The sequence below is a fragment of the Vogesella amnigena genome (assembly GCF_042648905.1).
In the GTDB taxonomy this organism is placed as follows: domain Bacteria; phylum Pseudomonadota; class Gammaproteobacteria; order Burkholderiales; family Chromobacteriaceae; genus Vogesella; species Vogesella amnigena.
The window spans coordinates 1-56,209 of the sequence record NZ_JBHRYH010000046.1 but is presented as its reverse complement, the minus strand read 5'-3'; the positions used below and the strand labels follow the sequence as shown (position 1 = coordinate 56,209).

The 56,209-nt window shown below is 63.2% G+C and carries 53 protein-coding genes (1 of these 53 cut by a window edge); 36 read left to right on the top strand and 17 right to left on the bottom strand.

The window, feature by feature from the left end:
* The 11 genes from folC to ACFOKJ_RS15890 form a co-directional block, all read left to right on the top strand.
* A protein-coding gene (gene folC, locus ACFOKJ_RS15940) for a bifunctional tetrahydrofolate synthase/dihydrofolate synthase (RefSeq protein WP_390281875.1) crosses the window boundary here: on the top strand, window positions 1–768 show its 3' portion. The gene continues 486 nt to the left of window position 1, outside the view; the window shows 768 of its 1,254 coding nt (coding positions 487–1,254); the start codon falls outside the window, past its left edge; it ends in the stop codon at window positions 766–768.
* A gap of 8 nt (window positions 769–776) precedes the next feature.
* Complete coding sequence (locus ACFOKJ_RS15935) at window positions 777–1,568, top strand: SPOR domain-containing protein (protein ID WP_390281431.1); 792 nt, start codon at window positions 777–779, stop codon at window positions 1,566–1,568.
* Between the two features lie 3 nt (window positions 1,569–1,571).
* The gene (locus ACFOKJ_RS15930) at window positions 1,572–2,057 is read left to right on the top strand and encodes a CvpA family protein (protein ID WP_390281429.1); all 486 of its coding nucleotides are present in this window, start codon (window positions 1,572–1,574) and stop codon (window positions 2,055–2,057) included.
* A gap of 74 nt (window positions 2,058–2,131) precedes the next feature.
* Window positions 2,132–3,673: an amidophosphoribosyltransferase gene (gene purF, locus ACFOKJ_RS15925; RefSeq protein ID WP_390281428.1), complete on the top strand. Its 1,542-nt coding sequence runs from the start codon at window positions 2,132–2,134 to the stop codon at window positions 3,671–3,673.
* 89 nt (window positions 3,674–3,762) lie between these two features.
* Window positions 3,763–4,944, top strand: a complete 1,182-nt coding sequence (locus ACFOKJ_RS15920) for an O-succinylhomoserine sulfhydrylase (protein WP_390281426.1) — start codon at window positions 3,763–3,765, stop codon at window positions 4,942–4,944.
* Window positions 4,945–5,138: 194 nt separating this feature from the next.
* Entirely contained in the window at window positions 5,139–5,774 is a 636-nt protein-coding gene (locus ACFOKJ_RS15915; RefSeq protein ID WP_390281873.1) for a TetR/AcrR family transcriptional regulator, read from the top strand.
* A 50-nt stretch (window positions 5,775–5,824) separates the two neighbouring features.
* Window positions 5,825–8,263 (top strand): acyl-CoA dehydrogenase, encoded by a 2,439-nt coding sequence (locus ACFOKJ_RS15910; protein ID WP_390281424.1) that lies wholly within the window; start codon window positions 5,825–5,827, stop codon window positions 8,261–8,263.
* A gap of 89 nt (window positions 8,264–8,352) precedes the next feature.
* Window positions 8,353–8,733 carry an acyl-CoA thioesterase gene (locus tag ACFOKJ_RS15905; protein ID WP_390281422.1) on the top strand — a complete coding sequence of 127 codons (381 nt, stop codon included), beginning with the start codon at window positions 8,353–8,355 and terminating at the stop codon, window positions 8,731–8,733.
* Between the two features lie 174 nt (window positions 8,734–8,907).
* Window positions 8,908–10,296 carry an OmpP1/FadL family transporter gene (locus ACFOKJ_RS15900; RefSeq protein ID WP_390281420.1) on the top strand — a complete coding sequence of 463 codons (1,389 nt, stop codon included), beginning with the start codon at window positions 8,908–8,910 and terminating at the stop codon, window positions 10,294–10,296.
* Between the two features lie 206 nt (window positions 10,297–10,502).
* Window positions 10,503–12,878, top strand: a complete 2,376-nt coding sequence (locus ACFOKJ_RS15895; RefSeq protein ID WP_390281419.1) for a 3-hydroxyacyl-CoA dehydrogenase/enoyl-CoA hydratase family protein — start codon at window positions 10,503–10,505, stop codon at window positions 12,876–12,878.
* Between the two features lie 194 nt (window positions 12,879–13,072).
* Complete coding sequence (locus ACFOKJ_RS15890) at window positions 13,073–14,275, top strand: acetyl-CoA C-acyltransferase (protein ID WP_390281417.1); 1,203 nt, start codon at window positions 13,073–13,075, stop codon at window positions 14,273–14,275.
* 81 nt (window positions 14,276–14,356) lie between these two features.
* On the opposite strand, the gene ACFOKJ_RS15885 is transcribed toward ACFOKJ_RS15890, so the two are convergent.
* The 5 genes from ACFOKJ_RS15885 to yjgA all read right to left on the bottom strand — a co-directional run bounded on the left by ACFOKJ_RS15885 (window position 14,357) and on the right by yjgA (window position 18,897).
* A complete protein-coding gene (locus tag ACFOKJ_RS15885) occupies window positions 14,357–15,877 on the bottom strand; it encodes a PilZ domain-containing protein (protein WP_390281415.1) in 1,521 nt (506 codons plus the stop codon).
* Between the two features lie 99 nt (window positions 15,878–15,976).
* Entirely contained in the window at window positions 15,977–16,768 is a 792-nt protein-coding gene (gene trpC / locus ACFOKJ_RS15880; protein WP_390281413.1) for an indole-3-glycerol phosphate synthase TrpC, read from the bottom strand.
* A gap of 10 nt (window positions 16,769–16,778) precedes the next feature.
* A complete protein-coding gene (locus ACFOKJ_RS15875; protein ID WP_390281411.1) occupies window positions 16,779–17,756 on the bottom strand; it encodes a YheT family hydrolase in 978 nt (325 codons plus the stop codon).
* Complete coding sequence (gene mog, locus ACFOKJ_RS15870; RefSeq protein WP_390281410.1) at window positions 17,756–18,334, bottom strand: molybdopterin adenylyltransferase; 579 nt, start codon at window positions 18,332–18,334, stop codon at window positions 17,756–17,758. The genes ACFOKJ_RS15875 and mog overlap by 1 nt, the downstream gene beginning before the upstream one ends.
* Complete coding sequence (yjgA, locus tag ACFOKJ_RS15865) at window positions 18,331–18,897, bottom strand: ribosome biogenesis factor YjgA (protein ID WP_390281408.1); 567 nt, start codon at window positions 18,895–18,897, stop codon at window positions 18,331–18,333. Before yjgA ends, mog begins: the two co-directional genes overlap by 4 nt.
* 102 nt (window positions 18,898–18,999) lie before the next feature.
* Between yjgA and pmbA the strand changes: the two genes are divergently transcribed.
* The 8 genes from pmbA (at window position 19,000) to ACFOKJ_RS15825 (ending at window position 30,635) form a co-directional block, all read left to right on the top strand.
* Window positions 19,000–20,352: a metalloprotease PmbA gene (gene pmbA / locus ACFOKJ_RS15860; protein ID WP_390281406.1), complete on the top strand. Its 1,353-nt coding sequence runs from the start codon at window positions 19,000–19,002 to the stop codon at window positions 20,350–20,352.
* Window positions 20,353–20,427: 75 nt separating this feature from the next.
* A complete protein-coding gene (locus ACFOKJ_RS15855; protein WP_390281404.1) occupies window positions 20,428–21,567 on the top strand; it encodes a patatin-like phospholipase family protein in 1,140 nt (379 codons plus the stop codon).
* 43 nt (window positions 21,568–21,610) lie between these two features.
* Window positions 21,611–22,099: a disulfide bond formation protein B gene (locus ACFOKJ_RS15850; protein ID WP_390281401.1), complete on the top strand. Its 489-nt coding sequence runs from the start codon at window positions 21,611–21,613 to the stop codon at window positions 22,097–22,099.
* Window positions 22,100–22,599: 500 nt separating this feature from the next.
* Window positions 22,600–25,032 carry a nitrite reductase large subunit NirB gene (gene nirB, locus ACFOKJ_RS15845; protein ID WP_390281399.1) on the top strand — a complete coding sequence of 811 codons (2,433 nt, stop codon included), beginning with the start codon at window positions 22,600–22,602 and terminating at the stop codon, window positions 25,030–25,032.
* 182 nt (window positions 25,033–25,214) lie between these two features.
* Window positions 25,215–25,529, top strand: a complete 315-nt coding sequence (gene nirD, locus ACFOKJ_RS15840) for a nitrite reductase small subunit NirD (RefSeq protein WP_390281396.1) — start codon at window positions 25,215–25,217, stop codon at window positions 25,527–25,529.
* Between the two features lie 174 nt (window positions 25,530–25,703).
* Entirely contained in the window at window positions 25,704–28,388 is a 2,685-nt protein-coding gene (locus tag ACFOKJ_RS15835) for a nitrate reductase (RefSeq protein WP_390281394.1), read from the top strand.
* 116 nt (window positions 28,389–28,504) lie between these two features.
* Window positions 28,505–29,260: a uroporphyrinogen-III C-methyltransferase gene (gene cobA, locus ACFOKJ_RS15830; protein ID WP_390281392.1), complete on the top strand. Its 756-nt coding sequence runs from the start codon at window positions 28,505–28,507 to the stop codon at window positions 29,258–29,260.
* A gap of 178 nt (window positions 29,261–29,438) precedes the next feature.
* Window positions 29,439–30,635, top strand: a complete 1,197-nt coding sequence (locus ACFOKJ_RS15825; RefSeq protein ID WP_390281390.1) for an amino acid aminotransferase — start codon at window positions 29,439–29,441, stop codon at window positions 30,633–30,635.
* A gap of 68 nt (window positions 30,636–30,703) precedes the next feature.
* Here the strand turns inward: ACFOKJ_RS15825 and ACFOKJ_RS15820 are convergent, their stop codons facing one another.
* The 4 genes from ACFOKJ_RS15820 to fliW all read right to left on the bottom strand — a co-directional run bounded on the left by ACFOKJ_RS15820 (window position 30,704) and on the right by fliW (window position 33,085).
* Window positions 30,704–30,871: a hypothetical protein gene (locus ACFOKJ_RS15820; protein ID WP_164497435.1), complete on the bottom strand. Its 168-nt coding sequence runs from the start codon at window positions 30,869–30,871 to the stop codon at window positions 30,704–30,706.
* Between the two features lie 233 nt (window positions 30,872–31,104).
* Window positions 31,105–31,536, bottom strand: a complete 432-nt coding sequence (locus ACFOKJ_RS15815; protein ID WP_390281388.1) for a BLUF domain-containing protein — start codon at window positions 31,534–31,536, stop codon at window positions 31,105–31,107.
* Window positions 31,537–31,629: 93 nt separating this feature from the next.
* Window positions 31,630–32,343 carry a GTP cyclohydrolase I gene (gene folE, locus ACFOKJ_RS15810; RefSeq protein WP_390281385.1) on the bottom strand — a complete coding sequence of 238 codons (714 nt, stop codon included), beginning with the start codon at window positions 32,341–32,343 and terminating at the stop codon, window positions 31,630–31,632.
* A gap of 295 nt (window positions 32,344–32,638) precedes the next feature.
* A complete protein-coding gene (gene fliW, locus ACFOKJ_RS15805) occupies window positions 32,639–33,085 on the bottom strand; it encodes a flagellar assembly protein FliW (RefSeq protein WP_390281383.1) in 447 nt (148 codons plus the stop codon).
* 122 nt (window positions 33,086–33,207) lie between these two features.
* On the opposite strand from fliW, the gene ACFOKJ_RS15800 reads away from it, so the two are divergent.
* The 5 genes from ACFOKJ_RS15800 to argS all read left to right on the top strand — a co-directional run bounded on the left by ACFOKJ_RS15800 (window position 33,208) and on the right by argS (window position 38,186).
* On the top strand, window positions 33,208–34,053 hold the full coding sequence (locus ACFOKJ_RS15800; RefSeq protein ID WP_390281380.1) for a ferritin-like domain-containing protein: 846 nt from the start codon (window positions 33,208–33,210) through the stop codon (window positions 34,051–34,053).
* Window positions 34,037–34,249, top strand: a complete 213-nt coding sequence (locus ACFOKJ_RS15795; protein WP_390281377.1) for a hypothetical protein — start codon at window positions 34,037–34,039, stop codon at window positions 34,247–34,249. Before ACFOKJ_RS15800 ends, ACFOKJ_RS15795 begins: the two co-directional genes overlap by 17 nt.
* A 163-nt stretch (window positions 34,250–34,412) precedes the next feature.
* On the top strand, window positions 34,413–34,832 hold the full coding sequence (locus ACFOKJ_RS15790) for a hypothetical protein (protein ID WP_390281374.1): 420 nt from the start codon (window positions 34,413–34,415) through the stop codon (window positions 34,830–34,832).
* A gap of 22 nt (window positions 34,833–34,854) precedes the next feature.
* Entirely contained in the window at window positions 34,855–36,204 is a 1,350-nt protein-coding gene (gene trhP / locus ACFOKJ_RS15785) for a prephenate-dependent tRNA uridine(34) hydroxylase TrhP (protein WP_390281373.1), read from the top strand.
* Window positions 36,205–36,467: 263 nt separating this feature from the next.
* Complete coding sequence (argS, locus tag ACFOKJ_RS15780; protein ID WP_390281371.1) at window positions 36,468–38,186, top strand: arginine--tRNA ligase; 1,719 nt, start codon at window positions 36,468–36,470, stop codon at window positions 38,184–38,186.
* A gap of 224 nt (window positions 38,187–38,410) precedes the next feature.
* Here the strand turns inward: argS and ACFOKJ_RS15775 are convergent, their stop codons facing one another.
* From ACFOKJ_RS15775 to ACFOKJ_RS15765, 3 genes are read right to left on the bottom strand one after another with little or no spacing between them, the layout of a single operon-like run.
* Window positions 38,411–39,064 (bottom strand): TetR/AcrR family transcriptional regulator, encoded by a 654-nt coding sequence (locus ACFOKJ_RS15775; RefSeq protein ID WP_390281369.1) that lies wholly within the window; start codon window positions 39,062–39,064, stop codon window positions 38,411–38,413.
* Entirely contained in the window at window positions 39,061–39,924 is an 864-nt protein-coding gene (locus ACFOKJ_RS15770) for a mechanosensitive ion channel family protein (RefSeq protein ID WP_390281367.1), read from the bottom strand. Before ACFOKJ_RS15770 ends, ACFOKJ_RS15775 begins: the two co-directional genes overlap by 4 nt.
* Before the next feature lie 13 nt (window positions 39,925–39,937).
* Window positions 39,938–41,548, bottom strand: coding sequence for a peptide chain release factor 3 (locus ACFOKJ_RS15765; protein ID WP_390281364.1), 1,611 nt, complete (start codon window positions 41,546–41,548; stop codon window positions 39,938–39,940).
* Between the two features lie 198 nt (window positions 41,549–41,746).
* Here ACFOKJ_RS15765 and ACFOKJ_RS15760 point away from each other — a divergent pair, with 198 nt between their 5' ends.
* From ACFOKJ_RS15760 to ACFOKJ_RS15725, 8 genes are all read left to right on the top strand, one after another.
* On the top strand, window positions 41,747–42,361 hold the full coding sequence (locus tag ACFOKJ_RS15760) for a riboflavin synthase subunit alpha (RefSeq protein ID WP_390281362.1): 615 nt from the start codon (window positions 41,747–41,749) through the stop codon (window positions 42,359–42,361).
* Window positions 42,362–42,733: 372 nt separating this feature from the next.
* Window positions 42,734–43,849, top strand: coding sequence for a bifunctional 3,4-dihydroxy-2-butanone-4-phosphate synthase/GTP cyclohydrolase II (gene ribBA / locus ACFOKJ_RS15755; RefSeq protein WP_390281871.1), 1,116 nt, complete (start codon window positions 42,734–42,736; stop codon window positions 43,847–43,849).
* Between the two features lie 45 nt (window positions 43,850–43,894).
* Entirely contained in the window at window positions 43,895–44,362 is a 468-nt protein-coding gene (gene ribH, locus ACFOKJ_RS15750; RefSeq protein WP_390281359.1) for a 6,7-dimethyl-8-ribityllumazine synthase, read from the top strand.
* A gap of 37 nt (window positions 44,363–44,399) precedes the next feature.
* Entirely contained in the window at window positions 44,400–44,849 is a 450-nt protein-coding gene (gene nusB, locus ACFOKJ_RS15745; protein ID WP_390281357.1) for a transcription antitermination factor NusB, read from the top strand.
* A 109-nt stretch (window positions 44,850–44,958) separates the two neighbouring features.
* Entirely contained in the window at window positions 44,959–45,903 is a 945-nt protein-coding gene (gene thiL / locus ACFOKJ_RS15740) for a thiamine-phosphate kinase (RefSeq protein ID WP_390281355.1), read from the top strand.
* Window positions 45,887–46,375: a phosphatidylglycerophosphatase A family protein gene (locus tag ACFOKJ_RS15735; protein WP_390281352.1), complete on the top strand. Its 489-nt coding sequence runs from the start codon at window positions 45,887–45,889 to the stop codon at window positions 46,373–46,375. Before thiL ends, ACFOKJ_RS15735 begins: the two co-directional genes overlap by 17 nt.
* 64 nt (window positions 46,376–46,439) lie before the next feature.
* Complete coding sequence (locus ACFOKJ_RS15730) at window positions 46,440–48,125, top strand: diguanylate cyclase domain-containing protein (RefSeq protein ID WP_390281350.1); 1,686 nt, start codon at window positions 46,440–46,442, stop codon at window positions 48,123–48,125.
* A 170-nt stretch (window positions 48,126–48,295) separates the two neighbouring features.
* On the top strand, window positions 48,296–48,766 hold the full coding sequence (locus ACFOKJ_RS15725; protein ID WP_390281348.1) for a hypothetical protein: 471 nt from the start codon (window positions 48,296–48,298) through the stop codon (window positions 48,764–48,766).
* Window positions 48,767–48,817: 51 nt separating this feature from the next.
* On the opposite strand, the gene ACFOKJ_RS15720 is transcribed toward ACFOKJ_RS15725, so the two are convergent.
* The 5 genes from ACFOKJ_RS15720 to ACFOKJ_RS15700 form a co-directional block, all read right to left on the bottom strand.
* Window positions 48,818–49,186, bottom strand: a complete 369-nt coding sequence (locus tag ACFOKJ_RS15720) for a cupin domain-containing protein (protein ID WP_390281346.1) — start codon at window positions 49,184–49,186, stop codon at window positions 48,818–48,820.
* A gap of 471 nt (window positions 49,187–49,657) precedes the next feature.
* Window positions 49,658–49,810, bottom strand: a complete 153-nt coding sequence (locus tag ACFOKJ_RS15715; RefSeq protein WP_390281344.1) for a hypothetical protein — start codon at window positions 49,808–49,810, stop codon at window positions 49,658–49,660.
* Window positions 49,811–49,826: 16 nt separating this feature from the next.
* Window positions 49,827–50,405, bottom strand: a complete 579-nt coding sequence (locus ACFOKJ_RS15710; RefSeq protein WP_390281341.1) for a LexA family protein — start codon at window positions 50,403–50,405, stop codon at window positions 49,827–49,829.
* A gap of 138 nt (window positions 50,406–50,543) precedes the next feature.
* Complete coding sequence (locus tag ACFOKJ_RS15705) at window positions 50,544–51,155, bottom strand: SAM-dependent methyltransferase (protein ID WP_390281338.1); 612 nt, start codon at window positions 51,153–51,155, stop codon at window positions 50,544–50,546.
* A 33-nt stretch (window positions 51,156–51,188) separates the two neighbouring features.
* On the bottom strand, window positions 51,189–51,797 hold the full coding sequence (locus ACFOKJ_RS15700; protein WP_390281336.1) for a YecA/YgfB family protein: 609 nt from the start codon (window positions 51,795–51,797) through the stop codon (window positions 51,189–51,191).
* 88 nt (window positions 51,798–51,885) lie between these two features.
* On the opposite strand from ACFOKJ_RS15700, the gene ACFOKJ_RS15695 reads away from it, so the two are divergent.
* From ACFOKJ_RS15695 to ACFOKJ_RS15680, 4 genes are all read left to right on the top strand, one after another.
* Window positions 51,886–52,800, top strand: coding sequence for a pseudouridine synthase (locus tag ACFOKJ_RS15695; protein WP_390281333.1), 915 nt, complete (start codon window positions 51,886–51,888; stop codon window positions 52,798–52,800).
* The gene (gene mobA, locus ACFOKJ_RS15690; protein ID WP_390281331.1) at window positions 52,797–53,405 is read left to right on the top strand and encodes a molybdenum cofactor guanylyltransferase MobA; all 609 of its coding nucleotides are present in this window, start codon (window positions 52,797–52,799) and stop codon (window positions 53,403–53,405) included. The genes ACFOKJ_RS15695 and mobA overlap by 4 nt, the downstream gene beginning before the upstream one ends.
* Before the next feature lie 78 nt (window positions 53,406–53,483).
* Window positions 53,484–54,779, top strand: coding sequence for a voltage-gated chloride channel family protein (locus ACFOKJ_RS15685; RefSeq protein ID WP_390281329.1), 1,296 nt, complete (start codon window positions 53,484–53,486; stop codon window positions 54,777–54,779).
* Window positions 54,780–54,785: 6 nt separating this feature from the next.
* The gene (locus tag ACFOKJ_RS15680; protein ID WP_390281327.1) at window positions 54,786–55,967 is read left to right on the top strand and encodes an MFS transporter; all 1,182 of its coding nucleotides are present in this window, start codon (window positions 54,786–54,788) and stop codon (window positions 55,965–55,967) included.
* Window positions 55,968–56,209: the final 242 nt, after the last annotated feature.

Genomic DNA, 56,209 nt, shown 5'->3' with positions numbered 1-56,209 from the left:
TATCTGGGCGATACCCGCGAGAAAGTGGGCTTCGAAAAGGCCGGCATCTACCGTGCTGGCAAGGTGGCGATCTGTGCCGATCCAAACCCGCCGCAGTCGCTGCTGGATCATGCGGCCAACATCGGCGCCGATCTCAAGCTGCTGGGGCGCGATTTCGGCATTACCCGACTCGATAACCAGTGGTCGTTCCACATGGGTGACAGCCACCGCCACGCCTTGCCGATTCCGGCGCTGCGCGGCGAGTACCAGCTGGTGAACGCTGCCACCGCGCTGGCGGCGCTGGAGGCACTGAAGCCGCTGTTGCCGGTGGGCATCGGCGCCATCAAGCGCGGCCTGCTGGAGGTGGACTGGCCGGGGCGCTTCCAGGTGCTGCCGGGCCGACCGCTCATTGTGCTGGACGTGGGGCACAACCCGCATGCGGCGCGGGCGCTGGCCGACAGCCTCAAGCGCATGGCGTTTGCCAGCAAGCGTATCGCGGTGTTTTCCATGCTGTCGGACAAAGACCTGCCGGCGGTGGTCAGCCTGCTGCGCGACGAATTCGATGAGTGGCTGGTGGCAGGGCTGGACATGCCGCGTGGCCGCAGTGCCGACGATATTGCCAGTGAACTCGAAGGCATGGGCATCAAAGGCGTGAGCCGTTTCGCTACCGTGCCGGAAGCCTGGGATGCCGCCTTATCGAGAGCTGGCGAAAATGATAGAATCGTGGTCTTCGGATCATTCCACACGGTGGCCGAAGTCATGCAACACCGTCTCCATCATCGCGCTTGAGGATATCGATGGCCCTTTCCACTCATGATGAACTGCTGATGCTGCGCAAGCGCGCACGCCGCCGTCTGGTTGGCGCCATCGTGCTGGTGTCGGTATCGACAGCCGTGCTGTGGAACGTGGTTGGCCGCATGCCCGAGCAGGCGATGAAGCCGGAATCGGTAGACATTACCGGCTTGCAGGCTGCTTCTGCCGCCAAGGCAGTTGCGCCGGTGGTGGTTGCCGAGCCGCAGGCTTCGCAGCCGGTTACCGAGCTGCTGGCTACGCTGCCGCCGGAAGAGGCGGTAAGCCGCCCGGCCGTGGCTGCTGTCGATGCCACGGCCAGTGTGCCTGCCGTGGCGGCAAAGCCGGCGCCTCAGCCGGAAAAACCGGCTGTCGTAGTGTCGCCCAAGCCTGCCGTGCCCAAGCCGGAAAGCAAGCCCGAGCCTGTCAAGCCAGAACCGGCCAAACCGGTAGCTGCAAAGCCGGAGAAACCCAAGGCGGAAAGCAAGAAGCCGGATCCCATGGCAATCCTGGAGGGCAGGGAAGAGGCCAAAACCGAGGACAAGTCGGCGGCCAAGCCTGCTGACGCTGCACAGCGTTTCAGCGTACAACTGGCTGCCTTGTCCGATCCGTCCAAGGTGGAAGCGCTGAAGGCCAAGCTGGCTGGTGCCGGCATCAATGCCCGCTTCAGCAAGGTGCAGACCAGCAAGGGCGAGGTAACCCGGGTGCGCATGGGACCGTTTGCCTCGCGTGCCGAAGCCGATGCGGCGCTGCGCCGGCTGGCCAAGGCTGGCGTCAGCGGCATTGTGGTGCCGCAATAATTTATGACCTGGCTCGATTACCTGATCCTGGCGCTGATCATCGGCTCGATTGCCATTTCGCTGTTCCGCGGCCTGGCGGTGGAGTTGCTGTCACTGGGTTCCTGGTTGCTGGCGATCTGGGCCGCGCGCACCTTTGCGCCGATGCTGTCGGAGTTCGTGCCGTTGCCGGGCGATGGCATCAAGCTGGTGGTGGCGTTTCTGCTGCTGTTGTTGCTGACCTGGTTCTGTTCCTCGCTGCTGGGCGCATCGCTGACTGTGGTGATGGAATCGGTAGGGCTGGGTGGTGTGAATCGTTTTTTGGGCGGTCTGTTTGGTTTGCTGCGTGGCCTGTTGTTGGCTACCGTGGTAGTCATGGTCGGGGGCTTGAGCGATCTGCCCAAGACCCGCGACTGGCAGAACGCCCTGTTTGCCCAGCCGTTCGAGGCGTTAGCCATGGCCAGCCGGCCGTGGCTGCCGGACATGCTGGCGCAGAAAATGAAGTTTTCTTAGCTTTGCCATAGAGGGGTGATGATGCCGGTGCGTCCTCACCCCTTGTTTTTAGTCGTGTAGTCTGGGGATCAACTATGTGTGGAATTCTTGGGGTGGTAGGTCAGACGCCCGTAAACCAGCTGTTGTATGACGGTCTGCAGCTGTTGCAGCACCGTGGTCAGGATGCAGCCGGTATCGTTACGGCCAACGGCAAGACCTTTCACATGCACAAGGGCAGCGGGCTGGTGCGTGATGTGTTCCGTACCCGCAATATGCGCTCGCTGCAGGGCAATGCCGGTATCGGCCATGTGCGCTACCCCACCGCCGGCTCGGCTTCCAGCCTGGCCGAGGCGCAGCCGTTCTATGTCAACTCGCCGTTCGGCATCGTGCTGGCGCACAACGGCAACCTGACCAACACTGACGAGCTGAAGTCGGACATGTACCGCACGGACCTGCGCCACATCAACACCAACTCCGATTCGGAGGTGCTGCTGAACGTGTTTGCGCATGAAATTGCCGCGCGAGTCGAAAATGCCTCGCTAACGCCGGATGCGGTATTCGGCGCGGTGGAGGCGGTGCACCGCCGGGTGAAGGGCGCCTATGCCGTGGTGGCGATGATCGCCGGTTTCGGCCTGGTGGCATTCCGCGACCCCAATGGCATTCGTCCGCTGGTGATGGGCAGTAACGAAGTGGATGGTCACACCGAGTACATGTTTGCCTCGGAATCGGTGGCGCTGGACTGCTCCGGTTTCAAGCTGCTGCGTGACGTGGCGCCTGGCGAGTGTGTGTACGTGACCTTCGATGGCGGCGACATGCATAGCAAGATCTGTGCGGAAAACACCCAGCTGGCGCCTTGCCTGTTCGAATACGTGTACTTCGCGCGGCCGGATTCGGTGATCGACGGCGTGTCGGTATACCAGTCGCGCCTGAATATGGGCGAGATGCTGGCCGAGAAGATCCGCAAGCAGTTCCCGGGCATGGAAATCGACGTGGTGATCCCGATTCCGGATTCCAGCCGCCAGAGTGCGCTGCAGCTGGCCAATGCGCTGGGCCTGCCGTACCGCGAGGGCTTCATCAAGAACCGTTACATCGGTCGTACCTTCATCATGCCGGGTCAGGCAGTACGCAAGAAGTCGGTGCGTCAGAAGCTGAACCCGGTGGCGCTGGAGTTTGCCGGCCGCAACGTGCTGCTGGTGGATGACTCCATCGTGCGTGGCACCACTTCCAAGGAAATCGTGCAGATGGCACGCGATTCCGGTGCCAAGAAGGTGTACTTTGCCTCGGCAGCGCCGGCGGTGCGCTTCCCCAACGTGTACGGCATCGACATGCCGACTCGTGCCGAACTGCTGGCTACCGGCCGTGATGACGTGCAGATTGCGCGCGAGATCGGCGCCGATGCGGTGATCTACCAGGAGCTGGATGCGCTGGAGCAGGCGGTGCAGAGCATCAACCACCAGCTGAATGTGTTCGAGGCTTCCTGCTTCAGTGGTTGCTACATCACTGGCGACATCGACGAAGCCTACCTGGACGCCATCGAGGCGGCGCGAGGCAAGGGCAAGCAGCAACCGGAGGGCGATGACCCCAGCAGCAAGCTGGTGGATCTGAATCTGAACGTAGCCGAACAAAACCTGATGTAATGTGTTTATAACGACAAGGGTTGGCCGCATTGGCCAACCCTTGTTATCTTCGATGGTTATCCATCCATCGTTCGTATTGCGAGCAAATCATGTCCAATGATGACTCTTGTCCGTCCTTCCATCCTGAAACCCTGGCCATTCGCGGCGGTCGCGAAACCAGCGAGTATCGTGAGCATAGCCAGAGCCTGCATCTGACTTCGAGCTTTACCTTTGAATCGGCTGCCCAGGCGGCTGCCATGTTTCTGGGTGAAATCGAAGGCTATACCTATTCCCGCTTCACCAACCCGACTGTCAGTGCCTTTCAGCAGCGCCTGGCGATGATGGAAGGTGCGGAGCGTGCCATTGCCACTGCCAGCGGCATGGCGGCGATCCAGGCGACTATGCTGACGCTGCTCAAGTCCGGCGACCACATCGTGTCGTCGCAGAGCCTGTTTGGCTCCACCATCAACCTGTTCAACGGTGTATTGGCCAAGTTTGGCGTGGAGGTCAGCTACGTCGATGCGGCCAAGCTGGAAGAGTGGCAGGCGGCAGTAAAGCCGAATACCAAGCTGTTCTTCCTGGAGACCCCGTCCAATCCGCTGACCGACCTGGCCGATATTGCCGCCGTGGCCGACATCGCCCATGCCGCCGGTGCGCTGCTGGTGGTGGACAACTGCTTCTGCTCGCCGGCCCTGCAGCAGCCGCTGCAACTGGGTGCCGACCTGGTGGTGCATTCCGCTACCAAGTACCTGGACGGCCATGGCCGCGTGATGGGGGGCGCAGTAGTGGGCAGCGACAAGCTGGTGGAGCAGGTATACCTGCATGTCCGTACCGCCGGGCCGACGCTGGCGCCGTTCAATGCCTGGGTGCTGCTGTCCGGTCTGGAAACCCTGCACTTGCGCATGGAAAAACACGTTGCCAGCGCGCAGGCGCTGGCCGAATGGCTGCAGCAGCAGCCGGCGGTGAGCCGTGTATTCTTCCCAGGGCTGCCAAGCCATCCGCAGTATGAGCTGGCCTGCCGCCAGCAAAAAGGCGGCGGGGCGGTGGTGTCGTTCGAGGTGGAGGGTGGTCGCGAGGCGGCCTGGCGCGTGGTGGATGCGGTGCAGATGATTTCGCGTACCGCCAACGTGGGCGACGTGAAGAGCACCATCACCCATCCGGCCTCCACCACCCATGCCCGCATTACCCCGGAGGCACGTGCCAAGGCTGGCATCACCGAAGGCCTGCTCCGCGTGGCGGTGGGGCTGGAACATATTGAAGATATCAAGGCCGATTTGTTGCGCGGTCTATAAAAATAAACAATTGTTTCAAGCAGGCGGCAGTCTAGAATATGGACTGCCGTTTTCAGTTTGTTAACGATTTGCAGGAGTAAGGCAATGCATTCCTTGACAGGCGTCAAATCTGAACGTATGTTTCAAACACTTGTTCGAAAGTCATGATGGACAAGGCGACGCAACTTATTACCCCGATCAAGGTTCAAGACAACATGGAAGCGAACAAACCGGATACCGCAACGCGCATTCTGGATGTAGCAGAACGCCTGTTTGTGGAGCATGGTTTTGAGGCCACCTCGCTTCGCATGATCACCCAGCAGGCAGAAGTGAATCTGGCTGCGGTGAATTACCACTTCGGTTCGAAAGATGCGCTGTTCGAGTCGGTATTCATGCGGCGGATCGGCCCCTTCGTGGCGGCCTGTCTCGCGGAGCTGGATGCTGCGGAACAGTCGGGTGAAGCGCTGTCGGCGGAGGCATTGGTACGCTCCTTTGTCCGTCCGTGTCTGGCACTGTCAAAAGACCCTGCGAGGGGCGGGGCGCTATTTGTCAGGCTGATGTCGCGCACGCTGGTGGAAAATCACCGCCTGCTGCGCGAGGCACTTTCCCAGCAGTACAGCGTGTTCGTGCAGCGGTATACCGCTGCCTTCCAGCGCGCGCTGCCGCAGTTCGCAGCCGAAGATATCGCATGGCGCATGCACTTCGCGTTTACCGTGATGTTCAACGCCTTTGCCGGTAATGATGTGCTGAAGATCTTTGGCCGCAGTCAGGTGGTGAATGCCCGTGACCCGGAACTGATCGTCAAGCACCTGATACCTTTTGTCGTGGCGGGGTTGTCGGCGCCCATCTGATTGACTTGACAGGGTCAACACGAGGGTAAACCACAATGATATCTGCCGTAATGCTTGTCCTCTTGATCGGTGCGCTGGCCTATTTCCGCGCACCGGTTTTGTTCTGGACTGTCGTGCTGGCTGGCTGGCTGGCCAGTCTGCAACTTGTCTGGGGCTGCCAGGTACCGCTCGCCATCTGGGTGGTATTCGGCCTTGTCGCCGCTGTACTCAATCTGCCTATCCTGCGCCGTGCGGTATTCACCGGCCCGGTATTCTCCGTATTCAAAAAAATCACTCCGGCCATGTCGCAGACCGAGCAGGAGGCCATCAATGCCGGTACGGTATGGTGGGACCGCGACCTGTTCTCCGGCAAACCGGACTGGCAGCGCCTGCTGTCGTTCCCGGACCCGAAGCTGACTGCGGAAGAGCAGGCTTTTATCGATGGTCCGACCGAGCAGCTGTGCAAGATGGTGGATGACTGGAAGATCACCCATGAGCTGAAAGACCTGCCGGAAGAGGTGTGGCAGTTCATCAAGAACAACGGCTTCCTGGGCATGATCGTCAAGAAGAAGTATGGCGGTCTGGAGTTCTCCAATTACGCGCATGCCAAGGTGGTGACCAAGATCGCCACCCGAGGCGGTACCGCAGCAGTGTCGGTGATGGTACCGAACTCGCTGGGGCCGGGCGAGCTGCTGCAGCATTACGGTACCGAGGCGCAGAAGGACTACTACCTGCCGCGTCTGGCCAAGGGCGTGGAAGTGCCATGTTTCGCTCTGACCAGCCCGTACGCTGGTTCCGACGCCGGTGCGATTCCGGACTACGGCATTGTCTGCCATGGTAGCTATACCGACCCGCGTAGCGGCCAGCGTCATGAGAACGTGCTGGGTATCCGTGTGAGCTGGGAAAAACGCTGGATCACCCTGGCGCCAGTGGCCACCATTCTTGGTCTGGCGTTCAAGATGTACGACCCGGAACACCTGTTGGGCGACAAGGAAGATATCGGTATCACCTGCGCACTGGTGCCTACCGAGCACGAGGGTGTGTGCATCGGCCGACGCCATTTTCCGGGTGGCGCCGCGTTCATGAACGGCCCGACCTGGGGCAAGGATGTGTTCATTCCGCTGGAGTGGATCATCGGCGGTCGCGACTATGCCGGCCAGGGCTGGCGCATGCTGGTGGAGTGTCTGTCGGTGGGGCGTTGCATCTCCTTGCCGGCCATGTCGGTGGCTTCCGGCAAGGTGGCGTCCTACGCCACTGGCGCCTATGCCCGCATTCGTGACCAGTTCGGTCTGTCCATTGGCAAGTTCGAGGGCGTGGACGAGGCGATGGCGCGCATCGGTGGCTTCACCTACCAGATGGAAGCATCGCAGGATCTGGCACTGACCGGCCTGGATATCGGCGAGAAGCCCTCGGTACTGTCCGCGGTGCTGAAGTACCACAACACCGAGCGCATGCGCAAAACGCTGAACGATGCCATGGATGTGCATGGCGGTAAGGCGGTGGTGCTGGGGCCGCGCAATTACCTGGCGCGCGCCTACCAGGCGATTCCCATCGCCATTACCGTGGAAGGTGCCAACATCCTTACCCGCTCGATGATCATCTACGGCCAGGGCGCGATTCGTTGCCACCCGTTCGTGCTGCGCGAGATCAAGGCGGCAATGGAGAACGATGGTGGCGAGTTCGACAAGGCAATCACCGGCCACATCAACTTCGTGATCAGCAATGTGTTCCGCTCGCTGTGGATGGGGCTGACCGGAGCCAGGCTGGTGGGCAGCCCGAAAGGTGGCGAGGTGGCTGGCTACTACAAACAGCTCACCCGTTTCTCCAGTGCCTTTGCGCTGCTGTCCGATATGGCGATGTTCAGCCTGGGCGGTAGCCTGAAGTTCCGCGAGAAGCTGTCGGCGCGCCTTGGCGACATGTTGTCCAATCTGTACATTGCCTCTGCCTGCCTGAAGCGTTTCGAGCGTGATGGCGCACCGAAGGAAGACCTGCCGGTCCTGAAATGGGCGGTGGAAAATGCGCTGTATGACCTGCAGCAGGCCATGGATGGCTTTCTTGCCAACCTGCCCAGCCGCATGTTGGCCGCAGTGCTGCGCAAGGTGATCTTCCCATGGGGCCTCACGCTGAAGCCGGCCAGTGACCATATCGGCACCCAGGTGGCACGCAGCCTGATGGAGCTGGGACCGACCCGCGATCGCCTGACCCGTGGCATGTTCGTGTCGCAGGACGAAACCGATCCGGTAGGGGTGCTGGTGCCGGCGCTGAAAGCGATGCTGGAAACCGAGCCGGTGGAGCAGAAGCTGCGCAAGCTGGCGCGTGATGGCAAGTTCCAGTCGGTGACCGCGCGCGAGCGTCTGGCCGAAGCGCTGCAGGGCGGTGTGATTACCCAGGTCGAGTTCGATGCCGTTAGCCGCGCGCGCAAGCTCAAGCGCGACGTGATCATGGTCGACGACTTCGACAAGAAGCTGGAGCTGCATGACGAAGGCTTGCTGCAGCGCCTGATCTTCTAAGCCGAGTTTGGGCATCGGAGCGGCCGCTGGCCGCTCTTCTTCTGCCGATGTCGCTTTGTGTGGCAGAGCGACATCTGGAGGAGATGACAATGCAAGAGAATTTGCTGCACGCCGGCAACCGTCAGCCGGTTTTGCGTGTTCGTGCCGAGGTGCATGGCACCAATGTCCATGGCCGTGTGCACATGGGCTGGCTGATGGGGCAGATCGACCTGGCCGGATCGGCAGTGGCCGAGCGCCTGGCGCGCGGGCAGGTAACCACCGTGGCGGTGAATGCCTTCCAGTTCGCCAACCCCATCCAGTTGGGTGACTTTGTTTCCATCTATGCCGACAAGCTGCGCCTGGGGCAAAAGTCGGTGACACTGAAAATCACCGTGGAAACCGAGCGCATGAGTGGGGAAGTGCTGCCGGTGACCGAGCTGATTTCTACCTATGTCGCCATCGATGACGATGGTCGTTCCCGCCTGATCTGATCTTTTTGCGCGTTTTTTGGTGGCAAACCATCAGTGTGGCAGTAATGAAACGATTGTTTGGAACATTCGCTCGAAAGAACTTGATCAAGGTATCGACTCTGATACCATCGGCAACAGATCGAACCAAACAAAACGATCAAGACAGCACTGCCAAAACACAGAGGGAATAACACCATGCAACTCAAGCGTCTGACTCTTTCGGTGATGCTCATGGGGGTGTCTGCAGCCACCCTGGCTTCTGGCTATCACTTCGGTACCCAGTCGGTAAGCTCGCAATCCACCGCCAACGCCAGTGCTGCAGAAGCAGCCGATGCGTCCACGATTTTCTACAACGCCGCCGGCATGACCAAGCTGGAAGGTACCAACTTCTCTGGCGCGCTGAACCTGGTGGCGCCGAGCGTCGAGTACAGCAATGCGACAGGTAATTACACCACTGCCGGTACGCCGCGCCCGATCGGTGCCGCCATTAGCGGTGCCAATAGTGGCAAGATCACCGAAGATTTGGTTGCTGTGCCACATCTCTATCTCACCCACAAGCTGACCGATCGCGTTGTTGCCGGCTTGGGCATTTACGTACCGTTTGCCTCCGAAACCGAATATCAGCGCAACTCCGTACTGCGTTACAACCTGAATGCTACCTCGCTGAAGACAATCGACTTCAACCCGACCGTAGCCTTCAAGCTGAATGATCAGCATTCGGTGGCGCTGGGTTTGACTGCCCAGTACGCCAAAGCACACCTGCGGCAGTATGCCAACTTTGGCTCTGGGCTCGGCGCGAACGGTGTGTATGACGGCTTTGCTGACGTGGATGGTGACGACTGGGGTTATGGCTACAACCTGGCCTGGCTGTGGGATGTGGATGCCAATACCCGTATTGGCGTGAACTATCGTTCCGAAATCGAGCATAACCTGTCCGGCACTGCCAAGTGGCAGCGCGGCACCGACGCACTATTAGGAGCAGGTGGTGCTCCTGGTGTTGTCTCCAACCTGGTGAAGTCGCTGTTCCCGGATGAAGAGGCGGCAAGTATCAAGATCACCACCCCGGAGTCACTGTCCTTGCATGCCATGCGCAAGCTGGATCCGAAAGTTACCCTGTTCGGTGATGTTACCTGGACCAAGCATTCCCGCTTCAGCTCGGCACAGCTGAAGTACGCCACCAGCAAGGCTGCTGCCGGCCAGTCCGATACCACCTACCTGAATCCGGCGTGGAAAGACACCTACAAAATTTCTCTGGGTGGCGCTTACCAGTACTCCGATGCACTGCAGCTGCGTACCGGTGTGGCCTACGACAAGTCGCCGGTGCCGGATGACGATCACCGCCTGGCAACCCTGCCGGACAATGACCGTATCTGGTTGTCGTTCGGTGGCCGCTACAACCTGAACAAGGCTTCTTCTATCGACTTCGCCTATAGCTATATCTTCATCAAGGATGCCAAGGCTAATGTTGATGGCCGCTGCCTGACTCAAGGTCAGAGCACCTGCGTATCCAGCCAGACAGTTGGTACCGCTGAGTATGATTCCCACGCCCAGATTCTGGGTGTGCAGTACAACTACAAGTTCTGATCGCAATCAGTAGCAATGCGGCCAACCTTTCAAGGTTGGCCGCAAGACACGGTAGTCCGCTGCCGTTTTTTTAAGGGTAATGCTGAATTTTTGTTCAGTTACTGTATCGGACTTGCCATGCAGTAGAAACCCGAGCAGGGCCTACCCGGAACCTATAATCCGAGAGGCCTTCACCATGTTTGTTCGATAAGACAACCGAGGAAACCATGTCTCAAACCAAATTCATCGTGCGCAAGGTGGCCGTGCTCGGCGCCGGCGTGATGGGGGCGCAGATCGCCGCTCATCTGGTTAATGCCAAGGTGCCGACCGTGCTGTTCGACCTGCCTGCCAAGGAAGGTCCGAAGAGTGCGATTGCACTGAAAGCCATCGAGGGGCTGAAAAAACTCAAGCCGTCGCCGCTGTCCAACAAAGACGCGGTGAATTTTATCCAGCCGGCCAACTATGAAGAGCACCTGCATCTGCTGCAGGAGTGCGACCTGGTGATCGAGGCGATTGCCGAGCGCATGGACTGGAAAACCGATCTGTACCACAAGGTGGCGCCGCATCTGGGTGCGAACACCATTTTCGCTACCAACACCTCCGGCCTGTCGATCAACCAGCTGGCCGATGGCCTGCCTGCCGCGCTGAAGCCGCACTTCTGCGGCGTGCATTTCTTCAATCCGCCGCGCTACATGCATCTGGTCGAGATCATCCCGTGCGTGGGCTCCGATGCAGCGATGCTGGACAACCTGGAGCGCTTCCTGGTGACCACCTTGGGCAAGGGTGTGGTGCGTGCCAAGGATACCCCGAACTTCGTGGCCAACCGCATTGGCGTGTTCTCCATGCTGGCTACCATCGCCAACGCCGAGAAATTCGGCATCCGCTTCGACGTGGTGGACGACCTGACCGGCCCGCGCCTGGGTCGCCCGAAGTCCGCGACCTTCCGCACCGCCGACGTGGTGGGCCTGGATACCTTTGCCCACGTGGTGAAGACCATGGACGATACGCTGCCGAATGACCCGTGGCATGGCCTGTTCAAGTCGCCGGAATGGCTGCAGAAGCTGATCGCCGCCGGTGCGCTGGGTGCCAAGACCAAGGCTGGCATCTACAAGAAGGATGGCAAGCAGATGTTCGTGCTCGACCCGGCCAAGGGTGAGTACGTCGGCAGCGGCCAGAAAGGCGATGACGCGGTCAAGGACATCCTGAAGATCGCCAATCCGGCGGAAAAATTCCAGAAGCTGCGCGATAGCGAGCACCCGCAGGCGCAATTCCTGTGGGCCTGCTTCCGCGACGTGTTCCATTACATCGCCTACCATCTGGGCGATATCGCCAACTGTGCCCGCGACGTGGACTTTGCCATTCGCTGGGGCTTTGGCTGGAGCGTTGGTCCGTTCGAAACCTGGCAAGCTGCCGGCTGGCAGCAGGTGGCCAAGTGGATTGCCGAAGACATCCAGGCCGGCAAGTCGCTGGTAGCTGCCGAGCTGCCGGCATGGGCGCTGCAGGCGGATCGTGCCGGCGTGCACTTTGCCGACGGCTCTTTCGATGCCGCTGGTGGCAAACTGGTTGGCCGCAGCACGCTGGATGTGTACCAGCGCCAGCTGGCTCCGGCCAAGGTGCTGGGTGAGGCGAATGCGCCGCTGGGCGAAACCGTGTTCGAGAACGATGGCGTGCGCGCCTTCACTACTGGCGACGGCGTGCTGGTGGTGTCGTTCAAGTCCAAGGCCCACGCGATTGGCCCGGACGTAATCGACGGTCTGCATACCGCCATCGATATTGCTGAAGCCCGCTTCAAGGGCCTGGTGATCTGGCAGACCGAGGAGCCGTTCTCCGTCGGTGCCGACCTCACCTCAATGATGCCTGCCTTCATGATGGGCGACTGGGATGCCATCGACGCCACCGTGCGCCGCTTCCAGGACACCTCCATGCGCCTGCGCTACAGCCAGGTGCCAACCGTGGCGGCAACCCAGGGCTATGTGTTCGGTGGCGGTTGCGAGTTTGCCATGCACTGCGACAAGACTGTTGCCGCGCTGGAGTCCTATGTTGGTCTGGTGGAAGTGGGCGTGGGCCTGCTGCCGGGCGGTGGCGGTTGCAAGGAGTTTGCCTTCCGCGCCGCACAGGAGGCACGCGGCGATGTGTTGGCCGCACTGAAGGACTACTTCATGGCTATCGCTACCGCCAAGGTGGCCACCAGCGGCCAGGAAGCACAGGAAATCGGTTTCCTGCGCAAGGGCGATCCGGTGGTGTTCAACAGCTACGAGCTGCTGCACGTGGCCAAACAACAGGCGATTGCCATGGCCGAGGCCGGCTACCGCCCGCCGATGCGTGGCGCCACCTTCCCGGTGGCCGGTCGCGCTGGCGCTGCCTCCATCAAGGGCCAGCTGGTGAACATGCTGGAAGGCCGGTTCATCAGTCAGCACGATTTCTTCATCTCCGGCCTGATCGCCGACGTGATGACCGGTGGGGACGTGGAGCAGGGCACGCTGGTGAACGAACAGTGGCTGCTGGATCTGGAGCGCAAGGCCTTCATGACGCTGCTGAAGACCAGCAAGACCCAGGACCGCATTGCCAATATGCTGACTACCGGCAAGCCGCTGCGTAACTGATCGCTTGGGGGTGATTCTGGTGCGCGTGCCGATCTTGAAGCTGTGATGTTCGCCGTACCATTTGTACGGCTGTGCTTCTCGCTTCAACCTCGGCCCGCTCACGACGAATCCTCCCACAAGCCCTGTAAGGCCAGAAACATAGGCAGGTTGACACGCTGAGGGGCAGGTCAATCTGCCGCCAGGAGAATCAAAAAATGAGTAAACAAGTACAGGAAGCTTACATCGTTGCGGCTACCCGCACCCCGGTAGGCAAGGCGCCGCGCGGCATGATGCGCCATGTGCGCCCGGACGACATGCTGGCGCACGTGATTACTGGCGCGCTGGCCCAGGTGCCGACGCTGGACCCGAAGCTGATTTCCGACTGCGTGGTGGGTTGTGCCTTCCCGGAGGCGGAGCAGGGCCTGAACATGGCGCGTATCGGCGTGCTGCTGGCCGGCCTGCCGGATACTGTGGGTGGCATCACCATCAACCGTTACTGCTCGTCCGGCATCAACGCAGTGCAGATCGCTGCCGACCGCATCCGCATGGGTGAGGCCGATGTGGTGATTGCTGCCGGCTCCGAGTCGATGTCGATGGTGCCGATGATGGGCAACAAGGTGTCGCTGAACCCGGCCATCTTCGCCAAGGACGAGAACTACGCCATTGCCTACGGCATGGGTCTGACTGCCGAGAAAGTGGCGCAGCAGTGGAACGTATCGCGCGAAGACCAGGACGCGTTTGCGGTTGAATCCCACCGTCGCGCACTGGCAGCCATCGATGGTGGCAAGTTCAAGCACGAGATCACCCCGCTGGAAGTGACCTACCGCACGCCGAACCTGGAAAACGGCGAAGTGATCAGCAAGACCCGCGTGCTGGACACCGACGAAGGCCCGCGCCGCGAAACCACGCTGGATGGTCTCGCCAAGCTGAAGACCGTGTTCGATGCCAAGGGCTCAGTAACTGCCGGCAACTCTTCGCAGATGTCCGACGGTGCTGGCGCGGTGATCCTGGTCTCCGAGCGCATCCTCAAAGAGTTCAACCTCACCCCGCTGGGTCGCTACGTCACCTTCGCGGTGAAGGGCGTGCCGCCGGAAATCATGGGCATCGGCCCAAAAGAGGCCATTCCGGCTGCACTGCGCCAGGCTGGCATTGCCCAGGGCGATCTGAAGTGGATCGAGCTGAACGAGGCCTTTGCCGCTCAGGCACTGGCGGTAATGCGTGATCTGGAGCTGGATGGCAGCAAGGTCAACCCGCATGGCGGCGCCATTGCGCTTGGTCACCCGCTGGGTGCTACCGGTGCCATTCGTACCGCCACCCTGGTACACGGCATGCGCGATGCCGGCATGCAGGGCTACGGTATGGTGACCATGTGTATCGGTACCGGCATGGGTGCTGCTGGCATCATTGAAGTGCTGTAATGACTTGCGGCCAACCCTGGTGTTGGCCGCAAAGACAAAGCCCGGCTATGTGCCGGGCTTTGTTGTTTTGACTCACGAATCTCAGGTATTGAGCCGTTCCAGTGCCTCGAATTCCACATGCTGGCAGTCCTCGTGGCTGGCAATCAGGCTGTTGATGCGAATCTGGTAAGTTTTGCCATTGGCGGATAGCGTGAGTACGCGGTTGTCGCCGGCAAGTTTGCCTGGCACCAGGAAAATACGCTGGCCGCTGCGGGTGTTGTTCTGGGTGATGTAGATGCCGTTGAACGGGGTGCTGTTGATGTTCTCGCTCAGCTGTACCGGCAGCGGCATGCTGCCGAGCATTTCCACCCCGACCTTGGTGCCGCCCTCGCTCAGGCGCTGTACGCGGCGGATCAGGCCGATCTGCGCGGGTTGGCCGCGGGTGGTTACCCAGATGGTGCGGCCGATCAGCAGGCTGTCAACATCGCGGCCCAGGTAGGTCAGGCCGATGCCGGCTTCGCTGGAATCGGTGACGCGCCATTCGTCGCTGAATTGCTCATCGCCAAGCGGCACGTTGCGGCTCAGGCGCAGGAAGTGGGCAATACGCTCGAAGCCGACTTCCACCTTGGCGATGCTGCTGGTCATCATTCGCTCATGCCGGCGCATGGATTTGCCGCCATCCTGCGACCAGCGGCTGGATAGCTTCTGCAGCAGATTGCGCCAGCTTTCCACGCTCATTGACGGCAGGGCCTTGCGGAAACTGTCGGGGATTTCCTGATCGAAATCCAGGATCAGGTCGGCCAGCCGGTTTACCACCGCATCGCCGGACCAGAAACGGCAGCCCTTGCCCAGCGTGCCACGGCGCAGCAGCTGCGGCGGCGAGGGCAGGTCCAGGTTGATGACGTACTGAAAATCGCTGCTGGTGGCGGTTTCGCCCAATTGCACATCGTCGGACAGCCGGGACAGCATCAGGTGGATGGCTTCGATCTCGATCGGCACCAGGTTGTCGGTTTGCGCCAGGTGCAGCATGGCTGCCTGGATCAGCATTTTCTCGGCGGTGACGCTTTCGGCGTCTTTTTCATACAGCGTGAATGGTTTTTGCTGGAAGCCGGCTTTCTCGATCAGTGCGTACAGCCGGTATGCCTGCAGCCAGGTGTTGCCATCGGCGTAGATGTAGCGCAGTGCGCTCCAGCGGATCAGGCTCAGCTGATGATGCAGTGCGCGTACCGCCGCCAGCTCCAGCGCTGCGGTGAACTGCGGGGTCTTGCTATTCTGGCTCTGGCGCAGGCACAGCAGGTAGCCATTGGACAGTTCTGTCCAGTAGGCCAGGATGGTCGGCAGGTAGGCACGGGCGCGTGGCGTGCCCGACAGGTAGTCCAGGCACAGGTGGTGGTGGATCGGCGCGGTATGGGTGTCGACGTACAGCAGGGTGTTGATGCGGTCCTTGAAGGTGACGCTGACATCCTTGTTGATGCGCGCCACAGCCTTGATGATTTCGACCAGGGCCGGCCTGCTGTCCATGGTCGGCAGGGTGCTTACCAGTCGGGTGGCCGACTCGGTGGTTTCGGTGCTGGTACGCTTGCCGACGGTAACGGCGCGCAGTATGGCTTTAAGGTCGATCATCGTGTGCTGGAACCGTGGTAGCTGGCCTATGCAAATATGGTCGCTTAAGACTGTGGCGGCAAGTGAATTAAGCGCTTGCAGTGAATCATCGGCTGGAAATCAAAAGAACATCCGCGCCAGACCTGCTCCCGGGTCGGCCTCGCGCATGAACGCTTCGCCTACCAGGAAGGTATGTACCGCGTGCTCGCGCATCAGCGCCACATCCTGCTGGCTGAGAATGCCGCTTTCGGTTACCGCGATACGCTCGCTGCCAATCTCCGGCAGCAGGCGCAGCGTGGTCTGCAGGTCTACCTCGAAGGTGCGCAGGTTGCGGTTGTTCACGCCCACTAGCGGAGTATTCAGCTGCAGCGCGGCTTCCAGCTCGTATTCGTCGTGCACCTCCACCAGTACCGCCATGCCCAGCTCCTGCGCCAGCGCCTCGAAGTCGCGCATCTGCGGCAGCGACAGCGCGGCGGCGATCAGCAGGATGCAGTCGGCGCCAATGGCGCGGGCTTCCACGATCTGGTACTCGTCGACCATGAAATCCTTGCGCAGCACCGGCAGCTGGCAGGCAGCACGGGCGGCAACCAGGTAGTCTTCGTGACCCTGGAAGTAGGGTGCATCCGTCAGTACCGACAGGCAGGCGGCACCGGCTGCCGCGTAGCTGGCCGCAATCGCAGCCGGGTCGAAATCGGCGCGGATCACGCCCTTGCTGGGGCTGGCCTTCTTGATCTCGGCAATTACCGCTGGCAAGTTGCGGGCATGCTTGTCACGAATGGCGCCGACAAAGTCGCGGCGATCATCGCGGCGGGCTTCCGCCTCGGCACGCAGGCTGGCCAGCGAGCGCAGTGGCCGGCGCTGGGCGACTTCCTGGGTCTTGGTGGCACAGATCTTGGTGAGGATGTCGGACATGTCCAGGCTTTCAGTGATCGCCGCCGGGGTAGTTGTCGGCGGCAATGAGATGGGTATCGAAAAATCCTAGCAGACGTTGCGGCAGCCAGTCGAGCCGCCCCGGAAACGGGCCGGTGGCAAAGCCGACGTGACCGCCGCGTTCTGGCAGTTCCAGTGTTACCGCCGCGCTGACCTCGTCGGGTAGCGGCAAGGCACTGGGCGGCAAAAACGGGTCGTTGCGCGCATTCAGCAGCAGGGTTGGCCGCATGATCTGCCGTAGCAGTGGCTTGCTGCTGGCGCGTTCCCAGTAGTCGCTGACATCGCGGTAGCCGTGTAGCGGCGCGGTGACCAGGTTGTCGAACTGGGCGAAGGTGCGCGCGCGGCGCAGCGCCTGTGCATCGAACAGTTGAGGATGGCGCTGCAGTTGGCGCAGCGATTTGGGCTTCAGCGTGGACAGGAACATGCGGGTGTACAGCCATTTGCCGAGGCCGCGATCCAGTCGGGTACTGGCGGCGCCCAGGTCTATCGGTACCGATACCGCGGCCGCAGCCAAGGGCAGCGCCTGTTCTTGCTGTTCGCCCAGGTAACGCAACAGCATATTGCCGCCCAGCGACACGCCAGCCGCGAACAGCTGCGGATGCTCCTTGGCCAGTCGGTGCAGAATCCATGCCACCTCGGCCGAGTCGCCGGCGTGATAGGCTCGCGGCTGCTGGTTTTCCACGCCGCCGCAGCCGCGGAAGTGCGGCACTGCGCCATGCCAGCCACGCTGCGCCACTGCCTGCATCAGTGCGATGGCGTAGTGGCTGTGGCTGCTGCCTTCCAGGCCGTGGAACAGTACCACCAGCGGGGCGCCCGGCTGGCCATCCACGCGATCTACCGCGACCTCGCCGCCGTCAGGTGTCGGCCATAGCTCGCGGCGGTACACCGGCGGGCGCTGGCGGATGAACAGTGCCGGCCAGATGGTGTCGGCATGGCTGCCATGCAGCCAGCGCGGCGGCTGGTAGCTCATCAGGCTTGCGGCTTGATGGCGGATTTGGGGCGGAATGCCTTGACTACCTCCGGGCGGGTTTCCACGTACGGCCCGCCGATCAGGTCCAGGCAGTAGGGCACGGCGGCGAAAATCCCAGGTACGGTTACCACGCCTTCTTCACGCAGGCCTTCCAGGGTTTCGCGAATGGCCTTGGGCTGGCCAGGCAGATTCAGGATCAGGCTCTGCTTGCGGATCACGCCTACCTGGCGCGACAGAATGGCGGTGGGAACGAACCTCAGGCTGATCTGACGCATCTGCTCGCCAAAGCCCGGCATTACGCGGTCGGCTACCGCCAGCGTGGCTTCCGGGGTGACATCGCGCGGCGACGGGCCGGTGCCGCCGGTGGTGAGTACCAGCTGGCAGCCTTCTTCGTCCACCAGCTGCCGCAGCGAGGCTTCGATCTCGGCTTGCTCGTCCGGAATCAGGCGGGTGATGGTGGTGAATGGGGAACTGATCGCCAGCGTCAGCCAGTCCACCAGTGCCGGAATGCCCTTGTCTTCGTATACGCCCTGGCTGGCGCGATCGGAAATGGACACCAGCCCGATTTTCAGTGTCATGCCTGTTCGTCCTCGTTGTCGAAGTCGTCGTCCGGCGCGTTCTTCTGCTTGCCCTGCTGCGGGATCAGGTCCTTGATCATCTGGAACAGCTGGCGTGCCGCCTTGGGTGCCTTGTCTTCGGCGCGTTCCTTGCGCGCATTGCGCACCGTGGTACGCAGCTGCTGCACGTCCACCTCGGGGAATTCGGCAATGAACTGCTGTACGTTCTTGTCGTCCTCCAGCATGCGTTCGCGCCAGCGTTCCAGCAGGTGCAGCCAGTTGGTGTGGGCGCTGGCATCGCCGCGCAGTGCGGCCAGCTTTTCCTCGATCGGCGCCGGGTCGACGCCGCGCATCAGCTTGCCGATGTACTGCATCTGGCGGCGCTTGGCGCCGTTGGCGGTAAAGCGCTGGTAGTCGAGCACGGCCACCAGCAGATGCTCGTCCAGTTCCATTTTCTTGAGCTTGCCGGCCGGCAGCTCTGTCAGCTCGCGGCCCAGTTCCTGCAGGGCTTCGCTATCGCGCTTGAGCTGGGAACGGCTTGGAGGCAGGCCGTTGTCGTCTTCGTTCAGGTAATCAGTGGCCATTGGTAAAGCTTGTGAAAAGTGTCAAGCTGGTATGATACCGGAAATCACCCTGCTACGGCCGCCTGAGCAAGCTGCGCGCCGTGCACCTAGCGGAAAGCGGATATGTCGGAACAAATTTTTTCTTATAGCGAAGCGACCCTGGAAAACATCGTTGGCCGCATGCTCAGCCTGGCGAAAGATGGCGGTGCTACCGCAGCGGAAGCAGATGTGTCCGAAAGTTGCGGCCAGAATGTGTCGGTACGCCTGGGCGAAGTGGAAACCATCGAGTTCAATCGCGACAAGGGCGTATCGCTGACGGTGTATATCGGCCAGAAGAAGGGCCATGCCAGCACTTCCGATTTTTCCGACCGGGCGCTGGCCGATACCGTGGCGGCGGCGCTGAACATCGCGCGCTATACCGCCGAGGACGACTGCGCCGGCCTGGCCGACCAGGCGCTGCTGTTCGACCACGCCAATGATCGCGAGCTGGAGTTGTACCAGCCGTGGAGCCTGCCGGTGGAACGTGCCATCGATATCGCCCGCGAGTGCGAGGATGCGGCGCGGGCGGTGGATGCGCGCATCAGTAATTCGGAAGGCGGCAGCGTATCCAGCCACGTCACCCGTCACAGCTACGGCAACAGCAGCGGCTTTGTCGCCAGCCAGACCACTTCGCGCCATAGCCTGTCGGCAGCGGTAGTGGCCAGCGGCGGCGACAGCATGCAGCGCGACTACTGGTACAGCAGCGCACGCCACCCGGAAGACTTGCTATCTGCTGCCGAGGTTGGCCGCGTGGCCGGTGAGCGCACCGTGCGCCGGCTGGATGGCCGCCGTGTGAAGACCGGCCAGTACCCGGTGCTGTTCGAGGCGCCGGTGGCGGGTAGCCTGCTGTCGCACCTGGTGCAGGCGGTGAGTGGCGGCAGCCTGTACCGCAAGTCGAGCTTCCTGCTGGACTCGCTGGGTACCCAGGTGGCATCGCCGTTGCTGAACGTGCACGAAGACCCGTTCCTGGTGCGTGGCCTGGCCAGCGGCTGTTACGACGAGGAAGGCGTAGCTACTCGCGAGCGCGAGCTGGTGAAGGATGGCGTGCTGCAGGGCTACTTCCTGGGCAGCTACTCGGCGCGCAAGCTGGGCATGCAGAGCACCGGCCATGCTGGCGGCTCGCACAATCTGCTGGTGCGGCCAACCGCCACTGGCGGCCTGCAAGCATTGCTGCGACAGATGGGCAATGGCTTGCTGATTACCGAGCTGATGGGCCACGGCATCAATATGGTGACCGGCGACTACTCGCGCGGCGCCAGTGGTTTCTGGGTGGAAAACGGCGTGATCGCCTACCCGGTGGAAGAGTTCACCATTGCCGGCAACCTGCGCGAGATGCTGCAGCACATCGTGGCTATCGGCGATGACATCGACCGCCGGGGCAGCCGTTACATGGGCTCGGTGCTGCTGGAAAAAATGATGGTGGCAGGCGAGGCCTGATTTGTACTTGCCCCAGTAATTAAGCATGACTTGCAACTGCTGATACTGTCCCATAATGAAAAAAAGGGGAGAGTCATGAGCAAGTCTAAGCCTGCAGTGGGCCTGGTACTGGCCGGCGGTGGCGCCCGCGCCGCCTATCAAGTTGGGGTGCTGATGGCGGTGGCGCACATGCTGCCGCGCAACAGTGGTAATCCGTTTCCCATCATCAGCGGCACCTCGGCTGGTGCCATCAATGCCGTGGGGCTGGCTGCCGGGGCAACGCATTTTCGCCGCGCCACCGCCTTTCTGGCCAAGATGTGGAAGGGGCTGCATGTTCCGCAAATCTATCGTTCCGACTGGCCATTCTTTGCCCAGGCCTTTCTGCAGTGGGGGGGCTCGGTATTTACCGGCGGCAAGCTGGTGCACAACCCGCCCAGCTTTCTCGATAACGCGCCACTGCGTGAGCTGCTGTCGCATTCGGTGCAGTTCGAGGGCATTGCCCAGTCCATTCATCGAGGCGACCTGCGGGCGCTGGCGCTGACAGCCTCCTGCTACAGTACCGGGCAGTCGGTGAGCTTCTTCGAAGGCGCCGACTGCATCGACGAATGGGATCGGCACCAGCGCCACGGCGTGCGCGAGCGCATTGGCCTCGACCACCTGATGGCCACCTCGGCAATTCCGCTGATCTTTCCCGCCGCCAGCATCGGCGGCAGGTTCTATTGCGATGGCGCCATCCGCCAGATGGCGCCGCTGTCGCCAGCCTTGCACTTGGGGGCGGAAAAACTGTTCGTGGTGGGGCTGAACTCCACCCGGCCCAGCCAGGAGCGACGGCTGCAGGCCGACAAGCCAACGCTGGCGATGATATTCGGCCACTTGCTCAACAGCATCTTCTTTGACAGCATGGCGGCCGACATGGAACGGCTGACGCGGGTCAATCACACGGTCTCGCTGATCGACGAACATGTGCGCAGCAGCGGCCGCACAGCGCTGAAGCGGGTGGATGTGTTTAATATTTCTCCGAGTGTGTCGCTGGAAGCCATCGCCTATAAGCATGTGCAAAGTTTTCCGCCGGCAATGCGCTTCCTGCTGCGTGGTACCGGCGCCATGCGCCAGCGAGGGTCGGTACTTGCCAGCTACCTGCTGTTCGAACCCGGCTACTGCAAGGAGCTGATCGAGCTGGGTTATCGTGATGCCATGGCGCGCCAGGTTGAGGTGCTGAATTTTCTGGAATATTGATGGTCTGCAATTATTGTCTTTGCTTATTGCTTGAAGGGGAATCATGAATCTGACTCAACGTCAGGGCTTTGCCGCCATTGCATTGTTATGCGCGGCAGCCATGGCCTTTGCCTTGTATGCCCAACATGTGCTGGGCCTGGAGCCTTGCCCGCTATGCATCTTCCAGCGGGTGGGAATCATTGCCACCGGTGTGCTCGCGGCACTGTTTGCCGTGCTCAATCCGCAGCAGTGGCGCGCCAGGCTGGCCAGCACTCTGGTGGCGCTGACGGCGCTGGCAGGGGGCTCGGTATCGGCCTGGCATGTCTACCTGCAGCACCTGCCCAAGGACCAGGTGCCGGCTTGCGGGCCGGGGCTGGACTTCATGCTGGAGACGCTGCCGTGGCAGCAGCTGCTGGAAACGGTATTCAAGGGCAGCGGCGAATGTGCCGAAATTGGCTGGACCTTCCTGGGGCAGTCGATGCCGGCATGGACCGGCCTGCTGTTCCTGGTGCTGATCATTACTGCGCTGTGGAATGGCTGGCGTCGCCGCTAGTCACTGTGTAGCGACATTGCCCGTATCCAGCCCCCGCCAAACAGCGGGGGTTTTTGTTGCAGCGCCAGCGGCTACCGGCCGCACAGTCCTGGCTCACATTCCCTGTTTTCGTGCCGCACTGCACCAAGCGAAGGCAGAGCTTGGCCGCAAGGCTCGCAAATAGTCGGAGCACGGTCTGCTGCGCGTCGGCGATACGGCGTTAAATTCGGCTCAGATATGCGCATTTACTACTTGTAAACTCCGCTTCCTCAGCCGATTTCGCCTTGTCTCGCCTTTGCTCGCGAGATCGTGGGCTTACTTCAAAACTGGCCGCTAAAGCTGGCACGCCACTTGCTGAACTGAAACACGCAAAGGTCTTTCGCGCCAATGGCGGTGCGGAAGTAGGGACAAAGAGGTCCGCTGTCACGGAGCATTCCACTCCGGGCAGCGGACCTTTTTCTTTTGGACTGTGCTGTAGCAAGGCCGCAGCGGCGCAGCCGGCAGGAAAGGAAAGCAACACAATGGACAAACAGAAATTGGTCATGGTGGGCAATGGCATGGCCGGGGTGCGCACGCTGGAGGAGCTGATCAAGCTGGCTCCGGACGCCTACGACATCACCGTGTTCGGCGCCGAGCCGCACGCCAACTACAACCGCATCATGCTGTCGCCGGTGCTTACCGGTGAGCAGACGCTGCCGGAAATCATGCTCAACGATGTGGACTGGTACGCCGACAACGGCATTACCCTGCACCTGGGCAAACCGGTGGTGGACATCGATCGCGGCCGCCGCGTGGTGCGCGCTGCCGACGGTACCAGCGTGCCGTATGACCGCCTGCTGCTGGCCACCGGCTCCAGCCCGTTCATCCTGCCGGTGCCGGGCAAGGACCTGCCGGGGGTAGTGACCTTCCGCGATGTTGCCGATGTGGAGGCGATGATCAGCGCCGCCAGCAGCCATCGCCACGCGGTAGTGATCGGCGGTGGCCTCTTGGGCCTGGAAGCGGCAAACGGCCTGCTGGCACGTGGCATGGAAGTGACCGTGGTGCACTTGGGTGAATGGCTGCTGGACCGCCAGCTGGACAAGACCGCCGCCCGCCTGCTGCAGCAGAGCCTGGAGGCCAAGGGGCTGAAGTTCCTGCTGCAGAAGCAGACCGCCGAACTGGTACAGGGCGAGAGCGGCCGCGTGTGTGCGGTGCGCTTCAAGGATGGCGACGCGGTGCCGGCCGATCTGGTGGTGATGGCGGTGGGCATCCGCCCCAACTACAGCCTGGCAGAAGCCTCTGGCCTGTACTGCGACCGCGGCGTGGTGGTGAATGATTTCCTGCAGACCTTCGACCCGCGCGTTTACGCCGTGGGCGAGTGCGTCAGCCATCGTGGCGTGAGCTACGGCCTGGTGGCGCCGCTGTTCGACATGGCCAAGGTTGCGGCCAACCATCTGGCCAACTACGGCATTGCCCGCTACGTGCCGGCGGCCACCTCCACCAAGCTCAAGGTTACCGGCATCGACGTGTTCTCCGCCGGCGAGTTCATGGGCGGCGACGGCTGCGAGGAGATCATGCTGTCCGATCCGATGGGCGGCGTGTACAAGAAGCTGATCGTGAAGGACAACAAGCTGGTGGGCGCCTGCCTGTACGGCGACACCGCCGATGGCGGCTGGTACTTCCGCCTGATTCGCGAAGGCCATGCCGTGCATGAGATCCGCGACCAGCTGATGCTGGGCGAGGGCGCCATCGGCGACACCGGCCATGCCGGCCAGAACCGCGCCATGAGCATGCCGGACGAGGCCGAAGTGTGCGGCTGCAACGGCGTGTGCAAGGGTAGCATCGTCAAGGCGATCCAGGAGAAGGGCCTGTTCACGGTGGACGACGTGAAGAAGCACACCAAGGCAGCCAGCTCCTGCGGCTCCTGCACTGGGCTGGTGGAGCAGATCCTGATCAACTGCGTGGGCGGCGCCGCCGACGTGAAGCCCAAGTCGGAGAAAGCCATCTGCGGCTGCAGCGACATGACCCACGGCCAGCTGCGCCAGGCGATTCGCGACAAGCACCTGATCACCCTGGCCGACACCTTCCGCGAGCTAGCCTGGCGCAGCCCGGACGGCTGTGCCAGCTGCCGCCCGGCGGTGAACTACTACCTGATTTCCACCTGGCCGGGCGAGGCGAAAGATGATCCGCAGTCGCGTTTCATCAACGAGCGGGTGCACGCCAACATCCAGAAAGACGGCACCTACTCGGTGGTGCCGCGCATGTGGGGCGGGGTAACCAACCCGTCCGAGCTGCGCCGCATCGCCGACGTGGCCGACAAGTACCAGATCCCGATGGTGAAGGTGACCGGCGGCCAGCGTATCGACCTCTTGGGCGTGAAGAAGGAAGACCTGCCCAAGGTGTGGCAGGAGCTGGACATGCCGTCCGGCCACGCCTACGGCAAGAGCCTGCGTACGGTAAAAACCTGTGTCGGCAGCGAGTTCTGCCGCTTTGGCACCCAGGATTCCACCCAGATGGGCATCGACCTGGAAAAAGACCTGTTCGGCATGTGGAGCCCGGCCAAGGTGAAGCTGGCGGTGTCCGGCTGCCCGCGCAACTGCGCCGAATCCGGCATCAAGGACGTGGGCATCATCGGCGTGGATTCCGGCTGGGAGCTGTACATCGGCGGCAACGGCGGCATCAAGACCGAGGTGGCCGAGTTCTTCTGCAAGGTGAAGACCCGCGAGGAGGTGATGGAGTACAGCGGCGCCTTCCTGCAGTTGTACCGCGAGGAGGCGTTCTACCTGGAGCGCACCGTGCACTACCTGCAGCGCGTGGGCATGGACTACATCAAGCAGCGCGTACTGCAGGACGAGGTTGGCCGCAACGAGCTGTACGCACGGCTGCGCTTTGCGCTGTCCTTCGAGCAGGACCCGTGGGCAGAGCGCTACAGCAAGGGCGTGGCGAAACACGAGTTCGCGCCGCTGACGGTGTGAGTTGAATTGGCCACGAAAACCACGAAAAAGCACGAAAGCAGGGGCAGTTCTGCTTGTTGAGGCCGCGCAAATGGCAGTGGTTGCGACTGGGCCTTCCCTGCCGTGTTTTGTCTTTCGTGTCTTTCGTGGGGTTCGTGGCAGCAAAGATTTTCGTGGCCCCAGGCCGCATGGAGGGATCCAACATGAGTAACTGGAAAGCCGTCTGCCAGCTGGCGGACATCCCGTCGCAGGGCGCCCGCGTACTCAAGCGCGAGGGCAAGCTGGACATCGCCATCTTCCGCACCGCCGACGACCAGCTGTTCGCGCTGCACGACAAGTGCCCGCACAAGGGCGGGCCGCTGTCGCAGGGCATTGTCTCCGGCCGCACGGTGACCTGCCCGCTGCACAACTGGAACATTGATCTCGCCACCGGCGAAGCCTGTGCCCCGGATGAAGGCTGTGCCGGGCACATCGCACTGAAACAGGAAGCCGGCACCGTGTACCTGGCGCTGGACTGAATCGGCAACAGCTTGGCCGCTAGAGTCTGCTCACGCGCTAGCGAGCTAGAGCGAGACAAGGCGAAAACGGTTGAGGAAGCGGAATTGACATGCAGTCAATGCGCATCACTGAGCCGAATTCACGCGGTATCGCCGAAGCGCAGCAGTGCGTGTACAGGCTCTAAGGAGACAAACATGACGACAGCAACGGGACACAACAACACCGTCTCCTCCATCTGCTGCTACTGCGGCACCGGCTGCGGTGTGCGGGTAACACCGCAGGCAAACGGCACGGTAACGGTGATCGGCGACGAGCAGCACCCGGCCAACTTCGGCCGCCTGTGCAGCAAGGGCCGCACTCTGGGCGAGAGCACCGGTCGCCTGTCGGCGCGGCTGCTGCGGCCAACCCTGCGCCACGGCAAGGACGCGCTGCCGCAGCCCGCCAGCTGGAATGACGCGCTGCGCATGGCGGGCAGCAAGCTGTCTGCCGCCATTCGCGAGCACGGCCCGGATTCGGTGGCGTTCTATCTTTCCGGCCAGCTGCTGACCGAGGACTACTACCTGTTCAACAAGCTGGCGCGCGGCCTGGTGGGCAGCAACAACATCGACACCAACTCGCGGCTGTGCATGTCCAGCGCGGTGAGCGGCTACAAGCAGACGCTGGGCGCCGACGCGCCGCCGGCCTGCTACGAGGACTTCGACCACGCCGGCTGCGTGTTCATCGCTGGCGCCAATATGGCCTATGCCCACCCGGTGCTGTTCCGCCGGCTGGAGGAGGCCAAGGCGGCCAACCCGGCAATGAAGATCATCGTGGCCGACCCGCGCCGCACCGATACCGCCAGCATTGCCGACCTGTACCTGCCGGTGCTGCCGGGCACCGACGTGGCGCTGTTCCACGCCATGCTGAACGTGATGATCTGGGAAGAGCTGATCGACCGCGATTACATCGAACAGCACACCGAAGGCTTTGCCGTGCTGCGTGCGCGGCTGCGTGAATTCACCCCGCGTGCCGCCAGCGAGCTGTGCGGCGTGCACGAGGACGATATCGTGACCGCCGCGCGCTGGTTTGCCAGCAGCCCGGCCACGCTGTCCTGCTACACCATGGGGCTGAACCAGTACAGCAACGGCAGCGACAAGAACGCGGCGCTGATCCATCTGCATCTGGCCACCGGCCACATCGGCAAGCCGGGCGCCGGGCCGTTCTCGCTCACCGGCCAGCCCAATGCCATGGGCGGGCGCGAAGTGGGTGGCCTCGCCACCGTACTGCCCGGCCACCGCGACCCGGCCAATGCCGCGCACCGCGCCGAAGTGGCCGCGCTGTGGGGCGTGCCGGAGCTGCCGTCGCGCCCAGGACTCACCGCCATCGAGATGTTCGAGGCGGCGGCGGAAGGCCGGATCAAGGTGCTGTGGATCGCCTGTACCAACCCGGCGCACTCGCTACCGGACCAGACGCTGGTGCGCGCCGCGCTGGAAAAGGTGGACTGCGTCATCGTGCAGGAGGCCTTTGCCGGCAGCGAAACCCTGGCCTACGCCGACATCGTGCTGCCGGCCGCCACCTGGCCGGAGAAGGATGGCAGCGTCACCAACAGCGAGCGCCGCATCAGCCGCGTGCGCGCCGCGCTGCCGCCACCGGGGCAGGCGCGTGCGGACTGGCGCATCGTTGCCGATGTGGCGCGCTGGCTGGCAGCCGACATCGCGCCGGAGCGGGTGCGGCTGTTCGAGTTTACCGATGCCGGCGCGGTATTTGCCGAACATGCCGCCACCACCGCCGGCCGCGACCTGGACTACAGCCGGCTCAGCTACGCCATTCTCGATACGCAGGGCCCGCAGCAATGGCCGTTCGACGGCAAGGTTGGCCGCAAGCGGCTATACGCCGACGGCGTGTTCGCAACAACCAGCGGCCGGGCGCGGTTTCTGGATGTGGGCTGGCGCCTGCCGGCGGACAAGGTTTCCGCGCATTTTTCCATCCGCCTCACCACTGGCCGCCTGCGCGACCACTGGCACAGCATGAGCCGCACCGCGCTGGTGCCGGGGCTGACCCGCCACGTGGAAGAGCCGCTGCTGTCCATGCACCCGCGCGACATGCAGCGTCACCGCCTGCAGGACGGCGAGCTGGTGAAGGTGCGTAACAAGCGCGGCGCCATCTGGCTGCCGGTAGAGGCCGACGACAGCCTGCGCCCCGGCGTGGCCTTCATCCCCATGCACTGGGGTGCGGCGGCGCTGGGCGGGCAGGGCGTCAACGCACTCACCAGTCGCGCGCTGGACCCGCATTCGAAACAGCCGGAGCTGAAACTGGCGGCGGTCAGCGTGGAGCCGGCCAGGCTGCCGTGGCGCGCAACCATGCTGCTGCGCGGCGATGTGCAGGTGCTGCGCCCGCAGCTGGATGCACTGCGCGCGGCCTTTCCGTACGCGGTGGCGGTGCCGGTGAGCCTGAACGGCGTGGAGCACCTGCGGCTGCGCCTGGCTGCGGCTGTAGCGCCTTCCAGCGAGCTGCTGGCCGAGTTGGCCACCCGGCTGCTGCCGGCCGACGCCACGCTGGCGGCTTTCGACGACGCCGCGCGCGGCATCCTGCGCCGGGTATGGCTGCAGGGCCGCACGCCGCTGGGCTTTGTGCTGGCTGGCGATGTGCGTGCCGATGGCGCGCTGACCGGCTGGCTGGATGGTGGAGAGGCACCGGCCAGTCTGGCGGCCTTGCTGCAGGGGCAGGCGGCTGCGGCCAACCGTGCCCGCGTGGTGTGCGCCTGCGAGGGTGTGCGCGAGGATGCCATCTGCGCCGGTATCCGCCGTGGGCTGGACGTGGACGGGCTCAAGCGCGAGCTGCGCTGCGGTACCGGCTGCGGCTCCTGCGTGCCGGAGCTGAAGCGGCTGTGCGCGGCCTGATGCAGCGAATCTGTTTATTTGGTTATAAGAAATCGGTCTGGCAGAACTTTTTGTCTTCGGTATCGTGGCAGCCTGCAGTATTCGCACCGCAGCCCGCACACATCAAAGGAATCAGCATGAATGGCAAGGTATGGTTGGTTGGCGCCGGTCCCGGTGATGCGGAACTGCTGACGCTGAAGGCGCTGCGGGTGATCCAGGCTTGCGATGTCTGGCTGGTGGACGACCTGGTTGGTCGCGACATTCTGGAGTTCGCCCGCCCTGGCACCCGCATCGTCGAGGTAGGCAAGCGCGGCGGCTGCAAATCCACGCCGCAGGATTTCATCCTGCGCCTGATGGCGCGCTATGCCCGCCAGGGCCGCCAGGTGGCGCGGCTGAAAGGCGGCGACCCGTTCATCTTCGGCCGTGGCGGCGAGGAGTGGGCCTGGCTGGCGGAGCACGGTATCGATGTCGAGGCGGTTGGCGGCATTACCGCGGCATTTGCCGCCGGTACCGACCTGGGCCTGCCGCTGACGCATCGTGGCGTGGCGCGCGGCGTGGCACTGGTCACCGCGCATACCATGGATGGCTCGCGCCCGGACTGGCAGGGCCTGGCCGCGGCCAAGCTCACCGTGGTCTGTTACATGGGCATGAGCAATGTGGATGCGCTGGCGGACGAGCTGATGACTGCCGGCTTTGCCGCCAGCCTGCCGGTGGCGGTGGTGCATCGCGCCGGCTGTAGCGATCAGCGCCACGTCGTATCCACGCTGCAAAGCCTGGCTGCCGACGTAGCGGCCAGTGGCTTGGCCAGCCCGGCGGTGATCGTACTGGGCGAGGTGGTGGCGCACGCCTGCGCCTTGCAGCCGGAAGCGTTGCAGTCTGGTGCGGCGGCCTGATTGTTTAATTTTGTGCTGCTGAAATGTGCAATTTCGGGTGTGAAATTGCGCATTTCTATTTGTTGGCATCGCTAGGCTGCCCGTGAGGCGGTTTTGTGCTAGCTTTACTGGCGCTTTTCGTGGCAACCCGTTGGCTGTCGGGTTGCAGCCCGTATCAAGAGAGAGAAACCACAACACCATGTTTGCTCATGTCGAAGCCTACGCTGGCGACCCGATCCTGACCCTGGTTGAAACCTTCAACCAGGACCCGCGCAACCCGAAAGTGAACCTGGGCATTGGCCTGTACTACGACGAGGAAGGCCGCATTCCGCTGTTGCCGTCGGTGCAGAAGGCCGAGAGCCGTCACGTGGCGACCGCCGGTACCCGTTCCTACCTGCCGATCGAAGGCGCGGCCAACTACCGTGCCGCGGTGCAGGCGCTGCTGTGGGGTGCCGAGCATGAGGCGGTAAAGGCTAGCCGCATCGCTACCATTCAGACCATCGGCGGCTCCGGGGCGCTGAAGATCGGCGCCGACCTGCTCAAGCGCTACTTCCCGCAAAGCGAAGTATGGGTAAGCAGCCCGACCTGGGACAACCACCGTGCCATGTTCGAAGGCGCCGGTTTCGTGGTGCACGACTACCCGTACTACGATGCCGAAACCTGCGGCGTGAAGTTCGACGAGATGCTGGCCTGCCTCAAGACGCTGCCGGCCAAGAGCGTCGTGCTGCTGCACCCGTGCTGCCACAACCCCACCGGTGTGGATCTGAACAACGAACAGTGGCTGCAGGTGATCGAGGTGGTGAAGCAGCGTGATCTGCTGCCGTTCCTCGACATGGCCTACCAGGGCTTTGGCGACAGCCTGGAAGCCGATACCTTCGCCATTCGCGCCATGACCGAAGCCGGTATCAGCTTCTTTGTCAGCAACTCCTTCTCCAAGAACCTGTCGTTCTACGGCGAGCGCTGTGGCGGCCTGTCTGTGGTGTGTGACAACAGCGAGGAAGCCGGCCGCGTGCTGGGGCAGATGAAGGCTACCGTGCGCCGCAACTACTCCAGCCCGCCGACCCACGGTGGCCAGGTGGCGGCGCTGGTGATGACCGACCCGGCGTTGCGTGCCGAATGGGAGGGTGAGGTGTCGGTGATGCGCGAGCGTATCAAGGCCATGCGCCAGAAGCTGTACGAAGTGATTTCCGCCAAGGTGCCGGGCCGCGACTTCAGCTACTTCGTGAAGCAGCGCGGCATGTTCAGCTACACCGGCCTGAGCCCGCAGCAGGTAGATCGCCTGCGCGAGGAATTCGCGGTTTACCTGGTGCGCTCCGGCCGCATGTGCGTGGCCGGTTTGAACAGCCACAATGTGGACTACGTGGCCGATGCCTTCGCTGCCGTGCTGAAGGGCTGATCTGGCGGCTTCGTTGCAGTGACTGCCAAAACACAAAGGCACCCAGTCGGGTGCCTTTGTTGTTGTGCCTATTCGCGGGCGTCGCGCTCCATGCGCCGTCGCTCGATTTCCCGCCTGGCGTTGGCGTTGCGTACATCCTTGGGAGTGGTGCGCGGCATCGGTTTGCCGGCCAGTTCGTTGCTGCGCACTTCGGCGCGTACTTGCAGGTATTCGGGGTTGGGGTTAAAGCGACGCATGAGGCTTCTCCGTTCAACGACCAAAGTAGTGGCAGGACACATTCAACGCCTTGCACATTGCTACTGTATTACAGTCGTTTCATTGGTGACACCTAGCCAATGATGCAGTTGCCATTTTCTGCCTTGGTTGTGGCGGTAAAGCTGCAAATAACAAGATGCTGGGGTCTGAAAACACTGCGGCCCGACAGTTTGTGGCTGTCGGGCCGCGAAGCATTGCATGCTGCAGTGCGGTGCTAGTGACTGCTGCGGCCAACGATGGCAGCGGTGGCGATCAGCTCTTCCAGCAGTGCCAGCGCGCTGCTGCCGCTCATGGCAAACGGATTGAGCTGCGATTTTTCGGAATAGCGCAGCAGCAAACCGGGGTTGACCTTGGCCAGATTGACCTGGCCCATGGTCCAGCCGGCGAAACGACGCTCGGTGATTTCCTCGAAGCTCAGCAGCTCCACGCCCTGGTGGCGTGAGTCGGCTGCGATGTGGTTGTACAGCGCAGAGACTTCACTGCGGCCGCCTTCCAGTACCTGCATGAAGATATCGCCGCTATAGCACAGCACGCCGGTAATGCCGTGCGTGGGATTGTGCAACTGGGACTGCGTAAGAATGGTCTCCAGCAGCGACTGGCTGCTGGGTTGGGCGCTGCGGCTGGCGTACAGCAAACGAACGAGCATGATGTTTCTCCGGCTTGTGGGTGCTCCGAACAACCCCCGCTTTCTTGCGATGCTGCTTGGCGCGCATGGAAAGCGGGCAGTTTCGAAGCGCCCTTATTTCTTGGGCAGCAGGGACAGGAATTCGCGGCGCAGATCCGGATTGGTCAGGAACACGCCACGCATCACACTGTTCACCATCTGCGAATTGCTGTCCTTGACGCCGCGCCAGTGCATGCAGAAATGATCCGCCTCCATCACGATGGCCAGGCCGTCCGGGCTCATTTTGTCCTGCAGGGTGTTGGCCAGCTGGATCACTGCCTCTTCCTGGATCTGCGGCCGGCTCATCACCCATTCGGCGATGCGCGCGTATTTGGACAGGCCGATCAGGTTGGAGTGCTCGTTCGGCATCACGCCTATCCACAGCCGGCCCAGGATGGGGCACAGGTGGTGCGAGCAGGCGCTGCGCACGGTGATGGGGCCGACGATCATCAGCTCGTTCAGGCGCTCGGCGTTGGGGAACTCGGTTACCGACGGCTGCGGAACATAGCGGCCACGGAACACTTCGTTCAGGTACATCTTGGCCACGCGGCGCGCGGTGTCCTGGGTGTTGTGGTCGCTGTCGGTGTCGATCACCAGACTGTGCAGCACGTCGTGCATCTTGGCGGCGACTTCGTCCAGTAGCTCGTCCAGCTCTCCCGGCTCGATGAAGTCGGCAATGTTGTCGTTGGCGTGAAAGCGGCGTTGTGCGCCTTTCAGTCGCTCACGAATGCGGGTGGATGCCGGTAGCCGGTAATCCGCTTGCGGTTGCTTGGAACTCTGTTGGCTCACGCGATGAATCTCCTGGGCCAGGCGGGTGGCAGGCCTCGGGTTTGTAGTAGACAGGCGTCTGGAAGATAGCCGCGAAGAGGGGGAAAGGCAACTGTTCGGCGGGTAGGGTTATATCTGGCGCGGCGCGAAAAACTGAATATACGGCAAGCCGGCAGATTGACTACTCACTTGCGTGCCATCGAACCGGCAAATCCGGGGCGCACCTGCTAGGTTTTTGAATCGGTAGCCTGCTTGTTTGCAAAACAAAGTCCTTTTGCCAAGCAAAAGGACTTTGTCAACACGCGTGCCGCAGGAGTCAGCCGGCGCGATTGTGGAACACGATATCGCAGTCCAGGTTGCCCAGTTGCAGGCCGTGCTGGTTGGCGAAGTTGATGATCAGCGGGTTGCGCACATTGGCGCGCAGGTGCGACAGCAGCGGCTGCTTGCTGTCTTCTTCGCCGTCACGGTAGATGATCAGCAGTACGCCCACGTCTTCCGGGCGACTCAGTTGCAGCTGGGCTACTTCGGCATCGCTGAGCTGTACTTCGTAGCGAATACCCAGGTTGGCCGGATCGGTCACGCTGAACAGCACGTCGGCGTCGTCCAGCGATTGCAGCCAATGTACGCGAGGACTCTCGCATTCCGCATCATGAAACAGCTTGAAGCGCTTGCAGTGCTCGAAAGCCGGCAGGCCGTTGGCAAAGGTGATGACGCTCTGTTCGTCAATGTCCACTTCGCCCAGCAGGCTGGTATTGAACAACATGATGCTCTCCTCGTGTATTTGGTGCCTGAATTATGCACCACGGCTGGCAACTGGCAACTGACAATTCGCAAGCATTGCCGGGTGCTGTGCCTGGCCATGGCCGCGCAGTACAATGCCGCCCCATGACTGAGCCCGTATCCTTGTATCCAGCTATCGAACTGCTGTTGCTGGCGGCGGATATCGATAACAAGCCGCAGGCGGTGCAGGAGCTGTACGCGCGCTGGCAATCGCTGCCGCGCGATGCCTCGGCGCCGCTGTACCCGCTGCCGGCGCCCGGCCGGCCGTTGCGGCCAACCCTGGTGCCGCCGGACACGGTGCCGCGCCGTGGCGTGGGTACGCCGGAAGGCCATGCCGCGCTGATCCATGCCATTGCCCATATCGAGTTCAACGCCATCAACCTGGCGCTGGATGCCGCCTGGCGCTTTCGCGACATGCCGGATGTCTTCGTGGACGACTGGCTGCGCATTGCCGCCGAGGAGGCTGAGCATTTCCTGTTGCTGCGCAGGCGGCTGCAGGCGCTGGGCTACGACTATGGCGACTTCCCGGCGCACAACACGCTGTGGGAAATGGCGCAGAAGACCGACCACGACGTGCTGGTACGCATGGCGCTGGTGCCACGGGTGATGGAAGCGCGCGGGCTGGACGCCACGCCGCCGATCCAGCACAAGCTGCGCAGCATGGGCGACCTGGCCACCGTGGCGGTGCTGGATACCGTGCTGCGCGATGAAATCGGCCATGTGCGGGTGGGGAATTACTGGTTTTCCGTGTTGTGCGATGCCCGCGGGCTGGACCCGCTGGCAACCTTCCGCCAGCTGCTGCGCGACTATCACGTGAGCGAGCTGCGCGGTGCCTATAACCTGGAAGCCCGGCTGGATGCCGGCTTCAGTGAATTCGAATTGACCATGCTGCAGGACTTCGCGGTGATCCGCGAAGCCGGGGAGAAAACAAGCAATGCAAGCGCTGTTTGAGAAAATGAAGGCCAACCGCCGCCTGGCCATGGCGATTACCGTGGCTGGCACCGTGCTGTTCATCCTGGCTTCGGCCAGCCGGCAGGGCGCCGATGGTTCGGCGCTGGTGGAGGTGTTGTCCAGCCTGTGCATGCTGCTGGGGGTGGTGGCGCAGTTCGCCGGGCTGGCGGCGCTGCTGAAAAACCCGCGCCGCTGAAGTGGGGATTCTGGTAGTAAAAACAGCAGTTTAATGTCGCATTGCCGACTGCGGCCAACCTTGACGCCCCAACGGGCGGCGCGCATAATCGCACCGCAACAAAATCTCGATAAAAGGCTCCGATCCGGGGCCTTTTATGCTTTGTCTTGTACCCGGAGCACTCATGGAACATCAGGCATTTTTGCGCGCACTGGAAAGCCACGCGCTGCCTGCCGAACAGTTCAACCACCAGGCCCACCTGCGGGCTGCCTGGGCCTATCGCCGCAGCTATTCCGCCCGCGAGGCGGCGGCGCGCTGTGCGCGAGCGCTGTCGCGTTTTGCCATGGCCAAGGGTGCGCCGGAAAAATACCACCACACACTGACGCTGGCCTTCATCACCATCATCTACAGCCGGCTGGAGCAATTTCCGGCGCAGGTGCAGGACTGGCAGGCCTTCATGGCCGCCAACAGCGATCTGCAGCACGATGCCTGTGCGCTGATCGGCCAGTACTATTCTGAACAGAAACTGCAGGACGACAGCGCGCGCCGCCGCTTTGTCGCGCCCGACCTGGCGCCGCTGCCGCTGTCCTGTCTGACCCACTGAATCCGCGAAAGACCACCCACCGATGAAAGCCCCGGAACTTCTGCTGCCTGCCGGCTCGCTGGACAAGATGCGCGCCGCCTACGACTTTGGCGCCGATGCCGTATACGCCGGCCAGCCACGCTACAGCCTGCGTGCGCGCAATAACGAATTCAAGCTGGAAGAACTGCGTACCGGTATCGAAGAAGCGCACGCCCGCGGCAAGAAACTGTTTGTGGCCAGCAACATCCTGCCGCACAACAGCAAGATCAAGACTTATATGTCCGATATGGAGCCGGTGATCGAGATGCAGCCGGATGCGCTGATCATGGCCGACCCCGGTCTGATCATGATGGTGCGCGAGAAGTGGCCGCATGTGCCGGTTCACCTGTCGGTGCAGGCCAACACCACCAACTACATGGGGGTGAAGTTCTGGCAGAAGATGGGGGTGGAGCGCATCATCCTGTCGCGCGAGCTGAGCCTGGACGAGATCGCCGAGATCCGCCAGGAGTGCCCGGACATGGAGCTGGAAGTGTTCGTGCATGGCGCGCTGTGCATTGCCTACTCCGGCCGCTGCCTGCTGTCCGGCTACTTCAACCACCGCGACCCCAACCAGGGCACCTGTACCAACGCCTGCCGCTGGGACTACAAGGTGCACGACACCCAGGGTGACGATGCCGGTGACGTCAAGCCGCAGAAGATCGACTTCGACTTCGGCAAGGCGCTGGAAGACGCCAACCAGAGTTTCTCCTCCTGTGGCAGCCAGCAGCGCCACCCGCTGGCCGACAAGGTGTACCTGATCGAAGAGGGTAACCGCCCGGGCGAGATGATGCCGATCATGGAAGACGAGCACGGCACCTACATCATGAACTCCAAGGACCTGCGCGCCGTGGAGCAGGTGGAGAAGCTGGTGAAGATCGGCGTGGATTCGCTGAAGGTGGAAGGCCGCACCAAGAGCCTGTACTACGTGGCGCGTACCGCCCAGGTATACCGCAAGGCCATCGACGACGCCGTGGCCGGCCGCCCGTTCGACCTTGGCCTGCTGGCCGAGCTGGATGGCCTGGCCAACCGTGGCTACACCCCGGGCTTCCTGGAGCGCCACCAGACCCAGGAATACCAGAACTACCTCAGCGGCCACTCCAAGGCCAAGCAGAGCCAGTACGTGGGCGACGTGATGGAAGTGGATGCCGACGGCTGGGCGCTGGTCGACGTGAAGAACCGCTTCGCAGTGGGCGACAAGCTGGAGGTGATCCACCCCAGCGGCAACCGCATCGTGGAGCTGGGGCAGATGACCCGCGACGGCGCCGCCATCGACGTGGCTTCCGGCAACGGTTTCAAAGTGCGGATTCCGGATATGAAAGGCATGGAGAAGGCGCTGCTGGCGCGCCTGTTCTAAGGGCCTGTTCACGATCTGCTGCGCGTCGGCGATACGGCGTTAAGGTCGACTCAGATATGCGCATTTACTCTGTGTAAACTCCGCTTCCTCAGTCGTCTTCGCCTTGTCTCGCTCTAGCTCGCTAGATCGTGAACACGCTCTAAGCCCGCCTGCAGCTTGTGGCCAACTTCAAGGTTGGCCGCAAGCCTGCTTTGGCCGTAAAATTGCTGCATTGCATTTACACCGGACGCCATCGCGTCCGGTTTTGATTTCCAGAGGCCCGCATGACCATCCAGCAACTGATCAACGACCGCGTCGTCGCCGCTCTGGCCGCCGCCGGTGCGCCGGACGCCCCGGCCGTAGTGCAACCCGCTTCCAAGCCGGAATTCGGCGACTATCAGGCCAACGGCGTGATGGGCGCGGCCAAGGCGCTGAAAATGAACCCGCGCGCGCTTGCCGAGCAGGTAATTGCCAAGCTGGACCTGGCCGGTATCGCCGACAAGGTGGAAATCGCCGGCCCCGGCTTCATCAACATCCATCTTGATCCGACCTTCCTGGCTACCCGCGTCGAGGCGGCGCTGGCCGCTGACGCGCTGGGTATCGCCAAGGTGGCGCCGCAGAAGGTGATGGTGGAGTACTCCTCGGTGAACCTGGCCAAGGAAATGCACATCGGCCACCTGCGCGGCGGCATCATCGGCGACGCGCTGGTGCGGGTGAACAGCTTCATCGGCCACGACGTGGTACGCCAGAACCACGTGGGCGACTGGGGTACCCAGTTCGGCATGCTGGTGGCACACATGGTGGAGTCCCGCGCCGCGGGCGAAGCCGACCTGGAGCTGAAAGACCTGGACGTGTTCTACAAGCACTCCAAGAAACGCTTCGACGACGATCCGGCCTTCGCCGACCTGGCGCGCGATTACGTGGTGCGCCTGCAGTCCGGCGATGCCGAGGTGCTGGAGCTGTGGCACCAGTTTGTCGCCCTGTCGCTCACGCACTGCAACGCCATCTACCAGAAGCTGGGTCTGCTGCTGAACGACGGCGACGTGCGCGGCGAAAGCGCCTACAACGACGACCTGCCGGTGCTGGTGGAAGAACTGCGCCAGCAGGGCCTGCTCACCGAGGACCAGGGTGCGCAGGTGGTGTTCCTTGAAGAGTTCAAGAACAAGGAAGGCGAGCCGGCGGCCTTCATCGTGCAGAAGCAGGGCGGCGGCTACCTGTACGCCACCACCGATCTGGGGGCCATCCGCTTCCGCGTGAACAAGCTGGGCCTGGATCGCTGCCTGTACGTGGTGGATTCGCGCCAGAGCCTGCACTTCCAGCAGCTGTTCACCACCGCGCGCAAGGCCGGCTGGCTGCCGCAGAGCGCCGACTTCCAGCACATCGGTCACGGCACCATCATGGGCCCGGACGGCAAGCCGCTGAAGACCCGCTCCGGCGAGAACATCAAGCTGGTGGAACTGCTGGACGAGGCCATCGAGCGCGCCTTCCAGCTGGTGAGCAGCAAGAACGCCGAGCTGCCGGAAGCCGAGCGCCGCCAGATTGCGGAAGCAGTGGGCATCGGCGCGCTGAAGTATGCCGACCTGAGCAAGAGCCGTAACACCGACTACATCTTCGACTGGGATTCCATGCTCAGCTTCGAAGGCAACACCGCGCCGTACCTGCAGTACGCCTACACCCGCGTGCAGAGCGTGTTCCGCAAGGCCGAGGATTTCGACCTTGCCGCCAAGGTTGTCATCGCCGAGCCGGCCGAGAAACAGCTGGCGGTAGCACTGGCGCAGTTCGAAGACGTGGTATACGCGGTAGCCGACAGCAGCCAGCCGCACCATCTGTGCAGCTACCTGTACAACGTGGCCACGCTGTTCTCGCGCTTCTACGAAGCCTGCCCGATCCTGAAGAGCGAAGGCGCGGTGCGCGCCAGCCGCCTGCAGTTGGCTGCAGCCACCGCCAAAACGCTGCAGACCGGCCTCGGCCTGCTGGGTATTGCCGTGCTGGAAACCATGTAAGCGGTTTCGCGTCAGCCTGCTGCCGTCACAAGGGCCTTGCGTATCTGCGCAAGGCCCTTGTCTTGTCGCCAACGGCTACCAGCGTCTGGCCAGCAGATGAAGCAACCGGCTCTTGCGCAAATACCCTAGCAATTCGCCATGCTCGCCGATGACCGGTGCGGGAATGCTGTGCCGCGGCGGCCACGCGGCGGAATAAGGCCTGCGGCCAGTGTTGCCCGCAGGCCTTATTCCGCCGCGTGGCGGTGTTGCAGCGCGTTGAAGGCGGGCAGGAATTCCGGGGTGACGTAGGGCTTGAGCAGGGCCAGCACCTGGCGCACGCCGCGGTGGCCGGAGGCTTCGGTAATCGGCGCCTTGGGGCGGGCAGTCTGTTCGAAGGCGAACCAGAATTTCACCACCAGCCAGATGTTGACCGATACCGGGGCAATGTCTTCCAGCTCCATTTTCAGCAGGCCAAGACGAATGAATTCGCGGAAATGGCTTTCCAGGATGGTTTGCAGCTCGCTGTTGACGAACTGGTGGTAGTCGGCCTGCAGCTGCGGGTTGCGTGCCATCAGCCCTGGCAGGTCGTAGAACATGAAGCGGAAGCGCCACATCGCCTCGAAGGCGGTGTCCAGGTAGTTCACCAGGTCGCCCACGTTCATGCTGCGATCCTGTGGTACCGCCAGACGCTCGGTAATGAAGCGGTGGTAGCGCAGGAAGATCTGGTAGACGATCTCTTCCTTGTTGCGGAAGTGGTAATACAGGTTGCCCGGGCTGATGCCCAGGTGCGAGGCGATGTGGTTGGTGGTGATGTTGCGCTCGCCATGTTCGTTGAACAGCGCCAGGCTTTGTTCAACGATGCGGTCGTAGGTCTTGATCCGTGGTCTGGACGTGGTCATGGCGTGTCGGCATGGTGTGCCGGCGGGCTGTCGCCCTCCGGGAAACAGGTGAACATGAAGCGGCGCAGAATGGCCTGCTCCACGCGCTGACGCTCGCGTGGCGGTACCGCGTAGCGCAGGATGATGCGGTATTCCTTTTCGCTGGCCGGTTGCAGCGAGATGCGCGGCGCCACCGAAGGGGTGTCCAGCAGCAGCTTGCTTTCCAGCATTGCCATGTGATTGCGGGCGTCTTCCAGGTAGGGGGCGCAGGTTTCGTCGGCAATCTGCTGCAGCACGCGCTCGGCCCTGGATGGCTTCACGCTGTAGGGCAGTGGCACGGTGAGGATGTGCATCACGTAGTCGCCGGTGAAGTTCTCGCGCGCCACCGGCTGGGTGAGCAGCATGCTGTTGGGAAAGCTCAGCATGCGGCCGGTGATCTGGTGTGCATCGTGGCGCGGGCCGATCTCCAGCACGGTGGTGGACAGCATGGTGATGTCCATCACCCGGCCGCGCAGGGTGCCGATCTCGATGATGTCGCCCAGCTGGTAGCTGTTACCCAGCGAGCGCACCAGCCCGCCGCCCAGGCACATCAGCAACTCCTTGGTGGCCACCACCAGCGCGGCGGCGAAGGCCACCATCGACAGTGCGATGGTCTGCAGCTCGCGCGCCCAGATCACCACCAGCCCGGCCAGCCAGATGATGATCATGGCGTTGCGCACGTTCACCATCCAGCGGCGGCGGGTTTCCACCGGCACCTGCGGGTTGGCCGCAATGGTGCGGGCAATGCTGCCATGCAACAGCAGCAATACCAGCAGCAGCACCCCGGTGCGGGCCAGGTCGGTGCCGTAGTCGTGCAGCAGGGTGGCTAGCCAGGCGGGCATGGGCGGTTCCGGCTCAGTCGTTGAGTTTTACCGCGTGCTCGCGGGTTTCGTGGAACACGATGTCCGGCCAGCGCTCCTGGGTCAGCGCCAGGTTGACGCGGTTGGGCGCCAGGTAGGCCAGGTTGCCGCCGGCGTCGGTGGCGATGTTCATCACCAGCGCGTCGGTAAACTCGGACAGCTTCTTGCGGTCGTCGCAGCTGAACCAGCGTGCCGACCAGATATTGCAGGATTCGAATACCGCATCCACGCCGTACTCCGCGGCCAGGCGCGAGGCCACCACTTCGAATTGCAGTACGCCCACCGCGCCCAGAATCAGGTCGCCGCCGCTGTGCGGCTTGAACACCTGCACCGCGCCTTCTTCGCCCAGCTGTTGCAGGCCTTTCTGCAGCTGCTTGAGCTTCAGCGGGTTCTTGATGCGCACGCTGCGGAACAGTTCCGGCGCAAAGAACGGAATGCCGGTAAATACCAGCTCCTCGCCGGAACTGAAGCTGTCGCCGATCTGGATATTGCCGTGGTTTGGGATGCCGATGATGTCGCCGGCAAACGCTTCTTCCACGATCTCGCGGTCGTGCGACATGAAAGTCACCACGCTGGAGGCGGCAATGTCACGGTTCAGGCGCAGGTGCTTCATCTTCATGCCGCGCTCGAACTGGCCGGAGCACACGCGCAGGAAGGCGATGCGGTCGCGGTGTTTCGGGTCCATGTTTGCCTGGATCTTGAACACGAAGCCGGAGAATTTTTCTTCGGTCGGGTCCACGATGCGGGTGGTGGCATCGCGCAGCTGTGGAGCCGGCGCCCAGTTGATCAGCGCATCCAGAATCTCGCGCACGCCGAAGTTGTTGATGGCGGAGCCGAAGAATACCGGGGTCAGCTCGCCGGCCAGGAACTCGTCCAGGCTCCAGTCGTTGGAGGCGCCTTTCACCAGTTCGATTTCCATGCGCAGCTGTTCCATTTCCAGCGGGAACAGCTCGTCCAGGCGCGGGTTGTCGATGCCCTTGATCACTTCGATATCGGTGATCAGCTTCTCGCTGCCGGCTTCGAACAGGATCACTTCATCAGACAGCAGGCTGTACACGCCGCGGAACGATTTGCCCATGCCGATCGGCCAGGTAATCGGCGCGCAGCGGATCTTCAGAATGCTTTCCACCTCGTCCAGCAGCTCCAGGCTGTCGCGCACTTCACGGTCGTACTTGTTCATGAAGGTGACGATGGGCGTGTTGCGCAGGCGGCAGACATTGAGCAGCTTGATGGTCTGCTCCTCCACGCCCTTGGCGGCGTCGATCACCATCAGCGCGCTATCCACCGCGGTCAGTACGCGGTAGGTGTCCTCGGAGAAGTCCTGGTGGCCCGGGGTGTCCAGCAGGTTGACGGTGTGGTCGCGGTAGTCGAACTGCATTACCGACGAGGCCACCGAGATGCCGCGCTGCTTTTCGATCTCCATCCAGTCGGAGGTGGCGAACTTGCCGCCTTTCTTGCCCTTCACCGTGCCGGCCATCTGGATGGCGCCGGAGAACAGCAGCAGTTTTTCGGTCAGCGTGGTCTTGCCGGCGTCGGGGTGGGAGATGATGGCGAAGGTGCGGCGGCGCGCAACTTCGGCGGCAATGCGGGTCAATTCGGCGGACATGGCTCGGGTCGGTTGGGAAATTCGGGAAAAACAGCGGATTGTACTTGAGTTTGCCACTGGCGTAGAGGGGGATGCAGGCTGGCGCCGACGGCAACATGCCAGTGTGTCGCTGCTGCGGCCAACCTTGATGCCGTCAGGGTCGGCTTTTGTCGCTCGGCGCGCTACAATTGCTGCTTTGCCGCAACGGAGAGATAGCCAATGTTCACCGGTATCGTGCAGGGAATGGCGCCAGTGGTGGCCATCGAGGAAAGGCCGGGGTTCCGCACCCATCGGGTAGCCTTGCCGGCCGAACTGCTGCCCGGCTTGCAGATTGGCGCTTCGGTAGCGCACAACGGCTGCTGCCTGACGGTGACCCGCATCGACGGCGAGCAGGTGAGCTTCGACCTGATGGCGGAAACGCTGCGGCTCACCAATCTGGGCGAGCTGCAGGTGGGCAGCATGGTCAACGTGGAGCGCGCCGCGCGCTTTGGCGACGATATCGGCGGCCATGCCATGTCCGGCCACATCATGTGTACCGGCGAGGTGACCGAGGTGATCATTTCCCCGGACAACCGCACCGTGTGGTTCCGCCTGCCGATGGAGCTGGCCAAGTATGTGCTGAAGAAGGGCTATATCGGCATCGATGGCTGCAGTCTTACCATTGGCGACGTGCAGGGCGACCGCTTCTGCGTGCACCTGATTCCGGAAACCCTGCAGCGCACCCTGATGGGAGTGCGCCAGGTAGGCGACCGCGTGAATATCGAGATCGACCCGCAGACCCAGGCCATCGTCGATACCGTGGAACGGGTACTGGCAGCCAGGGCGGGGCAGTAAGGCAAGATGCTGTTTGCGGAAATCCCCAATTCTCCACGTGGACTGGCACAGGAAAACGCCTGGCAGCAACGCTGCCGCGAGCTGCAGCAGCCCTGCGTGGTGGTACGCATTACCGGCATGGGTCATGCCGACGTATGCTGGGACGCCATTACCTATAATCCCTTGCGTGACCAGGCGCTGTTCGACCTGGATGTGCATGCGGTCAGAAGCATTTTTCAACACCATGCCGGCAGTCGCTCGCACTGCTACATCGAAGAGGGCATGGTGACGTTTACCCGTCTGGAAATCGAACATGCACGCGCTGCTGCCGCAGCACTGTACCGGCTGGTGCAGCGTGTTGCAGGGCAGCCAGAGGCTACAGAGGACAACAACATGACTATCTCCCCGATCCAGGACATCATTGCCGACATCAAGGCGGGCAAAATGGTGGTACTGATGGACGCCGAGGACCGTGAAAACGAAGGCGACCTGGTGATGGCTGCCGAGCACGTGACACCGGAAGCCATCAACTTCATGGCCAAGTACGGCCGAGGCCTGATTTGTCTCACGCTGACCGAAGAGCGCTGCAAGCAGCTCAACCTGCCGATGATGGCCACCAACAACGGCACCAGCTTCGGCACCAACTTCACGGTATCCATCGAGGCGGCCGAGGGTGTGACCACCGGCATTTCCGCTGCCGACCGCGCCCATACCACGCTGGTAGCGGTAGCGCGAGATGCGCGGCCAACCGACATTGTGCAGCCGGGCCATGTATTCCCGCTCAAGGCACAGAAGGGCGGCGTGCTGGTACGCGCCGGCCATACCGAGGCTGGCTGTGATCTGTCCCGCCTTGCCGGGCTGGAGCCGGCGTCGGTGATCTGCGAAATCATGAACGACGACGGCACCATGGCGCGTCTGCCGGAACTGCTGGAGTTTGCCCAGCAGCACGGACTGAAGGTGGGCACCATTGCCGACCTGATCCATCACCGCAGCCGTACCGAGTGTTTTGTGGAGCAGGTAGGGCAGCGCCAGCTGGAAACCCCGTTCGGCACCTTTGCGCTGCATGTGTTCCAGGATGTGCTGACCAAGGCCACCCACCTGGCGCTGGTATGCGGCCAACCCGATGCCGAGCGCGACACCCTGGTGCGCGTGCATGAACCGCTGTCGGTAATGGACCTGCTGGATCCGATGGGGGGCAAGCACAGCTGGACCGTGCCGCATGCCCTGGAGGAAATCGCCGAACAGGGCTGTGGCGTGGTGATCCTGCTGCATCGCCCGGAATCCGGCACTGACCTGTTGGCGCGCGCACTGCCGGAAAAGCAGGATGCTGCGGTACGCCAGCGCTGGGACAGCAAGACTTTCGGTATTGGCGCGCAGATGCTGCGTGCGCTGGGGGTGGGCAAGATGAAGCTGATGGCCTCGCCGGTGAACCTGCCGTCGATGACCGGTTTCGGCCTGGAAGTGACCGGCTTTGCACAGCCGGAACACGTACACATCGATTTGGATTAGAATACGCGCCTTTTGTGATTGGTTTTTGCTGCAAGGAGCTGCCGCATGCTGGATCAGGTCAATACTATCGTTCCCAACCTCAACGGCAAGGGTCTGAAAATCGGCGTGGTCATGGGCCGCTTCAACGACACCGTTTGCCACGGCCTGCGTGATGCCTGCCTGGCCGAACTGGTAAAGCTTGGCGTGGATGCCGGCGACATCACCCTGGCCACCGTGCCGGGCGCGCTGGAAGCCCCGCTGGTGCTGCAGACCATGGCCAAGTCCCGTGCCTTCGATGCACTGATCGCACTGGGCGCGGTGATCCGTGGCGAGACCTATCACTTTGAACTGGTATCCAACGAATCCGGCGCTGGCGTTACCCGCGTCGGCCTGGATTTCGACATCCCTATCGCCAACGCCATCCTCACCACCGAAAACGACGAGCAAGCCGAAGTGCGCATGTCGGTAAAAGGTCGCGAGGCAGCGCAGGTGGCGGTAGAGATGGTCCATCTGCACAAAGCCCTGCGCGGCTGATCTGCCGCGCCCGCTCTTTACCGAAGGAATAGCCGTAATGAAAACTGCCCGTCGCCGTGCCCGTGAATATGCCGTTCAGGGCATCTACGAATGGCAACTGAATGCCGACCGCCCGGCTTCGCTGATTGAAAAACACCTGCGCGAGAACGACTACTTCCCGAAAGCCGACGAAGCACTGTTTCGCGAGATCCTGTTCGGCGTGCTGAACGATGCCTCTCATCTGTCCCGGCTGCTGGTACCGTTCTACGACCGCGATGCCGCTGAGGTAAGCCCGGTGGAGCGTGCCATCATGCTGATGGCGGCCTTCGAATTGACTGCCCATCCGCAAACGCCGTGCCCGGTAATCATCAATGAGGCCATCGAAATCGCCAAGACTTTCGGCGGCACCGACGGCCACAAGTTCGTCAACGGCGTACTGGACAAGCTGGCCGCAGAAGTGCGCGCCGATGAAGTGCAGGCGATCCGCACCCGCCGCCAGGGCGCCTGAGCCATCGCATTTAGTTGCTGACAACACCCGCCACGGCGGGTGTTTTTCGTAGGGCGTTTCCACTCGCTCGCCTAAGCGCAGGGTAGTGTGGGCATGCTCCTGGTAAATCATGAACGAATTTGATCTGATCCGCCGCTACTTCACCCACGCCGCCAGTGGCGCGGTACTGGGAGTGGGTGACGATGCCGCCATCCTGCGGCCAACACCCGGCCATGATCTGCATGTCTCTGCCGACATGCTGGTGTCCGGCCGCCACTTCTTTGCCGATGTCGATCCGGAAGCGCTGGGGCACAAGACGCTGGCGGTGAACCTGTCCGACATGGCCGCCATGGGCGCCGTGCCGCGCTGGGCGCTGCTTACCCTGGCGCTGCCGCAGCTGGACGAAGCCTGGGTGGCGGCATTCGCGCGCGGCTTTTTCGGCCTGGCGGCGGCGCATGGCGTCAGTGTGGTGGGTGGTGACACCACCCGCGGCCCGCTGACGCTGTCGGTCACCATCATGGGCGAGGCACCGCAGGGGCAGGCGCTGCGGCGTGACGGTGCGCGCCCCGGCGACGATATCTGGGTGTCCGGCCAGCTGGGGCTGGCGGCTGCCGCGCTGCAGCAGCGGCTGGGCAAGCTGCCAGGCATCGCGCTGCCGGCTGCATGCCTGCAGCAGCTGGAGCGCCCGCAGCCGCGCGTGGCACTCGGCCAGCAATTGCTGGGCATTGCCCACGCCGCGCTGGATGTCTCCGACGGTTTTGCCGCCGACCTGTCGCATATCCTGCAGCGCTCGCACTGCGGCGCCGAGGTATGGCTGGATGCGCTGCCCACCCACCCGGCGCTGCAGCCGTGGCGGGCGCAGCTGCTGCCGTGCATTGCCGCCGGCGGTGACGATTACGAGCTGTGCTTTACCGCACCGCCGGAGTGCGCGGCCAAAGTAGAAGCTGCCGCCGCGCATGCCGGCGTGGCGGTGAGCAGGGTTGGCCGCATCAGCACCGTTCCCGGCCTGCGCCTGCTGGCTGCCGATGGTGCGGAAGTGCAACTGGAAAGGCTGGGCTATGACCACTTTGCCTAAGCCGGATCGACGCTTTCTGCTGACCAGCCCGGCGCATTTTCTGGCGCTGGGTTTCGGTAGCGGCCTGATCACGCCTGCGCCCGGCACCTGGGGCACGCTGGCGGCGCTACCGCTGGCCTGGTTGCTACTGCAGCTGGGCATCAGCGGGGCTGTGCTGGCCTGGCTCACGCTGCCGCTGTTCCTGCTGGGGGTGTGGGTGTGCGACCGCACCGGCCGCGCGCTGGGAGTGGCCGATAGCGGCCATATCGTGTGGGATGAAATCGTGGCCATGCTGCTGGTGCTGGCCTTTGTGCCGGCCACGCCGCTGGCCTGGCTGGCGGCCTTTGTGGCGTTTCGCGTGTTCGATATCGTCAAGCCGTGGCCGATACGCTGGCTGGATCGCCATGTACATGGCGGTTTCGGAGTGATGCTGGACGATATTGTGGCGGGCATCTTTGCCACAGTCGTATTGAAATTTATCGATTTGATATGAATCAGGCATTGTTTTGCCGCTTTCGCCTGCGTAGGATGAGGCCAAATTTTTTGCGGCAATAGCTATGCGGTTTCATGTGGACGATGGCTTGATTGCAGGCCTGGCTCATATCGAACAATGCTGGCTGGTGCTGGATGCGCATGGCGTGATACGCCATCGCAACCCACCGGCCAGTTTGCTTTTGGGTGGCGATTTGCTGCCGGGTCAGCCGTTGCCGGCAATGCAGCCCTGTGCCTTGCCGCGCGAACTATGCGGCCTGCTGGAGCTGCAGCAATTGCAGCTTGGCGAGTTGACGCTGGGAGCACAGTTGCAGCCGGCGCAGGGCGGGCTGCAACTGTGCCGGTTGGTGGATCTGGCGCCGGTGCTGCAGCAGGAGCACGAACGGCGGCAGCGCGAGCGTTACCTGTCGGTGCTGTCCGAGCTGTCCAGCCTGGCGGAAAAGAACCGCATCCGCCGGCTGGAACTGGCACTGCAATACGCCGCGCAGGCGCTGGAGCTGCAGGCCGGCATGGTGGCGCGCTACTGTGGCGATGCGCTGGAGGTGGTAGCGCACAGCGCACCGCAGGACTACCGCCACGGCGCCATGTTGCCGCTGGAGTTGGTGTACTGCGAACACACGCTGCGCAGCAACAGCCTGCAAGCGGTGCACGACATCCTGGACAGCGTGCTGGCCGACAGTGCCTGCTACCGGCAGACCGGCATCCGCAGCTATATCGGCATGCCGCTGGAGGTGGATGGCCAGCGTTTTGGCACGCTGGCGTTCTGGGGCCAGACGCCGCACGCACCGTTTACCGAGGCCGATGCCCAGTTCGTGCGCCACCTGGCGCGCTGGGTGGCGGTGGGGCTGGAGCGCAAGCTGGCCGCAGACGAGCTGTCGCTGTCCTATCGCATCCTGGAGGAGCAGCTGGACTGGCTGCGGCTGGCCGGGCAGGTGGCCCGCCTGGGGCACTGGAGCTATGCGCCGCAAACCGGCTGGGTAACGCTTTCCGCCGAGGCCTGTGCGCTGCTGGCACTGCCGCGCCAGCACCTGCCGCTCAGCGAAGTGGAGCGGCGCATGGTGGTGGAAGACCGCCAGCACTGGCGCAAGGCATTTGCCGCTTGCCTGTATGAAAGCGGCGAGTTGCAGCAGGAGGTGCGTCTGCGGCAACAGGATGAGCGCGTCAGCTGGCTGGCACTGCGCGCGCAGCTGGTGGAGCGCAGCGAGGGGCCGCTGCTGTTCGGCGTGCTGATGGATGTGACCGAGGCCAAGGAAGCGCAGCAGCTGATCCTGTACCAGGCCTCGCACGATGGGCTTACCGGCTGCGTCAACCGCGTGCTGCTGTTTGACCGGCTGGAGCAGGAAATTCGCCGCAGCGAGCGGTTGCAGCAGCAGTTCAGCCTGCTGTTCATCGATCTGGACCGTTTCAAGCAGGTAAACGATCACCACGGCCACGATGCCGGCGACAAGGTGCTGATGGCGATTGCCAACCGCCTGCAGCGCATGCTGCGCGCCACCGATACCGTGGCGCGTGTGGGCGGCGATGAATTCGTCTTGCTGTTGCCGGGGCTGGCGCCGGGGCGCGACCTGGCATTGCTGCAGCAACAGGTGCTGGCCCAGATCGAGCGCCCGGTGCGCGATGGCCGGCATCAATACCGGGTGTCAGCCAGCATCGGCGTGGCCAGCTTCCCGCAGGATGGCGGCGATGCCGGCGCGCTGCTGAAGTTTGCCGACAGCCGCATGTACCAGGACAAGCGGCCGGCAAGGCACTGACAGCCTGTTCACCATCTGCTGCGCGTCGTGAAATGTTAGGCGGTGAGTGCACCTTGTCTTACTCTGGCTCGCCAGATCGTGAACACACCCAGCGACGCCGCTGCCGGCTGCGCCGCATATCGTGTTCTATACTTTCACACCGGGTGGTGAATCAACGGGGGGGGGCTGTCATGGGCAGCATCAATTCCGTGGCTGGCGGTGCCGGGGGTGTGCAGTACGGCGGCCAGCAGCAGTTGCAGCAGGCAAAGCGTAATGCCCGCCAGCTGGAGCTGTCGGCGCAAGATCTGCAAGCCCAGGCCAGGGTGGCGCAGCAGGACGCCGACCGCAAGCAGGCCGAGGCCGACGAGCTGTCGCAGCAGGCCAGCCGCAGCCGGCAGGCAGCCAGTCAGACCCGGCTGGGTGTGGCGGCGGCGCAGGCGCGGGACAGTAGCCTGCAACAGCTGTCCAGCCGGCTGGACCAAGTGGTGCAGACCACTGGTGCCACGCAGCAGGGTACGGCGGACAGCACCGGCGCTGCGTCAGGCGCTGGCGCCAGCCCAGCCAGCCTGGTCAACTCCAACGCCACGGCGAGCGGAGCCACTCAGCCGCAGGCAGCGGGCAGTGCCGGCGGTGTGGGGCAATTTGTGGATGTTTTTGTCTGAACGCGCCGGGGCGTGGCGGTGCCAGCGTTGGCCGCACGCCCGGTGGGTGTGTCAGTGTGGCTTGGCGTATTTGGCCACCCCGGTGAAGTCGATCAGCACGCAGCGCCGGTCGCCAACAACCCAGGCATCGTGGCCTGGCGGCATGTAGAACGCATCGCCCGGACCATATTCCATTTCCGAGCCATCGTTCATTTTCACCACGATGCGGCCTTCCAGCACTACGCCGGTGTGGGCCGCCTGGCAGCAGTCGGTACCGACGATGGGCTTGACGTGCTCGCTCCAGCGCCAGCCCGGCTCGAACTCGCCGCGCCCCATGGTGACATCGCCAACGGTAACCACCGCCAGTCTGCCTTTGCCGTCCTGAAACGGGCGGAACTCATCCGGCTCGCTTAGGGCCTTCTTTTCCAGCATTGTTGACATGATTGCATCCTCCAGAGGAATCCCTTGTGGCAGCGGCCATGGGCGGACGAAACAGGTAGGCAAGCATGATGTGCTGCACCCGGCCAGGTGGGTAGCGGTATGCCGCTGGATGGCCGGAAGTCCGCCAAACGCTTCGCTGGAAGCGAAATCATTACCAGGCTCCGTGCGGCGTGGCTGCCGCGCCGGGTGCCGGGACTTCACTATAGGATAGCTTCAGGAGGACAGCCCCAGGCACGGAGGATGCAGCAAGGACAACGGCCACCTGCAGGGTGGCCGTGTGGGGTGGGGCATGCGGCAAGGTTGGCCGCAGGGAGTAGTCACGTAGGTTGGGTTGAATGAAATGAAGTCCAACGCTTACCGAGGCAACTCCGTCGAGCCAAAACTGTCTCGATGGTGCGCGGTAAGCGTTGGGCTTCGCTGTGCTCAACCCAACCTACGGCACTGTAGGGCAGGTTGGCCGCAGAAGGCAGCTCAGCCTACGAATTCCACCGGTACGAAGTAGCTGCGGCCGGGGCGGGTGAGCAGCACCTGCGGCTGGCCTTCCACCACGTTGCGGAAAGCGCGCGGCAGGCGTTTCCAGTCACGGAACATCATCTTGATCGCTGCGTTGTCTTGCTTGCTCATGTTTGACTCCTTGCCATCAATCCACGGCGTGGATCACGTTGGTCACGACACCCCAGATAAAGAAGCTGGCGCCTTCCGGTACTTCGATCGGCTTGAAATCCGGGTTTTCCGGCAACAGGCGGATGCGGCCGGCGGAGCGTTCCAGCCGCTTCACCGTCAGTTCGTCGTTGATCACTGCCACCACCACCTTGCCGTTGCGCGGCTCCAGTGAGCGGTCCACCACCAGCAGGTCGCCGTCGTGGATGCCGGCGTTGATCATCGAATCGCCCTTGACTGTTACCAGGAAGGTGGAGGCCGGCTTGCGCACCAAGTGCTCGTTCAGGTCGATGTCGGCTTCTTTCAGATCATCGCCCGGTACCGGCGAGCCGGCCGGCACGCGGCTGGCGAACAGCGGCAGCGACAGGTTCTGCAGCGCTTCGCCCAGCAGGGCGATATCGCCGGCAGCGTTGTTGCGCAGCCCGCGCAGGATGCGGTATTCATCCAGCCAGCTTTCCAGCACCGGTTTCAGCGGCTCCGGCACCCGCATGGCGACGGTCTTGTCACCGCCGAAGCGGGACTTGCGGCCGGCGCCTTCGCGTTTTCCACCTTGGGTCATGTGGCGTCCTCCTGTTGATTTGATTCTGTACGAATTCAAATAACAAGGCAAGAACGCCGTGCGTTACGGCGTGAGGGAGTGTGGCGTTTTTGTCGCCAAGCCAGCCGGCCCCGCCACCGGGCCGGCATGTGGAGGTGATCAGCCCGGCTTGCGGCCAAGCACCTGTAGCACCGCCGAGCGCCCGGTGTGAAAGCTGCCTTCCAGCACCTCGCGCTCGATTTCCTCGCAGCGCAGCAGCTGCAGTCCGGCGAGCTCCTGTTGCACCATGGCCGGCTCCAGCAGCATGTCCACTTCCTTCGGCCCGCCGGTGCCAAAGGCCATCTGGCGCGGGGTGTAGCCTTCCATGATCAGCAGCCCGCCCGGCTTCAGCGCGCGCACCACGCCGGCCAGCACGCGCTGGCGCAGCGCGGTGGGCAGGTGGCAGAACACCGACACGATGGCATCCCACTGCGCCTCGCCCAGCTCGTATTGCTCCAGGTCGGCAAGGGTGGCGGTGACCGACAGCCCGGCGGCGTCGGCGCGCTGTAACAGCTTGGCGAGCCCGCTCCATGCCGCATCCACCGCAGTGAGCTGGTGACCGAGACCAGCCAGGTACACCGCATTGCGGCCTTCGCCCTCGCCCAGGCTCAGCACCCGGCTGGCGGGGGCGAGCAGGCCGGCCTGTTCGCGCAGAAAATCATTCGGCGCATCGCCGTAGGCGTATTCCGGCTTGATAAAGCGCTGGTTCCAGAAGGCGGCAACGTCACTCATGGCGGGTCCTTGTGCAGAGGTAGAGCAGAGGGCTCAGGCTTCGTCTGCTTCGATCTCGGCGGCGATGCGGGCGCGGATGTCGGCGAAGAAGCGGTGAATGGCCGGTACCGCGCTGCCGATTTCGCCCAGCCAGGCGTCTTTCTGCTCGCGGCTGGCGCCGTCGATGAAGGGGCGCATTTCCGGGTCCGGGTGGCGTTCGAAGGCCAGTGCCAGAATCGGCGCCAGCGCCGGGGCGTTGTCGGCATCGTCGAACAGCAGCTGCCAGTCTTCGGCCATCAGCTGCATGCCCTGGTAGAAACCTTCCGCCCAGTCGTGGCCGTGCACTTCGCCGTTGGCATCGGCGGTCAGCCACGGGGCAAAGTCGTCGTGCTGCAGCGCATGGGCTATGTCGTGCCAGTGGCCGCTGACCAGCCGCGCGAAGCGTTCCAGCTCCTTGGGGTTGTGGAAGGCGTCGTCGTCGTCGAAGGCCTCGCCCAGAATCAGCGGCAGGCAGTCCTGCGGCGGCAGCGACTCGGGGCCGGCCAGCAGTGCGGCCAGAAAGCCGTCCAGCTGCTCCAGGTTCATTGCGCCCTGGGCAGCAAAGCGCTGCAGGATGGTTTCCAGGCGCTGGTAATCCTGTTCGCTGAGCGGGGTATGTTTCATGGCGGCCATCCGGCAAAAAGAGTAAGCCGGCATTATCCGCTAAAATGGCCGCCTTGCGCCCGCTGTGCGGGAACCCGATGGAGTATGCGTGTCAGTTCGATCCTGCCCTTTACCGCCGCGCGACGGTGTACATGCCAGCTGCGTGGTGCTGCCGCACGAGGCATGGCCCAGCCTGTTGGCCTACCTCACGCAGCGTTTTACCCACGTGGCGGACAGCTGGCAGCAAAGGTTGGCCGCAGGCGAGCTGTGGGATGACGCCGGCCAGCCACTGCCGGCTGATGCGCCGTTCCGGCCGGGCCAGCGGCTGTGGTACTTCCGCAGCGTGGCAGCGGAGTCGCCGGTGCCGTTCGATATCGACATCCTCTACCGCGATGACAGGCTGCTGGTGGTGGACAAGCCGCATTTCCTCGCCTGCGTGCCCGGTGGCCGCCACCTGCACGAAACCGTGCTTACCCGCTTGCGGCGCGACCCGGCGCTGGCCGACGCCTCGCCCATCCACCGCCTGGATCGCGAAACCGCCGGCGTGATGCTGTTCTGCCTGGAGCCGGCGGCGCGCGGCGCCTACCAGCGGCTGTTCGAGGCGCGGGCGGTATACAAGTGCTACGAGGCGATTGCACCGTATCGCACCGACCTCGCGCTGCCGCTACAGCATCGCAGCCGGCTGGAGGAGCTTCCGGGCGGCTTCGTGATGCGCGAGGTGGCCGGCGAGCCGAATAGCGACACACTGATCGAGCTGCTGCAGCGGCACGGCGACTGGGCGCAGTACCGGCTGACACCGGGCAGCGGCAAGAAGCACCAGCTGCGCGCGCACCTGGCGGCGCTGGGCATCGCCATCGCCAACGACCCGTGGTATCCGGTATTCCATAACGACAAGGCGACGGATGATTTCAGCCGCCCGCTGGCGCTGCTGGCGCGGCGCATTGCCTTTACCGACCCCATTGATGGCAGCGAGCGGGTATTCGACAGCCGGCGTGAGCTGGCCTGGCCACAGGAGGCAACATGATGAAATTGAACGGGCCGCAAGAACTGGGCGGTTTGCTGCTGGCCGGCGGCGAGGGCCGCCGCATGGGCGGGCAGGACAAGGGTATGTTGCCGTTATGTGGCCAACCGTTGGCCGCACACGTGCTGGCGCGACTGGCGCCGCAGCTGGGCTGGCTGGCAATCAGCGCCAACCGCAGCCTGGACGACTACCGCCGCTTCGGCCTGCCGCTGTGGACCGATGCCGCCGCCTGGCAGGGCATGGGCCCGCTGGCTGCACTGGCCACGACGGCAGAGCAGCTGCCTCCACATATCACGCTGCTGCAGCTGGCGCCGTGCGATACGCCGGATTTGCCGCTGGATTTATCTGCCACACTGGTGGCGGCGTTGGCAGTCAGCGGCGCCGACATCGCTCTGCCAGTAACGCCGCAGGGCCCGCAGCCGGCCTGCCTGCTGCTCAAGGTGGACGTGCTGGCCAGCGTGGCGCCGTATCTGGCTGGCGGCCAGCGCAGCATTCGCGGCTGGTTGGCCACGCAGCGGGTGGTGGAAGTGCCGTTTGCTGACGCGGCGGCGTTTGCCAATGCCAACGATCCGGCAACGTTGGCCGCATTGGCGGCCGGCCGGCAATGACAGCCGGGCAGAGTGGTCGCTTGCCATGCGGCTGGGCTACACTGCCGCATCGATAAAATCCGCTGGCAACACCCGAACATGACGCACCCCGTTCACCCGATCCATCCGGAACCCGTGCCGCTACTACCGTATATCGGCAAGTGGCTGCTGCTGTCTGCCGCGGTGGCGGCGCTGGCCGGTAGCGCCTCGGCGCTGTTCCTGTTTTCCCTGGAGTGGGCCACCGCCACCCGCGAGGCATCGCGCTGGCTGATCTGGCTGCTGCCGCTGGCCGGCTTTGCCGTCGGCTGGCTGTACCTGCGCTACGGCCAGCAGGTGGAGGCCGGCAATAATCTGCTGATCGACGAGATTCACGACCCGAAAAAGGTGATTCCGCTGCGCATGGCACCGCTGGTGCTGGGAGGCACGGTGATCTCGCACCTGTTCGGCGCCTCGGTAGGGCGCGAGGGCACCGCGGTGCAGATGGGGGGCGCGCTGGCCGACCAGCTCACCCGCCTGTTCCGCCTGCAGCATGAGGATCGCCGCATCATCCTGATGGCCGGCATCAGCGCCGGCTTTGCCTCCGTTTTCGGCACGCCGCTGGCCGGCGCGGTATTCGGGCTGGAGGTGCTGGCCATCGGCCGCCTGCGTTACGACGCGATTCTGCCGTGCATGCTGGCGGCGATCCTGGCAGATCAGGTCAGCCTGCTGTGGGGCGTGCAGCACAGCCACTATCTGGTACCGCATATCCCGGCGGTTAGCGCCTGGGGGCTGGCCGCCATGTTGCTGGCCGGCGCGGTGTTCGGCCTGGCCGGCAAGCTGTTCGCCGATGCCACCCATGCGCTGTCGGCGCAGATGAAGCGCTGGATCGCCTACGCGCCGCTGCGGCCGCTGGCCGGCGGCCTACTGCTGGCGGTGCTGGCCTGGGCACTGCCACTGGATCGTTATCTGGGCTTGGGTATTCCCACCATGGTCGAGGCGTTCCAGCAGCCGCTGGCGCCTTACGATTTTGCTGCCAAGCTGGCGCTGACGGTGTTGTCGCTGGGTAGTGGCTTCAAGGGCGGCGAGGTGACGCCGCTGTTCTACATTGGCGCCACGCTTGGCAATGCACTGGCACCGCTGCTGCAGTTGCCGCTGCCGCTGCTGGCTGGCGTCGGCTTCGTGGCGGTATTCGCCGGTGCGGCCAACACCCCGCTAGCCTCCACGCTGATGGCGATGGAGCTGTTCGGCAGTGATATCGGCATCTACGCCGCGCTGGCCTGCGTGGTGAGCTACCTGTGTTCCGGCCATTCCGGCATCTACAAGGCACAGCGGCTGGGGCAGGGCAAGCATCGACCGGTGCCGGAGGGGCTGCGATTGGGCGAGTTGCCGCGCAAGCCCGGCGCAGGGCCGGAGTAAGCCCACATGCTGGCCGCGCTGCGCAGCCTGCCGCGTACTGTCTGGCTGCTGGGGCTGATCAGCCTGCTCAACGACAGTGCCAGTGACATGCTGTACCCGCTGCTGCCGCTGTACCTGTCTTCGGTGCTGATGGCCGGGCCACGCGTACTGGGGCTGATCGAAGGCATTGCCGAAGCTACCGCCAGCCTGCTCAAGCTGTTTTCCGGGGTGATGCTGGATCGCTACGGCCGCAGCAAGCCGTGGATCGTTTGCGGTTATGCGCTGGCCGGTTTTGGTCGCCCGCTGATCGCCTTCATTTCCAGCTGGCCGTGGTTGCTGGCCATCCGCTTTGCCGACCGCATCGGCAAGGGCCTGCGCAGCTCGCCGCGCGATGCGCTGCTGGCGGCCAGTGTCGAACCGTCGCGACGCGGGCTGGCCTTCGGCCTGCACCGGGCGATGGACAATGCCGGTGCGGTAGTCGGCCCTTTGCTGGCGGCGGCGCTGCTGGCCGGTGGCGTGCCGCTGCGGCAGGTGTTCCAGTGGTCCATCGTGCCGGCGCTGCTGTGTCTGGGGCTGTCGCTGCTGCTGCGCGAGCCGCCACAGGCGCCGCTTGCCCGCACGGGTGGCTTCGATTGGCGCTGGTGCAGCCTGCCGCTGGTGATGCGGCGCTACCTGCTGGTGCTGGCGCTGTTCACGCTGGGCAATTCATCCAATATGTTCCTGCTGCTGCGCGCCAGCGAGCTGGGTGTGCCGCAGGCCGAGGTGCCCTTGCTGTGGGCGGCGGTGTCGGCGGTGGCCATGCTGTTCGGTACGCCACTGGCGGCGCTGTCGGACAAGGTTGGCCGCATGCGCCTGCTGCTGGCCGGCTACGGCAGCTACGCGCTGATCTACCTGCTGCTGGGCAGCCTCACCCACGGCGGCTGGCCGCTGTACCTGCTGATTGTCGCCTACGGCCTGTTCCTGGCCGCCACCGAGGGCGTGGAAAAAGCGTTGCTGGCCGATATTGCGCCTGCGCAGCAGCGTGGCACCGCCTTCGGCTGGTTCAACCTGGTGGCCGGCATCTGCCTGCTGCCGGCTTCGCTGCTGTTCGGTGAGCTGTACCAGCATGTGTCGCCGTTTGCCGCTTTTGCCGTGGGCGCTGGCTGCGCCGCCAGCGCCGCGCTGCTGTTGCGGCTGTGGGTGGCGCCACTGCTGCCAGCCAGGAGCTGAGCGAACCCCGCCCCCATGACAGCCTCGCTGTCACTGCGCCTTGTCGTAAATCAACAAGTGCTCGTCTGCTGCAAGCTATCGATACCGGGCCAAGTCGCCAAGAATGTTCCCACACTGGCACTTGAACACGGACACGTCCATGGCAAACCGTTATTCCTTCTGGAGCCTCTTCAAGCACGGGCTCAAACACCACGAAACCTGGCAGCCGGCCTGGCGTACACCGCAGCTCAAGCCACGCTACG

Bases quoted from the DNA above. Each gene is read 5' to 3' on its own strand.
- ACFOKJ_RS15935 (WP_390281431.1), top strand. From the start codon at position 777: ATGGCCCTTTCCACTCATGATGAACTGCTGATGCTGCGCAAGCGCGCA.
- ACFOKJ_RS15930 (WP_390281429.1), top strand. From the start codon at position 1,572: ATGACCTGGCTCGATTACCTGATCCTGGCGCTGATCATCGGCTCGATT.
- purF (WP_390281428.1), top strand. From the start codon at position 2,132: ATGTGTGGAATTCTTGGGGTGGTAGGTCAGACGCCCGTAAACCAGCTG.
- ACFOKJ_RS15920 (WP_390281426.1), top strand. From the start codon at position 3,763: ATGTCCAATGATGACTCTTGTCCGTCCTTCCATCCTGAAACCCTGGCC.
- ACFOKJ_RS15915 (WP_390281873.1), top strand. From the start codon at position 5,139: ATGGAAGCGAACAAACCGGATACCGCAACGCGCATTCTGGATGTAGCA.
- ACFOKJ_RS15910 (WP_390281424.1), top strand. From the start codon at position 5,825: ATGCTTGTCCTCTTGATCGGTGCGCTGGCCTATTTCCGCGCACCGGTT.
- ACFOKJ_RS15905 (WP_390281422.1), top strand. From the start codon at position 8,353: ATGCAAGAGAATTTGCTGCACGCCGGCAACCGTCAGCCGGTTTTGCGT.
- ACFOKJ_RS15900 (WP_390281420.1), top strand. From the start codon at position 8,908: ATGCAACTCAAGCGTCTGACTCTTTCGGTGATGCTCATGGGGGTGTCT.
- ACFOKJ_RS15895 (WP_390281419.1), top strand. From the start codon at position 10,503: ATGTCTCAAACCAAATTCATCGTGCGCAAGGTGGCCGTGCTCGGCGCC.
- ACFOKJ_RS15890 (WP_390281417.1), top strand. From the start codon at position 13,073: ATGAGTAAACAAGTACAGGAAGCTTACATCGTTGCGGCTACCCGCACC.
- ACFOKJ_RS15885 (WP_390281415.1), bottom strand. From the start codon at position 15,877: ATGATCGACCTTAAAGCCATACTGCGCGCCGTTACCGTCGGCAAGCGT.
- trpC (WP_390281413.1), bottom strand. From the start codon at position 16,768: ATGTCCGACATCCTCACCAAGATCTGTGCCACCAAGACCCAGGAAGTC.
- ACFOKJ_RS15875 (WP_390281411.1), bottom strand. From the start codon at position 17,756: ATGAGCTACCAGCCGCCGCGCTGGCTGCATGGCAGCCATGCCGACACC.
- mog (WP_390281410.1), bottom strand. From the start codon at position 18,334: ATGACACTGAAAATCGGGCTGGTGTCCATTTCCGATCGCGCCAGCCAG.
- yjgA (WP_390281408.1), bottom strand. From the start codon at position 18,897: ATGGCCACTGATTACCTGAACGAAGACGACAACGGCCTGCCTCCAAGC.
- pmbA (WP_390281406.1), top strand. From the start codon at position 19,000: ATGTCGGAACAAATTTTTTCTTATAGCGAAGCGACCCTGGAAAACATC.
- ACFOKJ_RS15855 (WP_390281404.1), top strand. From the start codon at position 20,428: ATGAGCAAGTCTAAGCCTGCAGTGGGCCTGGTACTGGCCGGCGGTGGC.
- ACFOKJ_RS15850 (WP_390281401.1), top strand. From the start codon at position 21,611: ATGAATCTGACTCAACGTCAGGGCTTTGCCGCCATTGCATTGTTATGC.
- nirB (WP_390281399.1), top strand. From the start codon at position 22,600: ATGGACAAACAGAAATTGGTCATGGTGGGCAATGGCATGGCCGGGGTG.
- nirD (WP_390281396.1), top strand. From the start codon at position 25,215: ATGAGTAACTGGAAAGCCGTCTGCCAGCTGGCGGACATCCCGTCGCAG.
- ACFOKJ_RS15835 (WP_390281394.1), top strand. From the start codon at position 25,704: ATGACGACAGCAACGGGACACAACAACACCGTCTCCTCCATCTGCTGC.
- cobA (WP_390281392.1), top strand. From the start codon at position 28,505: ATGAATGGCAAGGTATGGTTGGTTGGCGCCGGTCCCGGTGATGCGGAA.
- ACFOKJ_RS15825 (WP_390281390.1), top strand. From the start codon at position 29,439: ATGTTTGCTCATGTCGAAGCCTACGCTGGCGACCCGATCCTGACCCTG.
- ACFOKJ_RS15820 (WP_164497435.1), bottom strand. From the start codon at position 30,871: ATGCGTCGCTTTAACCCCAACCCCGAATACCTGCAAGTACGCGCCGAA.
- ACFOKJ_RS15815 (WP_390281388.1), bottom strand. From the start codon at position 31,536: ATGCTCGTTCGTTTGCTGTACGCCAGCCGCAGCGCCCAACCCAGCAGC.
- fliW (WP_390281383.1), bottom strand. From the start codon at position 33,085: ATGTTGTTCAATACCAGCCTGCTGGGCGAAGTGGACATTGACGAACAG.
- ACFOKJ_RS15800 (WP_390281380.1), top strand. From the start codon at position 33,208: ATGACTGAGCCCGTATCCTTGTATCCAGCTATCGAACTGCTGTTGCTG.
- ACFOKJ_RS15795 (WP_390281377.1), top strand. From the start codon at position 34,037: ATGCAAGCGCTGTTTGAGAAAATGAAGGCCAACCGCCGCCTGGCCATG.
- ACFOKJ_RS15790 (WP_390281374.1), top strand. From the start codon at position 34,413: ATGGAACATCAGGCATTTTTGCGCGCACTGGAAAGCCACGCGCTGCCT.
- trhP (WP_390281373.1), top strand. From the start codon at position 34,855: ATGAAAGCCCCGGAACTTCTGCTGCCTGCCGGCTCGCTGGACAAGATG.
- argS (WP_390281371.1), top strand. From the start codon at position 36,468: ATGACCATCCAGCAACTGATCAACGACCGCGTCGTCGCCGCTCTGGCC.
- ACFOKJ_RS15775 (WP_390281369.1), bottom strand. From the start codon at position 39,064: ATGACCACGTCCAGACCACGGATCAAGACCTACGACCGCATCGTTGAA.
- ACFOKJ_RS15770 (WP_390281367.1), bottom strand. From the start codon at position 39,924: ATGCCCGCCTGGCTAGCCACCCTGCTGCACGACTACGGCACCGACCTG.
- ACFOKJ_RS15765 (WP_390281364.1), bottom strand. From the start codon at position 41,548: ATGTCCGCCGAATTGACCCGCATTGCCGCCGAAGTTGCGCGCCGCCGC.
- ACFOKJ_RS15760 (WP_390281362.1), top strand. From the start codon at position 41,747: ATGTTCACCGGTATCGTGCAGGGAATGGCGCCAGTGGTGGCCATCGAG.
- ribBA (WP_390281871.1), top strand. From the start codon at position 42,734: ATGACTATCTCCCCGATCCAGGACATCATTGCCGACATCAAGGCGGGC.
- ribH (WP_390281359.1), top strand. From the start codon at position 43,895: ATGCTGGATCAGGTCAATACTATCGTTCCCAACCTCAACGGCAAGGGT.
- nusB (WP_390281357.1), top strand. From the start codon at position 44,400: ATGAAAACTGCCCGTCGCCGTGCCCGTGAATATGCCGTTCAGGGCATC.
- thiL (WP_390281355.1), top strand. From the start codon at position 44,959: ATGAACGAATTTGATCTGATCCGCCGCTACTTCACCCACGCCGCCAGT.
- ACFOKJ_RS15735 (WP_390281352.1), top strand. From the start codon at position 45,887: ATGACCACTTTGCCTAAGCCGGATCGACGCTTTCTGCTGACCAGCCCG.
- ACFOKJ_RS15730 (WP_390281350.1), top strand. From the start codon at position 46,440: ATGCGGTTTCATGTGGACGATGGCTTGATTGCAGGCCTGGCTCATATC.
- ACFOKJ_RS15725 (WP_390281348.1), top strand. From the start codon at position 48,296: ATGGGCAGCATCAATTCCGTGGCTGGCGGTGCCGGGGGTGTGCAGTAC.
- ACFOKJ_RS15720 (WP_390281346.1), bottom strand. From the start codon at position 49,186: ATGTCAACAATGCTGGAAAAGAAGGCCCTAAGCGAGCCGGATGAGTTC.
- ACFOKJ_RS15715 (WP_390281344.1), bottom strand. From the start codon at position 49,810: ATGAGCAAGCAAGACAACGCAGCGATCAAGATGATGTTCCGTGACTGG.
- ACFOKJ_RS15710 (WP_390281341.1), bottom strand. From the start codon at position 50,405: ATGACCCAAGGTGGAAAACGCGAAGGCGCCGGCCGCAAGTCCCGCTTC.
- ACFOKJ_RS15705 (WP_390281338.1), bottom strand. From the start codon at position 51,155: ATGAGTGACGTTGCCGCCTTCTGGAACCAGCGCTTTATCAAGCCGGAA.
- ACFOKJ_RS15700 (WP_390281336.1), bottom strand. From the start codon at position 51,797: ATGAAACATACCCCGCTCAGCGAACAGGATTACCAGCGCCTGGAAACC.
- mobA (WP_390281331.1), top strand. From the start codon at position 52,797: ATGATGAAATTGAACGGGCCGCAAGAACTGGGCGGTTTGCTGCTGGCC.
- ACFOKJ_RS15685 (WP_390281329.1), top strand. From the start codon at position 53,484: ATGACGCACCCCGTTCACCCGATCCATCCGGAACCCGTGCCGCTACTA.
- ACFOKJ_RS15680 (WP_390281327.1), top strand. From the start codon at position 54,786: ATGCTGGCCGCGCTGCGCAGCCTGCCGCGTACTGTCTGGCTGCTGGGG.